This is a genomic window from Methylopila capsulata (assembly GCF_016907975.1).
GTDB lineage: Bacteria > Pseudomonadota > Alphaproteobacteria > Rhizobiales > Methylopilaceae > Methylopila > Methylopila capsulata.
On the sequence record NZ_JAFBCY010000002.1, the window covers coordinates 56,782 to 112,086 of the forward strand.

General features: G+C 70.2%; 54 protein-coding genes and 1 pseudogene (2 of these 55 cut by a window edge). 32 read left to right on the forward strand and 23 right to left on the reverse strand.

Annotated elements, in window-relative coordinates; all coding sequences use genetic code 11:
• Positions 1–722, reverse strand: the 5' portion of a protein-coding gene (locus JOD31_RS05985) for an aminotransferase-like domain-containing protein (protein WP_204949409.1). The gene continues 655 nt to the left of window position 1, outside the view; the window shows 722 of its 1,377 coding nt (coding positions 1–722); it begins with the start codon at positions 720–722; the stop codon falls past the left edge of the window.
• Between the two features lie 301 nt (positions 723–1,023).
• On the opposite strand from JOD31_RS05985, the gene JOD31_RS05990 reads away from it, so the two are divergent.
• The 9 genes from JOD31_RS05990 (at position 1,024) to JOD31_RS06030 (ending at position 8,878) form a co-directional block, all read left to right on the forward strand.
• Entirely contained in the window at positions 1,024–1,506 is a 483-nt protein-coding gene (locus JOD31_RS05990; RefSeq protein WP_103122877.1) for an MSMEG_0572/Sll0783 family nitrogen starvation response protein, read from the forward strand.
• Between the two features lie 145 nt (positions 1,507–1,651).
• On the forward strand, positions 1,652–2,704 hold the full coding sequence (locus tag JOD31_RS05995) for a Nit6803 family nitrilase (RefSeq protein WP_204949410.1): 1,053 nt from the start codon (positions 1,652–1,654) through the stop codon (positions 2,702–2,704).
• On the forward strand, positions 2,610–3,758 hold the full coding sequence (locus JOD31_RS06000) for an MSMEG_0568 family radical SAM protein (RefSeq protein WP_204949411.1): 1,149 nt from the start codon (positions 2,610–2,612) through the stop codon (positions 3,756–3,758). Before JOD31_RS05995 ends, JOD31_RS06000 begins: the two co-directional genes overlap by 95 nt.
• Positions 3,740–4,282: an MSMEG_0567/Sll0786 family nitrogen starvation N-acetyltransferase gene (locus JOD31_RS06005; protein ID WP_204949412.1), complete on the forward strand. Its 543-nt coding sequence runs from the start codon at positions 3,740–3,742 to the stop codon at positions 4,280–4,282. Before JOD31_RS06000 ends, JOD31_RS06005 begins: the two co-directional genes overlap by 19 nt.
• Positions 4,279–5,271 carry a sll0787 family AIR synthase-like protein gene (locus JOD31_RS06010; protein WP_204949413.1) on the forward strand — a complete coding sequence of 331 codons (993 nt, stop codon included), beginning with the start codon at positions 4,279–4,281 and terminating at the stop codon, positions 5,269–5,271. Before JOD31_RS06005 ends, JOD31_RS06010 begins: the two co-directional genes overlap by 4 nt.
• Positions 5,268–6,425: an MSMEG_0565 family glycosyltransferase gene (locus JOD31_RS06015; protein ID WP_204949414.1), complete on the forward strand. Its 1,158-nt coding sequence runs from the start codon at positions 5,268–5,270 to the stop codon at positions 6,423–6,425. Before JOD31_RS06010 ends, JOD31_RS06015 begins: the two co-directional genes overlap by 4 nt.
• The gene (locus tag JOD31_RS06020; protein ID WP_204949415.1) at positions 6,418–6,699 is read left to right on the forward strand and encodes an MSMEG_0570 family nitrogen starvation response protein; all 282 of its coding nucleotides are present in this window, start codon (positions 6,418–6,420) and stop codon (positions 6,697–6,699) included. The genes JOD31_RS06015 and JOD31_RS06020 overlap by 8 nt, the downstream gene beginning before the upstream one ends.
• 23 nt (positions 6,700–6,722) lie before the next feature.
• On the forward strand, positions 6,723–7,988 hold the full coding sequence (locus JOD31_RS06025; RefSeq protein WP_204949416.1) for an MSMEG_0569 family flavin-dependent oxidoreductase: 1,266 nt from the start codon (positions 6,723–6,725) through the stop codon (positions 7,986–7,988).
• A 2-nt stretch (positions 7,989–7,990) separates the two neighbouring features.
• The gene (locus JOD31_RS06030) at positions 7,991–8,878 is read left to right on the forward strand and encodes a Pnap_2097 family protein (protein WP_204949417.1); all 888 of its coding nucleotides are present in this window, start codon (positions 7,991–7,993) and stop codon (positions 8,876–8,878) included.
• Here the strand turns inward: JOD31_RS06030 and JOD31_RS06035 are convergent.
• From JOD31_RS06035 to JOD31_RS06045, 3 genes are all read right to left on the reverse strand, one after another.
• The gene (locus JOD31_RS06035) at positions 8,859–9,107 is read right to left on the reverse strand and encodes a DUF2934 domain-containing protein (protein ID WP_204949418.1); all 249 of its coding nucleotides are present in this window, start codon (positions 9,105–9,107) and stop codon (positions 8,859–8,861) included. The genes JOD31_RS06030 and JOD31_RS06035 overlap by 20 nt on opposite strands.
• 61 nt (positions 9,108–9,168) lie before the next feature.
• Positions 9,169–10,980, reverse strand: coding sequence for a monovalent cation:proton antiporter-2 (CPA2) family protein (locus tag JOD31_RS06040; RefSeq protein WP_204949419.1), 1,812 nt, complete (start codon positions 10,978–10,980; stop codon positions 9,169–9,171).
• A gap of 145 nt (positions 10,981–11,125) precedes the next feature.
• On the reverse strand, positions 11,126–11,311 hold the full coding sequence (locus tag JOD31_RS06045; protein WP_204949420.1) for a hypothetical protein: 186 nt from the start codon (positions 11,309–11,311) through the stop codon (positions 11,126–11,128).
• 817 nt (positions 11,312–12,128) lie between these two features.
• Between JOD31_RS06045 and JOD31_RS06050 the strand changes: the two genes are divergently transcribed.
• The 5 genes from JOD31_RS06050 (at position 12,129) to rfbA (ending at position 16,602) form a co-directional block, all read left to right on the forward strand.
• Positions 12,129–13,172, forward strand: a complete 1,044-nt coding sequence (locus JOD31_RS06050; protein ID WP_204949421.1) for a fatty acid desaturase — start codon at positions 12,129–12,131, stop codon at positions 13,170–13,172.
• Between the two features lie 75 nt (positions 13,173–13,247).
• On the forward strand, positions 13,248–13,802 hold the full coding sequence (gene rfbC / locus JOD31_RS06055; RefSeq protein WP_204949422.1) for a dTDP-4-dehydrorhamnose 3,5-epimerase: 555 nt from the start codon (positions 13,248–13,250) through the stop codon (positions 13,800–13,802).
• Positions 13,803–13,812: 10 nt separating this feature from the next.
• The gene (gene rfbB, locus JOD31_RS06060) at positions 13,813–14,856 is read left to right on the forward strand and encodes a dTDP-glucose 4,6-dehydratase (protein ID WP_204949423.1); all 1,044 of its coding nucleotides are present in this window, start codon (positions 13,813–13,815) and stop codon (positions 14,854–14,856) included.
• 7 nt (positions 14,857–14,863) lie between these two features.
• Complete coding sequence (gene rfbD, locus JOD31_RS06065; protein ID WP_204949424.1) at positions 14,864–15,721, forward strand: dTDP-4-dehydrorhamnose reductase; 858 nt, start codon at positions 14,864–14,866, stop codon at positions 15,719–15,721.
• Complete coding sequence (gene rfbA, locus JOD31_RS06070; RefSeq protein WP_204949425.1) at positions 15,718–16,602, forward strand: glucose-1-phosphate thymidylyltransferase RfbA; 885 nt, start codon at positions 15,718–15,720, stop codon at positions 16,600–16,602. Before rfbD ends, rfbA begins: the two co-directional genes overlap by 4 nt.
• Before the next feature lie 10 nt (positions 16,603–16,612).
• Here the strand turns inward: rfbA and JOD31_RS06075 are convergent, their stop codons facing one another.
• From JOD31_RS06075 to JOD31_RS06125, 11 genes are all read right to left on the reverse strand, one after another.
• A complete protein-coding gene (locus JOD31_RS06075; RefSeq protein ID WP_204949426.1) occupies positions 16,613–17,368 on the reverse strand; it encodes an iron ABC transporter ATP-binding protein in 756 nt (251 codons plus the stop codon).
• Positions 17,365–18,315, reverse strand: coding sequence for an iron chelate uptake ABC transporter family permease subunit (locus JOD31_RS06080; protein ID WP_204949427.1), 951 nt, complete (start codon positions 18,313–18,315; stop codon positions 17,365–17,367). Before JOD31_RS06080 ends, JOD31_RS06075 begins: the two co-directional genes overlap by 4 nt.
• Positions 18,308–19,282 carry an ABC transporter permease gene (locus tag JOD31_RS06085; protein WP_204949428.1) on the reverse strand — a complete coding sequence of 325 codons (975 nt, stop codon included), beginning with the start codon at positions 19,280–19,282 and terminating at the stop codon, positions 18,308–18,310. The genes JOD31_RS06080 and JOD31_RS06085 overlap by 8 nt, the downstream gene beginning before the upstream one ends.
• On the reverse strand, positions 19,279–20,265 hold the full coding sequence (locus tag JOD31_RS06090) for a siderophore ABC transporter substrate-binding protein (RefSeq protein WP_204949429.1): 987 nt from the start codon (positions 20,263–20,265) through the stop codon (positions 19,279–19,281). The genes JOD31_RS06085 and JOD31_RS06090 overlap by 4 nt, the downstream gene beginning before the upstream one ends.
• An 85-nt stretch (positions 20,266–20,350) precedes the next feature.
• Complete coding sequence (locus JOD31_RS06095) at positions 20,351–21,313, reverse strand: pirin family protein (protein ID WP_204949430.1); 963 nt, start codon at positions 21,311–21,313, stop codon at positions 20,351–20,353.
• Positions 21,314–21,424: 111 nt separating this feature from the next.
• A complete protein-coding gene (locus JOD31_RS06100) occupies positions 21,425–22,549 on the reverse strand; it encodes an iron-containing alcohol dehydrogenase (RefSeq protein ID WP_204949431.1) in 1,125 nt (374 codons plus the stop codon).
• Positions 22,550–22,762: 213 nt separating this feature from the next.
• Positions 22,763–23,767, reverse strand: coding sequence for an ABC transporter substrate-binding protein (locus tag JOD31_RS06105; RefSeq protein ID WP_204949432.1), 1,005 nt, complete (start codon positions 23,765–23,767; stop codon positions 22,763–22,765).
• A gap of 9 nt (positions 23,768–23,776) precedes the next feature.
• On the reverse strand, positions 23,777–24,514 hold the full coding sequence (locus tag JOD31_RS06110; RefSeq protein ID WP_204949433.1) for an ABC transporter ATP-binding protein: 738 nt from the start codon (positions 24,512–24,514) through the stop codon (positions 23,777–23,779).
• The gene (locus JOD31_RS06115; RefSeq protein ID WP_204949434.1) at positions 24,511–25,395 is read right to left on the reverse strand and encodes an ABC transporter permease subunit; all 885 of its coding nucleotides are present in this window, start codon (positions 25,393–25,395) and stop codon (positions 24,511–24,513) included. The genes JOD31_RS06110 and JOD31_RS06115 overlap by 4 nt, the downstream gene beginning before the upstream one ends.
• Positions 25,392–26,468: an LLM class flavin-dependent oxidoreductase gene (locus JOD31_RS06120; RefSeq protein ID WP_204949435.1), complete on the reverse strand. Its 1,077-nt coding sequence runs from the start codon at positions 26,466–26,468 to the stop codon at positions 25,392–25,394. Before JOD31_RS06120 ends, JOD31_RS06115 begins: the two co-directional genes overlap by 4 nt.
• Positions 26,469–26,609: 141 nt before the next feature.
• Positions 26,610–27,578, reverse strand: coding sequence for a LysR substrate-binding domain-containing protein (locus JOD31_RS06125; RefSeq protein ID WP_309299038.1), 969 nt, complete (start codon positions 27,576–27,578; stop codon positions 26,610–26,612).
• A gap of 70 nt (positions 27,579–27,648) precedes the next feature.
• Here JOD31_RS06125 and JOD31_RS06130 point away from each other — a divergent pair, with 70 nt between their 5' ends.
• Genes JOD31_RS06130 through JOD31_RS06170 form a run of 9 tightly spaced genes read left to right on the forward strand, consistent with a single transcriptional unit; the run spans position 27,649 to position 35,855 of the window.
• A complete protein-coding gene (locus tag JOD31_RS06130; RefSeq protein WP_246482381.1) occupies positions 27,649–28,695 on the forward strand; it encodes an ABC transporter substrate-binding protein in 1,047 nt (348 codons plus the stop codon).
• A 52-nt stretch (positions 28,696–28,747) separates the two neighbouring features.
• Positions 28,748–29,791 (forward strand): ABC transporter ATP-binding protein, encoded by a 1,044-nt coding sequence (locus JOD31_RS06135; RefSeq protein ID WP_204949437.1) that lies wholly within the window; start codon positions 28,748–28,750, stop codon positions 29,789–29,791.
• Between the two features lie 56 nt (positions 29,792–29,847).
• The gene (locus JOD31_RS06140) at positions 29,848–30,690 is read left to right on the forward strand and encodes an ABC transporter permease (protein WP_204950390.1); all 843 of its coding nucleotides are present in this window, start codon (positions 29,848–29,850) and stop codon (positions 30,688–30,690) included.
• A complete protein-coding gene (locus tag JOD31_RS06145; protein ID WP_204949438.1) occupies positions 30,687–31,487 on the forward strand; it encodes an ABC transporter permease in 801 nt (266 codons plus the stop codon). Before JOD31_RS06140 ends, JOD31_RS06145 begins: the two co-directional genes overlap by 4 nt.
• An 18-nt stretch (positions 31,488–31,505) precedes the next feature.
• Positions 31,506–32,624, forward strand: a complete 1,119-nt coding sequence (locus JOD31_RS06150) for an NAD(P)/FAD-dependent oxidoreductase (RefSeq protein ID WP_204949439.1) — start codon at positions 31,506–31,508, stop codon at positions 32,622–32,624.
• Positions 32,605–32,907, forward strand: a complete 303-nt coding sequence (locus JOD31_RS06155) for a (2Fe-2S)-binding protein (protein ID WP_204949440.1) — start codon at positions 32,605–32,607, stop codon at positions 32,905–32,907. Before JOD31_RS06150 ends, JOD31_RS06155 begins: the two co-directional genes overlap by 20 nt.
• A complete protein-coding gene (locus tag JOD31_RS06160; RefSeq protein ID WP_204949441.1) occupies positions 32,904–34,343 on the forward strand; it encodes an NAD(P)/FAD-dependent oxidoreductase in 1,440 nt (479 codons plus the stop codon). The genes JOD31_RS06155 and JOD31_RS06160 overlap by 4 nt, the downstream gene beginning before the upstream one ends.
• Positions 34,344–34,347: 4 nt before the next feature.
• On the forward strand, positions 34,348–35,472 hold the full coding sequence (locus tag JOD31_RS06165; protein WP_204949442.1) for an NAD(P)/FAD-dependent oxidoreductase: 1,125 nt from the start codon (positions 34,348–34,350) through the stop codon (positions 35,470–35,472).
• A 35-nt stretch (positions 35,473–35,507) separates the two neighbouring features.
• A complete protein-coding gene (locus JOD31_RS06170) occupies positions 35,508–35,855 on the forward strand; it encodes a RidA family protein (protein ID WP_204949443.1) in 348 nt (115 codons plus the stop codon).
• Positions 35,856–36,052: 197 nt separating this feature from the next.
• Here the strand turns inward: JOD31_RS06170 and JOD31_RS06175 are convergent, their stop codons facing one another.
• Positions 36,053–36,457 carry a winged helix-turn-helix transcriptional regulator gene (locus tag JOD31_RS06175; RefSeq protein ID WP_204949444.1) on the reverse strand — a complete coding sequence of 135 codons (405 nt, stop codon included), beginning with the start codon at positions 36,455–36,457 and terminating at the stop codon, positions 36,053–36,055.
• A 75-nt stretch (positions 36,458–36,532) separates the two neighbouring features.
• On the opposite strand from JOD31_RS06175, the gene JOD31_RS06180 reads away from it, so the two are divergent.
• The 5 genes from JOD31_RS06180 to JOD31_RS06200 all read left to right on the forward strand — a co-directional run bounded on the left by JOD31_RS06180 (position 36,533) and on the right by JOD31_RS06200 (position 45,506).
• Positions 36,533–37,147 (forward strand): FMN-dependent NADH-azoreductase, encoded by a 615-nt coding sequence (locus tag JOD31_RS06180; protein WP_204949445.1) that lies wholly within the window; start codon positions 36,533–36,535, stop codon positions 37,145–37,147.
• A 122-nt stretch (positions 37,148–37,269) separates the two neighbouring features.
• Complete coding sequence (locus tag JOD31_RS06185; RefSeq protein ID WP_204949446.1) at positions 37,270–38,286, forward strand: LLM class flavin-dependent oxidoreductase; 1,017 nt, start codon at positions 37,270–37,272, stop codon at positions 38,284–38,286.
• A gap of 308 nt (positions 38,287–38,594) precedes the next feature.
• A complete protein-coding gene (locus JOD31_RS06190) occupies positions 38,595–41,714 on the forward strand; it encodes a hypothetical protein (protein WP_204949447.1) in 3,120 nt (1,039 codons plus the stop codon).
• Positions 41,714–43,378, forward strand: coding sequence for an SWIM zinc finger family protein (locus JOD31_RS06195; RefSeq protein WP_204949448.1), 1,665 nt, complete (start codon positions 41,714–41,716; stop codon positions 43,376–43,378). Before JOD31_RS06190 ends, JOD31_RS06195 begins: the two co-directional genes overlap by 1 nt.
• Before the next feature lie 307 nt (positions 43,379–43,685).
• Positions 43,686–45,506, forward strand: coding sequence for a reverse transcriptase family protein (locus JOD31_RS06200; protein WP_204949449.1), 1,821 nt, complete (start codon positions 43,686–43,688; stop codon positions 45,504–45,506).
• Positions 45,507–45,515: 9 nt separating this feature from the next.
• Here the strand turns inward: JOD31_RS06200 and JOD31_RS06205 are convergent, their stop codons facing one another.
• Positions 45,516–46,106, reverse strand: coding sequence for a TetR/AcrR family transcriptional regulator (locus JOD31_RS06205; RefSeq protein WP_210341387.1), 591 nt, complete (start codon positions 46,104–46,106; stop codon positions 45,516–45,518).
• 354 nt (positions 46,107–46,460) lie between these two features.
• Here JOD31_RS06205 and JOD31_RS06210 point away from each other — a divergent pair, with 354 nt between their 5' ends.
• Together JOD31_RS06210 and JOD31_RS06215 are read left to right on the forward strand one after the other, a co-directional pair.
• Positions 46,461–47,774, forward strand: a complete 1,314-nt coding sequence (locus JOD31_RS06210) for an NtaA/DmoA family FMN-dependent monooxygenase (RefSeq protein ID WP_204949450.1) — start codon at positions 46,461–46,463, stop codon at positions 47,772–47,774.
• Between the two features lie 19 nt (positions 47,775–47,793).
• A complete protein-coding gene (locus JOD31_RS06215) occupies positions 47,794–48,309 on the forward strand; it encodes a flavin reductase (protein ID WP_204949451.1) in 516 nt (171 codons plus the stop codon).
• A gap of 116 nt (positions 48,310–48,425) precedes the next feature.
• Here JOD31_RS06215 and JOD31_RS06220 read toward each other — a convergent pair whose 3' ends face one another.
• Positions 48,426–48,860, reverse strand: coding sequence for a flotillin domain-containing protein (locus JOD31_RS06220; protein WP_204949452.1), 435 nt, complete (start codon positions 48,858–48,860; stop codon positions 48,426–48,428).
• A 177-nt stretch (positions 48,861–49,037) separates the two neighbouring features.
• Between JOD31_RS06220 and JOD31_RS06225 the strand changes: the two genes are divergently transcribed.
• Both JOD31_RS06225 and prfH read left to right on the forward strand, forming a co-directional pair.
• On the forward strand, positions 49,038–50,141 hold the full coding sequence (locus JOD31_RS06225; protein ID WP_204949453.1) for an RNA ligase RtcB family protein: 1,104 nt from the start codon (positions 49,038–49,040) through the stop codon (positions 50,139–50,141).
• Positions 50,141–50,749 (forward strand): peptide chain release factor H, encoded by a 609-nt coding sequence (gene prfH / locus JOD31_RS06230; protein ID WP_204949454.1) that lies wholly within the window; start codon positions 50,141–50,143, stop codon positions 50,747–50,749. The genes JOD31_RS06225 and prfH overlap by 1 nt, the downstream gene beginning before the upstream one ends.
• A gap of 544 nt (positions 50,750–51,293) precedes the next feature.
• Here the strand turns inward: prfH and JOD31_RS19455 are convergent.
• From JOD31_RS19455 to JOD31_RS06250, 5 genes and pseudogenes are all read right to left on the reverse strand, one after another.
• A pseudogene (locus tag JOD31_RS19455) lies at positions 51,294–51,623 on the reverse strand (class I SAM-dependent methyltransferase); the annotation flags it as partial.
• Positions 51,620–52,669: a FecCD family ABC transporter permease gene (locus JOD31_RS06235; RefSeq protein WP_204949455.1), complete on the reverse strand. Its 1,050-nt coding sequence runs from the start codon at positions 52,667–52,669 to the stop codon at positions 51,620–51,622. The gene JOD31_RS06235 and the pseudogene JOD31_RS19455, both read right to left, overlap by 4 nt.
• Positions 52,656–53,612: an ABC transporter substrate-binding protein gene (locus tag JOD31_RS19735; RefSeq protein ID WP_204949456.1), complete on the reverse strand. Its 957-nt coding sequence runs from the start codon at positions 53,610–53,612 to the stop codon at positions 52,656–52,658. Before JOD31_RS19735 ends, JOD31_RS06235 begins: the two co-directional genes overlap by 14 nt.
• Complete coding sequence (locus JOD31_RS06245; RefSeq protein WP_204949457.1) at positions 53,609–54,469, reverse strand: ABC transporter ATP-binding protein; 861 nt, start codon at positions 54,467–54,469, stop codon at positions 53,609–53,611. The genes JOD31_RS19735 and JOD31_RS06245 overlap by 4 nt, the downstream gene beginning before the upstream one ends.
• Positions 54,396–55,305, reverse strand: the final stretch of a protein-coding gene (locus tag JOD31_RS06250; protein ID WP_204949458.1) for a TonB-dependent receptor. Its footprint extends 1,304 nt past the window's final position; 910 of the gene's 2,214 nt are visible here — the last part of the coding sequence; the start codon falls outside the window, past its right edge — the gene reads right to left on this strand; its stop codon occupies positions 54,396–54,398. Before JOD31_RS06250 ends, JOD31_RS06245 begins: the two co-directional genes overlap by 74 nt.

The window sequence follows — 55,305 nt, forward strand, 5'->3', positions numbered from 1 at the left end:
GTCGGGTTCTGAAGCGTCGGGTTGAGGTAGAGCGCCTTGGGGCCAAGCCGCTCGCAGGCCTCGTCGAGGGCGGCCGGCGTGACGCCGTCCGCGTCCATCGCGAGGCCCACGAGCCGGATGCCGAGCTGCGCCGCGATCGCCCGCACGCCGGGATAGGTGACGGCCTCGCACAGCACCACGTCGCCGGGCTTCGCCAGGATGCCGAGGATGCCGAGCAGGGCCGCGTGCGCGCCCGGCGTCACGAACAGCCGGTCCTGCGTCGGCACGAGCGCGCGGCGGCCGAGCCAGGCCGAGGCCGCGTCCTTGTCCGCCGGCGATCCGCCGAAGCCCTGGTAGCGCAGCCGGCCCACGAGGTCCCGGCCGACCTGCGCAAGGCCGCCCCGCATCATCTCGAGCAGCTCCGGTTCGGTCGGCTCGGGCGGCAGGTTCATGGTGAGGTCGGCGGAGAGCCGCGCGGAGGCCCGCAGCGCCGCGGTCTTGGGCGCGCCGAGAACGAAGGTGCCCTGCCCCACGCGGCTGTCGATCAGGCCGCGCTTGCGGGCCTCGGCATAGCCGCGCGCGACGGTGGTGAAATCCATGTCAAGGCGCTTCGCCAGCGTGCGCTGGGGCGGCAGGCGATCGCCCACGGCAAGCCGGCCGGACGTCACGTCGGCCGCGATCACGTCAGCGATCGCGAGGTAGCGGGGCTTGTCGCTGAGCGTCAGGTCGGGGGTCCAGGGCATCGACTGTCGCGGCTTTCACAGAGGCGTCGCAGGCAATATTGACTGGATTGAAGCGTCCGTCCAGCGCCCAATCAATGCATTCAATTTCATGCCCAGCAGATGCGCATCCGGCGCCTCCATCCTGCGCATCTCCAAGGAACCAATCGTTTCAAGGTAGGCATCCGAGGCATAATTGAATGTATTATTGAATGTATATTGCGCCGTTTAATGACTGCATTCCTAAAGCGGCGACTGGCACGCGGATTGCTCCTCCGTTTGCGACCTGCGGCCCTCGCCGCGGAGCCCACACGAGGAGAGAGCGATGCCCGCAGTGACGAAGCCCGCCAATCAGAAGGGCGATTTCCTGGTCGATTACGAAACCAAGGTGTTCGAGGACGTGAAGGCCGCGCCCGGCGAAAAGGCGCTCGTCACCTTCCACACCGTCGCCTTCGAGGGCTCGATCGGCCTCGTGAACCTGCTGCAGGCCTCGCGCCTGATCGCCAAGGGCTTCGAGACCTCCGTCCTGCTCTATGGCCCCGGCGTGACCCTCGGCGTGCAGCGCGGCTTCCCGAAGCTCGGCGACGAGGCCTTCCCGGGCCATCTCAACTTCAACAATCGGATCGAGAAGATCCTCGCCGACGGCGGAAAGGTCTACGCCTGCCGGTTCGCGCTCCAGGCGCTCTACGGCCACGGCGAAGGCGCCCTGATCCCCGGCGTGACGCCGATCAGCCCGCTCGACGTGCTCGACATCGTGCTCCTGCACCGCAAGGAGAACGCCTTCATCCTCGACACCTGGACCCTCTGAGAGGCGGTACAGCCGCCCTCCCGGACGGCGCGGGCCGATCCGGGATCGTCCTCAGGATATGGCGCCTCGCCGCGCCTTCCGCGGAGGACGATCCCGGCTCTCCGCTTCGCTTCGGCCGGGATGACGACGACGGGAGGATGAGCCGATGACAGAACAACGCATAGTCCGCGCCGCGGCCGTCCAGATCGCGCCCGACCTCGAGAACGGCGCAGGCACGCTGGACCGCGTGCTGAACGCGCTCGACGACGCGGCGGGCAAGGGCGCGGAGTTCGTGGTGTTCCCCGAGACCTTCCTGCCCTGGTACCCCTACTTCTCCTTCGTGCATCCGCCGGTCACGACCGGCGGAGAGCACCTGAGGCTCTACGAGCACGCCGTCGTCGTGCCCGGCCCCGTCACCGACGCGGTGTCGGCGGCGGCGCGGCGGCGGGGCCTCGTGGTCGTGCTGGGCGTGAACGAGCGCGACCACGGCTCGCTCTACAACGCCCAGCTGATCTTCGACGCCGACGGGACGCTCAAGCTCAAGCGCCGCAAGATCACGCCGACCTACCACGAGCGCATGATCTGGGGCCAAGGCGACGGCTCGGGCCTGCGCGCCGTCGACACCAAGGTCGGCCGCGTCGGCGCGCTGGCCTGCTGGGAGCATTACAACCCGCTCGCCCGCTACGCCCTCATGGCGGACCATGAGGAGATCCACGCCGCCCAGTTCCCGGGCTCCATGGTCGGACCGATCTTCGCCGACCAGATGGAGGTGACGATCCGTCACCACGCGCTGGAGAGCGGCTGCTTCGTCGTCAACGCCACGGGCTGGCTGACCGACGCGCAGCGCGCCCGGATCTCGCCTGACGAAAAGCTCCGCAAGGCCCTCACCGGCGGCTGCATGACGGCGATCGTCTCGCCGGAGGGCGCGCATCTCGCCCCGCCGCTCACCGAGGGAGAGGGCATTCTGATCGCCGATCTCGACATGGCGCTGGTGACCAAGCGCAAGCGGATGATGGACTCGATCGGCCACTACGCCCGGCCCGAGCTCCTCAGCCTCGTCCTCGACGACCGGCCGCAGACGCCGCTGCGCCGGTCCGCCACCCTTCCTTCCTGGAGCGCATCCGATGACGCCGATGCCGACCAAGCCGAAGCCGACGCTGCGAACCGAGGAGCTGATCAACGAGTTGCAGTCCTTCGGGGTCCGGCTCGTCGACCCTAGCGCCGGCGCCGCCAGCCGCCGCGGCGGCGCGGGGCCATCCGACCACAAGGCGATCACCATCGACGGCATGACCGTGATGGCGCCGGTGCACACCGCGCCGGCGTTCGACAGCCCCTATCTGGTGGAGAAGCCGGACGCCTTCGGCCGCAGCCGCATCACCCGCGACGGCGCGGTCGTGGCGGAGGCCTCGTTCCCGCTCGGCCCGAAGTTCTACGAGCTGACGACGGCCGAGGGCGTGCCCTACCGGCACATAGCGACGCTGCACGGCCGCGACGTGCTCGCGACCACGGTCCTGCAGACCTGCATCCGCTATCAGAGCCGCACCAAGACCTGCCAGTTCTGCGCGATCGGCCAGTCGCTCGCCGCCGGCCGCACCATCGCGCACAAGACGCCGGCCCAGCTCGGCGAAGTGGCGGAGGCGGCCGTCCGGCTCGACGGCGTCCGGCACATGGTGATGACGACCGGCACGCCGAAGGGCGCGGACCGCGGCGCCGCCGTGCTGGCGGACAGCTGCGTCGGCGTGAAGGCGCGGGTGAACCTGCCGATCCAGGTCCAGTGCGAGCCGCCGGACGACGACGCCTGGTTCGAACGCCTGCGGACCGCTGGCGCCGACGCGCTCGGCATGCATCTGGAGGCGGTGTCGGAGCCGGTGCGCCAGCGCATCATGCCCGGCAAGGCGACGGTCTCCTTGGAGCGCTATTTCGAGGCCTTCGCGGCGGCGGTTCCGGTGTTCGGCCGGGCCCAGGTCTCGACCTACATCCTCGCCGGCCTCGGCGACACGGCCGAGGAGATCCTCACCGTCTGCGAGCGGCTGACGGCCCTCGGCGTCTATCCCTTCGTGGTGCCGTTCACGCCGATCTCCGGCACCCCGCTCGAAAGCCACCCGACGCCGCCGCCCGCCTTCATGGCCTCCATCCTCGGCCCCCTTGCCCGCATGCTGATCGCAAGCGGCCTGCGCTCCGTGGACGTCAAGGCCGGCTGCGCGAAGTGCGGCGCCTGCTCGTCGCTTGCGGCCTACGAACGCGGAGAGAGCGCATGTTCTTCGAAGCGGTGACGCCCTTCGTGCCGGCCGGCTACCAGATCAAGTGGGCGGTCGGCGACTGGGAGCGGCGCGGCGCGGCCGCCCTGCGCCGGAAGGTGTTCTGCGAGGAGCAGAAGATCTTCGCGGGCGACGACCGCGACGCGATCGACGAGGTCGCGATCCCTCTGGTCGCCGCGTCGTCGCTCGCCGTCGCCTACGACGCCGTGGTCGGCACGGTCCGCATCCACGAGGAGACGCCCGGCGTCTGGTGGGGCTCGCGGCTCGCGGTCGACGCCGGCCACCGGCGCGTGGGCGCGCTGAGCGCGGCGCTGATCCGGCTCGCGGTGTCCTCGGCCCACGCGCGCGGCTGCAGGCGGTTCTTCGCCCATGTGCAGGAGCAGAACGGCCCGCTGTTCGAGCGGCTGCGCTGGCGTCCGCTGGAGACCGTCGAGCTTCACGGCCGGCCGCATCTCAGGATGGAGGCGGACCTCGCCTTCTATCCGCCCTTCGCCACGCCGGAGGCCGGCTTCCTGACGCTCGTCCGGAGAGCGGCATGAGCCTCGCCCTGGACAGCACGGTCGATCTCGAGGCGCTGGCGGCGGGCTTGAGGACCGGCCGCGGGATGGAGGCCAAGGCCGACATCGCGGCCGCGGTCGCGCGCCTCGGCGTCTCGGGCGCCTCGGTGGTGCCGGTCGGCGACGACTGCGCCGCGATCCCCGAGGGCGACGGCTACCTGCTGTTTGCGATCGAGGGCTTCATGAACGCCTTCGTGGAGACGGACCCCTGGTTCGCCGGCTGGTGCGGCGTGATGGTGAACCTGTCCGACATCGCCGCCATGGGCGGACGGCCGATCGCGGTGGTCAACGCGGTCTGGGCGAACGGCGAGGCCGGCGCGGCGCCCGTGCTTGACGGCCTGCGCGAGGCCTCGGCCCGCTTCGGCACGCCGATCGTCGGCGGCCACAGCAATCTCGCCTGCGACCGCGGCCAGCTCTCGGTCGCCGTGCTCGGCCGCGCGCGGCGCCTTCTGACGAGCTTCGACGCGGCGCCCGGCGACCGCCTGATCGCCGCCATCGACCTGCGCGGCCGCTACCGCGAGCCCTTCGACAACTGGGAGGCCGCGACCGGCGCGCCGGCGAGCCGCCTGCGCGGCGACCTGGAGCTGCTGCCGGAGATCGCCGAGGCGGGCCTCAGCCGCGCGGCCAAGGACATCAGCCAGGCCGGCCTGGTCGGCACCGCCGCCATGCTCGCGGAATGCTCCGGCGTCGGCGTGCGAATCGATCTCGACGCCGTGCCCCGTCCCGAGGGCGTTCCGCTGGATCGCTGGCTGCGGAGCTTTCCGAGCTTCGGCTATCTTATCGCCGCGCCGGCGGATCAGGTCGACGCGATCCTCGGCCGGTTTCATGCGCGTGGGATCGCCGCCGCCGACATCGGCGGGATCACCCGGGGCGGCCGCGTCGAGATCGCGTCCCGCGGCCGCGTCGCGACGGTCTGGGACCTGGAGGCGCGCCCGCTCATCGGCTGCGCGGCGCGGGGGACGACGGCATGACCGAACCGCTCCGCGTCGCCCTGCTCTGTCATTCGGTCAACCCGCGCGGCGGCGTCGTCCACGCCATGGAGCTCGCGACCGCCCTGCACGACCTCGGCCACGCGCCCGTGGTTCATGCGCCGGATCCCGCGGCCCGCGGGTTCTTCCGCCCGACCGTGTTCGAGACCGTCTGCGTCGAGGCCGCGCCTGTCGACGGCGACACGCACGACATGGTGACGACGCGGGTCGCGGACTATCGCCGGCATTTCGCGAAGCCGGAGAACCGCCGCTTCGACGTGTTCCACGCCCAGGACGGCATCTCCGGCAACGCGCTCGCGACGCTCAAGGACGACGGGCTCGTCCGCGCCTTCGTACGGACGGTGCATCATCTCGACGCCTTCGCGGACGCCCGCGTCGCCGCGCTGCAGACGCGCTCCGTGACGACCTCCGACGCCCAGATCGTCGTCAGCGACCTCTGGCGCACCGTGCTCCGCGCCCGCTACGGGCTGGAGGCGACGCTCGCCGGCAACGGCGTCGACGCCCGGCGGTTCCGCCCCGATCCGGACGGCCGCGAGGCGACGCTGCGCGTCCGCCTCGGGCTCGGCTCCGGTCCGGTCATTCTCTCGGTCGGCGGCGTCGAGGAGCGCAAAAACGCGCGGCGGCTGCTGGAGGCCTTCGGGCAGGTCCGCCGGTTCCACGAGCGGGCCCAGCTGGTGATCGCCGGCGGCGCCTCGGTGCTCGACCACGGCGATTACCGCGCGGCCTTCGAGCGCGACGTCGCCGCGAGCGGACTTCCGCCGAGCGCGCTGATCCGCACCGGCCCGCTGCCCGACGCCGACATGCCGGCGCTCTACCGCATCGCCGACGTGCTCGCCTTCCCCTCCGTGCGGGAAGGCTTCGGCCTCGTGGCGCTCGAGGCGATGGCGAGCGGAACGCCGGTCGCCGCCTCCCGCATTGCGCCCTTCACCGAGTACCTCGGCGACGGGGACGTCGCCTGGTGCGACCCGCTGAACCCGGGATCGATCGCGAACGCGCTGATGCTGGCGCTTGCGGAACCCGTTCGCTCGCAGCTCGCGGAGCGCGGCCAGGCGGTCGCGCTCCGCCGCGACTGGCTCTCCGTCGCCCGCACCCATCTCGACGTCTACAGCCGTTTGACGGAGGCCGCCCATGCCTGAAATGCGCTTCACCATTCGCTGGCCCGACGGCGCGGAAGAGAGCTGCTACTCGCCCTCGCTCGTCATCTCCGAGTACATGACGGCGGGCGAAAGCTACACCGTCTCCGACTTCGCCGAGCGCTGCCGCACGGCCCTGAACATCGCGAGCGAACGGGTGCGGGCGAAGTACGGCTTCGCCTGCTCCAGCGCGCTCGACCAGCTCGGGCGGATCGAGCAGGCCTCCGCGCGCTTCGCGCCGGACGCCCCCGTCACCGTCGTCTCCTTCGAAACCTGATCCTCCGGGAGGACAGCATGAGCATGTCCGGAACTCCGCATCTCAGCGTCGTCGTCGTCGGAGGCGGCCAGGCGGGCCTCTCCACCAGCTACTGGCTGCAGCAGCGCCAGATCGACCATCTCGTGTTCGAGAAGCGCTCCGCCGCCCACACCTGGTCGACGCAGCGCTGGGACAGCTTCAGCTTGGTCACGCCGAACTGGCAGTGCGACCTGCCGGGCCACCCCTACGACGGCCCCGACCCGGACGGCTTCATGAAGAAGGACGAGATCGTCGCCTATGTCCGCAGCTTCGTGGAGAAGGTGAATCCGCCGATCCGCGAGGGCGTGTCGGTGACGCGCGTGACGCGGCGGCCGGAGGGCGGCTTCGCGATCGCGACCTCCGAGGGCGACTTCACCGCCGACGAGATCGTCGTGGCGTCAGGCGGCTACCACACGCCGATCATCCCGCGCATGGCGGAGAAACTGCCGAAGTCGATCGCGCAGATCCACTCCGAGCAGTACCGCAACGCCGACCAGCTTCCGGCCGGCGAGGTCCTGGTCGTGGGCTCCGGCCAGTCCGGCGCCCAGATCGCCGAAGACCTCCACCTCGCAGGCCGCAAGGTGCATCTCGCCGTCGGCGAGGCGCCGCGCTGCGCCCGGTTCTACCGCGGCCGCGACGTCGTCACCTGGCTCGCGGACATGGGCTACTACGAGATGACCGTCGACAAGCATCCCTTGCGCGAGGGCGTGCGCGACAACACCAACCACTACGTCACCGGCCGCGACGGCGGCCGCGACATCGACCTCAGGCGCTTCGCCACCGAGGGGATGGAGCTCTACGGCGTGCTGGAGGACTACGACGACGGGATCCTGCGCTTCCGGGAGAACCTCGCCGCCAGCCTCGACTTCGCCGACCGCACCTACAACGGCATCAACGCGGCGATCGACAAGCACATCGCCGAGACCGGCGTCGAGGCGCCGCCGCCATCCGTCTACCAGCCGGTCTGGACGCCGCCGGCGGAGCGCGGAGCGCTCGGCCTCGCGGGCTCCGGGATCACGTCGATCGTCTGGTGCATCGGCTTCACGCCGGACTTCCGCTGGCTCGACGCGCCCGTCTTCAACGGCGCGGGCCGGCCGGTCCACAGGCGAGGCGAAACCGAGGTGGAGGGCGTGTCCTTCATCGGACTGCCCTGGCTGAACACCTGGGGTTCCGGCCGCTTCGGCGCGGTCGGCCGCGACGCGGAGTTCGTGGTGTCCAGGATCGCCGATCGGCTCTCGCGCAAACGCGCGCCCCTCAGCGTCGCCGTCTGACCGTGAACGTCGCGGTCGACCGCTCGGCGCTCGAGGGCGCCACCGTCTTCACGAGCCCGATTCGAACCACGCAGGTGACGCTCGGCATGCCGGAGCTCTGCCTCGGCGGCCTCTCGGAGACGTGGCTGCTGAAGGCTTGCGGCGACCTGCACTGGCGGCTCATCGCCGAATTCTGCGGCGTCGCCGCCGCGGACTTCCGGGACGCCAACGGCGAGAAGGTCTACGCCGCCTTCTGCGCGGCGCAGTCCGACGATCTCGCTCTCGACGCCTTCGCCGAGCACGACGACCTTACGATCCGCTCGGAGATCACGCGGACCTCCCGCACCCGCTTCGCCAGCACCCATAGGCTTCAACGTAAAGGCGCGCCGGCGGGAAAGGTCGCGCTGCTGTCGACCTTCGTGAAGCGGACGGGCGACGACGGCAACCGTTCGATCGCCAAGGTCGCCCTGCCCGGACTTCCGGCGTTCGGAGGCTTCGAGCCCGCTCCGGCGATCGCCGGCTTGCCGGCGCTGCTGCGGCCGGGCTGCTGGAGCGCGCATCGCGGGTTCGACCGGCGCGGCGGCCACGGCGCGCGACGCTTCGAGATCCGGCCTTGCCCGAGCCAGGATTTCAACGGCGCGGAGCTGCTGTACTTCTCGGCCTATCAGGGCTTCGCCGATCGTGCGGAGTGGGAGCTGCTCGACCTGCCGGCCCGTGGCGTCGCCGTCCGCGAGCGCGAGATCGTGTTCCACGGCAACCTGGAGCCCGGCGAAGGCCTCGTGGTCCATCTGCGCGGGACGATGCCGGTCGCGGGCGAGTTGCGTCACTGGATGTCGCTGGAGGCCGCCGCGGATGGGCGGCCCCTCGCCGACATCTTTACGACGAAGCAGCTCACCTGCCGGGGCCGGTGATCCCCCCGCCCGGCTGACTTTCCGACGACGGATCGCTGCCCGGAAAGCTCTCCTTCAACGTCTCGTCGAGCCGGCTCTCCTTGTCGGCTTCGGAGCCTTCGGCGTCGGCCTCGGCGCCTTCGACGTCGCGGCGCGCCTGCTCCCAGTGCTCCTCCTCGCGCCCGATCGGCTGGCCGGCCTCGATCCAGATCTGGTAGGCGCGTTCCCGAATTTCCTGCGTGCGGTCCATTGCGAATTCTCCTTTCGAAGGAGACGCCGCGGAGACCGTGAAAGTTCCGCCGGGGACGGCGTCAGCTCGCCTCAGGCTGCGGCTCCCCCTGGTCCACGATCTGGCCGGCGCGGCGGGGGCGAGTGAGCGGCGTCGGGATCGGGGCATTGCCGCGGATCAGGCTGGAGCCGGAGTGGATGTCGCCCGCGACCTGAAGCGCGAACCGCTCCGAGTCCCGCCGCCGCACGTCGTCGGCGATCTCGGCCGCCTCCTCCTCCGGGACGCCGAGGGCGACCAGCGCCGCCTCGCCGAAAGCCATGGCGGATTCGAAGGTCTCGCGGATGTGATAGTCGACCCCGGCCCGCACGAGATCCATCGCGTGCCCGCGGTCGAACGCGCGCACGAACAGCTTGGCGAGCGGAAATTCGGACTGCACCAGCTCGACGATCTTTTCGGCCGCCTCCCGCTTGTCGACGCAGACCAGCACCGCCCGCGCCTGGCCCGCGCCGGAGGCTCGCAGCGTGTCCAGCCGCGTGCCGTCGCCGTAATAGACCTTGAAGCCGAAGGTCGCCGCCGCCTCGATCATCTCGACGTCGTTCTCGATGATCGAGACCTCGAAGCCGCGGGCGAGCAGCGACTGGCTCGCCACCTGCGCGAACCGGCCGAAGCCGATCACCAGCACCTCCCCGCTAAGCCCGTCGGCCTGGTCCACGCCGTCGAGCGACGGCGCGCTGTGGGGCATGAGTCGTTTCAACGCCAGCGCCGTGAGCGGCGTCAGCGCCATCGAGAGGATGACGACCGATGTGAAGATCGCGTTGGTCGACGCGTCCATGATCCCAACCGCGGAGGCTGCGGAATAGAGCACGAAGGCGAACTCGCCGCCCTGCGCGAACAGAGCCACGCGGTCGATCGACTCCCGCGAAGACGCGCCCAGCAGCCGCGCGACGCCGAAGATCGCGGCCGCCTTGACCGCGATGAACAGCGCGGTGAAGGCGAGGATCGTCGGCCAGTGGACGGAGATCGCGGCCAGGTCGAGCGACATGCCGACCGCGAGGAAGAACAGGCCGAGCAGGATGCCGCGGAACGGCTCGATGTCGGCTTCGAGCTGGTGGCGGAAGGTCGACTCCGACAGCAGCACCCCGGCGAGGAATGCGCCCATAGCCATCGACAGGCCGCCGAGCTCCATCAGCAGCGCAGCCCCCAGCACCACAAGCAGCGCCGCCGCCGTCATCACCTCGCGGGCCTGCGAGCGGGCGAGGATCCGGAACATCGGGTTCAGCAGGTAACGACCAGCGAGCACGAGGCCGGCTACCGCCACGATCGCGATCGCGATCTCGCGCCACCGGTCCGCGGCGTTTTCGCCGCTGTCGGCCGGCGCGACGAAAGCCACGATCGCGAGCAGCGGCACGATCGCCAGATCTTCCAGCAGGAGGATCGAGACCGCCTTCTGACCCTGCGCGGTGGACGTCTCGCCGCGCTCGTCCAGCATCTGCATGACGACCGCGGTCGAGGACAGCACGAAGCCCATGCCAGCGACGAAAGCGACGGCGAGGTTGAGTCCCGCCGCGTAGCCGGCCAGCGTCAGCAGCGCGCCGGAGGCGACGACCTGCGCGACGCCGAGGCCGAAGATCTCGCGCCGCAGCGCCCACAGCCGCGAGGGCTGCATCTCGAGGCCGATGACGAACAGCAGCATGATGACGCCGAACTCGGCGACGTGGAGGATCGCGCCGGGATCGGAGAACAGCCCCAGCCCGAACGGCCCGATGACGAGGCCGGCCGCGAAGTAGCCGAGCACCGAGCCCAGTCCCAGCCGTCGGAAGATCGGCACGGCGACGACGCCCGCGCCGAGCAGCGCCACGACCTGCACGAGTTCGCTCTGGCCCTCAGCCGCCATCGTTCAAAAGCCCCGCTTCGCGTGTCCTGAGCGAAGAGGCTTAACCGGCCCGTCGCCGCCGTGCATGCCAATGCACGGCCTGCGACGTCACGAGGCGCTGAGAACGGGCGATCGCGGATGCAGGCGTGGCCGATCGGCCACGGTTTTAGCGCGCGGGGGCCGCGAAAATCGCGCGGGCGGCGCGGCTGGCGTCGGCGGCCGAGCGGAACACCTTGCCTTCGAGCGCGAAGGCTTCGGAGACCGCCGCGAAAAAGCGGTAGCCGCCGCGATCCTGGCGCACGACGAGACCGGCCTGCCGGCCACGCACTTCGATGACGAACGCTGCGCTCATGGCGCGCTCCTTTTCACGTCTCTCAAGAAAGAACCCCGGCGCCGTCGCGGCGGCCGGACCACATCGACCCTGGCGTCAGGGGCGACATCGTCCCGCGGCCGTGCGGAGCCGGGGTGTGAGGTGGTCGAGAGAGGACGTCGGGAACGCAGGCATGACGGACCTTCGAGGCTGTCGGAACCACGGGCGTTCGTCACGCCGTGGCGCTTTAGCGATTGGTGACGCGGCGCAAGCTGCTCATTCAAAAGCCGCGGCGTTCGGTCGGGGCGACCCGAACGCAGGGTCACGATGCGCCCGGCCGGCCGCCGGGTCAATATAAATATATTCATTGCATAGATTTTATATTATTAAACATCGACCGGCTGGACCGGGCCCGGGCGAGCCGGGCCAGCCGCTCTTTGTTCCGAGCCGTTCAGGGCCGCCGGGGATCTTGAGGGTGACCGCCGGGTCGACACCGACCGCCTTGGCGGGCGCCAGCTCCTCCGCCGCGCGCCGGCCGCTCGCTCGACCTCCGCTATGTCGGTCACCATCTCGTGTGTCCGCAGGCGAGCCGGCGGTCGCGACCGGTCCGTCTGCGCGCGCACCGGCTGCTGGCCGAACTCGGGGTTGCGAGCGCGCAAGATTTCGCCGATCCGCGCGACGGGCGACGCCTCTTCAGCCGTCCTCGATCGCACGAAAGGATGGATGTCGGCGGCCGCGCAGGATATGCGGGGGCTCCCCGCGGGCTTGCGGGACGGTGCGTCGCATACGACTTGCCGTGATCGATCTTCGAACTCTCCAGAGCTGGCAGCCTCACCGCCGCAGCAGAAAGCGACGCGCCATGGCGCCGGACGACAGCCGAACGGCCTCCCTGGACGCGAACCATCTGCGCGGGAAACTGCGCGCCTACCACGAGCCGAGCACGGCTCGCAGCGTCTATGAAATCGGCCTGACGGTCGCGTTGTTCGCGGGAACCTGGGCGGCCATGGCGGTCGCGCTGAACCAGGGCCTGGTGTGGCTCTACCTGCTGCTGATCGCGCCCGCCGCCGGATTCCTCGTGCGGCTGTTCATGATCCAGCACGACTGCGGGCACGGCTCGTTCTTCCCGCGCCGCTCCGCCAACGACTGGGTCGGCCGCGTGATCGGCGTGTTCACCCTCACCGACTACGACTACTGGCGGCGCAGCCACGCCGTCCACCACGCGACCTCGGGCAACCTGGACCACCGCGGCGTCGGCGACATCGACACGCTCACGGTCGCCGAATACCGGGCGCGCTCGCCCTGGGGACGGCTGCGGTACCGGCTCTACCGCAACCCGCTGGTGATGTTCGGCTTCGGCCCTTCGTACGTCTTCATCCTGCAGGGCCGTCTGCCCGTCGGCTTCATGCGCAAGGGACGGACGCTCTGGCTCAGCACCATGGCGACCAACGTCGTCATCGCGCTGATCGCGGGCCTGATGATCTGGGCCGTCGGGGCCAGCTCGTTCTTCCTCATCCAGCTGCCGGTGGTCGCGCTCGCCGCCTCCGCGGGCGTGTGGCTGTTCTTCGTGCAGCACCAGTTCGAGGAGACGCACTGGCGCGAGGGCGACGAATGGAACGCCTCGGAAGCCGCGCTCCACGGCAGCTCGCACTACGATCTCCCGGCGCCGTTCCAGTGGCTGACGGCGAACATCGGCATCCACCACGTGCATCACGTGTCGAGCCGCATCCCCTACTACCGCCTGCCGGAAGTGCTCCGCGACTTCCCCGAGCTGCGCGCCGTGGGGCGGCTGACGTTCACCGAGAGCCTGAAATGCGTGCCGCTCGCGCTGTGGGACGAGACCGCCCGCAAGCTGATCTCGTTCAAGGAGGCGCGCCTGGCGGGGCTTTCCCCCAGCCCGGCCTGATTGTTAGAAAACGCGACGGCGGGGTTTCACGCGAAGCCCCCCGGAGTGGGCCGCACCGGAGCCATGTAGGGGCGCATGCGCGTCGAGCGAACGGACATCGCGGGCCTGCTCATCATCGCCCCGCCCGAGTTCCGGGACGACCGGGGCGTGCTTTCGGAAACGTGGAGCAAGCGTCGGCTCGCCGAGGCGGGCGTCGAGCTGCCCGAGTTCGTCCAGGACAACCGCTCGCTTTCGACGCGCCGGTGGACCCTGCGCGGGATGCACTACCAGGCCCCGCCGCACGCTCAGGGCAAGCTCGTGCGCTGCGGCCGGGGACGGTTCTTCGACGTCGCGGTGGACGTCCGGACGAGCAGCGCGACCTACGGGCGGTCGTTCGGCCTTGAGCTCAGCGCGGACAACGGGCTGCAGCTCTACATCCCCGAAGGCTTCCTCCACGGCCTGCTGACGCTCGAGGACGACACCGAGGCGCTCTACAAATGCACCGCCGACTACGCCCCGGAGACGCAAGGGGCCGTCCGCTGGGACAGCTGCGGCGTGGACTGGCCGGCGCCGGCTGGGATCGAGCCGATCGCCTCCGCCCGGGATGCCGAGGCGCAGCCTCTCGCCGCCTTCGTCTCGCCGTTCGCATGAGGACCAGCCCATGCGCCTGATCGTGACCGGCGGCGCGGGGTTCATCGGATCGGCGGTGGTGCGCCTCGCTGTCCGCGAAGGCCATGACGTCCTCAACATCGACGCGCTGAGCTACGCCTCGTCGCTCGCGAACGTCGCCGAGGTCTCGGGCTCGGTCCGGCATCGCTTCGCTCACGCTGACATCCGGGACGCGGACGCGATGCGCGCGCTGTTCCGCGACTACCGGCCGGACGGCGTGATCCATCTCGCCGCCGAGACCCACGTCGACCGCTCGATCGACGCGCCGCGCGTCTTCGTCGAGACCAACGTCGTCGGCACGCTGAACCTGCTCGAGGCGGCGCGCGCCTTCTGGCTCGACGCGGGCTCGCCCGCGCGCTTCCGCTTTCTCCATGTCTCGACGGACGAGGTGTTCGGCGCGCTCGCCGCCGACGGCAAGTTCACCGAAACCTCGCCCTACGCGCCGAACAGCCCCTACGCGGCTTCGAAGGCGGCCTCGGATCATCTGGCGCGGGCGTGGCATGCAACCTACGGCCTGCCGGTCGTCCTCACGAACTGCTCGAACAACTACGGCCCGTTCCAGTTTCCCGAGAAGCTGATCCCGCTGACGATCCTCGCGGCGCTCGGCGGCCGGCCCCTCCCGGTCTACGGCGACGGCCGCAACGTGCGCGACTGGCTCTACGTGGAGGACCATGCGGCGGCGCTGCTGCTCGCGCTCTCCAGCGGGGTCGTCGGCCGAAGCTACAACATCGGCGGCGACGCCGAGGCGACAAACATCGACATCGTCCGCGCGCTCTGCGGGATCCTCGACGAGAAACGGCCGAAGGCCACCCCTTACGACCGCCAGATCGCCTTCGTCGCCGACCGGCCCGGCCACGATTTCCGCTATGCGATCGACTCGACCCGCATCCGCGACGAGCTGGGCTGGGCGCCGCGGACGACGCTGCAGGTCGGCCTCGCGACGACGGTGCAGTGGTTCCTCGACAACGAAAGCTGGTGGCGCGGCCGTATCGACGAACGCGCCGCGCGGCTCGGCCTCGGCGTCACGCCGCCATGAGCCCGCTATGACGCTTCTCGTCTTCGGCTCCACGGGACAGGTCGCGCGCGAGCTGGCGCTGGTCGCGCCAAACGCCCGCTTCGTCGGCCGGAACGAGGCCGACCTCGCCGATCCGGCGGCCTGCGCGCGGCTGATCCGGGACGCCCGCCCGGACGCGGTGATCAACGCCGCCGCCTGGACCGCCGTCGACCTCGCCGAGGCGCAGGAGGCCGCCGCGCGCGTCGTCAACGGCGAGGCGCCCGGCCTGATGGCGCAGGCCTGCGCGGAGCTTGGCGCTCCCTTCGTCCACATCTCCACCGACTACGTCTTCAGCGGCGACGGCGAGGCCGCCTGGCGCGAGGACGACGCGACCGCGCCGATCAACGCCTACGGCCGCAGCAAGCGGCTCGGCGAGGAGCAGGTGCTGCGGCGCGGCGGGCGTTGCGCGATCCTGCGCTCCTCCTGGGTGTTCTCGCGCTTCGGCGCCAACTTCGTCCGCACCATGCTGCGGGCGGGCGAAGGCCGGCCGGCGCTGCGCGTGGTGAACGACCAGATCGGCGGTCCGACGCCCGCCTCGGCCGTCGCGCGCGCCTGCCTCGACCTGGCGGCCCGGCTGCGGGAGCCCGCGCCGCGCACCGGCCTCTATCATCTCGCGGGGGCGCCCGACGTCAGCTGGGCGGGCTTCGCCTCGGCGATCTTCGAGGCGGCCGCGATGGAATGCGAGGTGGTGGGCGTTCCCTCCTCGGATTGGCCGCGGCCGGCGCGGCGCCCGTCCAATTCCCGCCTCGACTGCGATCGGATAAGGCGTCATCTGGGCGTGCAACGACCCGACTGGCGATCCGCGCTTGGCCCGATCGTCGCCCATCTTCGAACGGACGACGCGTGAGCACGAGAAAAGGCATCATCCTCGCGGGCGGATCAGGCACGCGCCTCTATCCGATCACCCACGGCGTGTCGAAACAGCTGATGCCGGTGTTCGACAAGCCGATGATCTACTATCCGCTGTCGGTGCTGATGCTGGCCGGCATCCGCGAGATCGCGATCATCACCACGCCCGGCGACGCCGACCAGTTCCGGAAGGCGCTCGGCGACGGGCGCCAGTGGGGCGTCGAGCTGTCGTTCTTCATGCAGGAGAGTCCGGACGGGCTCGCCCAGGCCTATCTGATCTGCGAGGATTTTCTCGCGGGCGCGCCGTCCTGCATGATCCTCGGCGACAACATCTTCTTCGGGCACGGCCTGCCCGAAATCCTTCAGGCCGCAAGCGCCGGCCATGGGGGCGGAACGGTCTTCGCCTACCGCGTCACCGAGCCCGAGCGCTACGGCGTTGTGGCGTTCGACGCCGCGGGGACCGCGACCGCCATCATCGAGAAGCCGCAGGCGCCGCCGTCGAGCTACGCCGTCACGGGGCTCTATTTCCTCGATGGAACCGCGTCGCGGAAGGCGAAGGACATCAGGCCCTCCGGCCGGGGCGAGCTGGAGATCACGTCGCTGCTCGAGCTCTACCTGCAGGAGGGCTCGCTCAGCGTGGAGAAACTCGGCCGGGGGTTCGCCTGGCTCGACACCGGCACGCACGAAAGCCTGCTCGACGCGGGAAACTTCGTGCGCACGCTCCAGCAGAGGCAGGGGGTGCAGACCGGGTGCCCGGAGGAGATCGCGTTCCGCAAGGGCTGGATCACGGGCGAGGCCCTGTCCTCGATCGCCGCCGGCCTGTCGAAATCGGACTACGGCCGATACCTGAAGCAGCTCTGCGTGGAAGAAGGCTTCTAGGCTCTCGCCGTCACAGGTGGTGCAGCGCCATCGGTCGGCCGTCCACCTCCACGACGCGCATGCGGTAGCCGAAGACGGCGTCCAGCGTCTCGGGCGTCATGATCTCCGCAGGCGCGCCCATCGCCACCAGCCGGCCGTCGCGCAGGGCGACGATGCGGTCGGCATAGGCCGCCGCCTGGTTCACGTCGTGGAGCACCGCGACGATCGTGCGGCCGGCGTCGGCCCGCGCCCGTAGACGCCGCATCAGGTCGCGGGCGTAACGCATGTCGAGATTGTTGAGAGGTTCGTCCAGCAGCAGGTAATCGGTCGCCTGGGCCACCGTCATGGCGATCAGCGCGCGCTGGCGCTGGCCGCCGGACAGCGTCTCGACGAAACGCTCCTTAAGCGGCGTCAGATCGAACTGGTCGAGCGTCGCCGCCACCACCGCGTCGTCCTCGGGCGTCAGCCGTCCGCGGCTGTGCGGGAAGCGGCCGAAGCCCACCAGTTCGCGGACGCGCAACCGGCTCGCGACGCCGGGATCCTGCCGCAGGACGGCGAGCGTCCTGGCGAGCACACGGCCGGGGGTCGCGTCCACCGGCAGTCCCTCGACCGAGATGCGCCCGGTCTGGAGCGGCTGCAGCCGGGCGATCAGCGACAGCAGCGACGACTTGCCCGCCCCGTTCGGGCCGATCAGCGCCGTCAGGCCGCCTTTCGGCAGCGTCAGGCTGACATCGTGCAGGATCCGCGCGCCGCCGCGCGTCAGCGAGACGTTCTCGATCCGGATCATCGCCGGGCCTCCGAGATCAGCAAAGCGAGGAAGACGACGCCGCCGAGGAACTCGACCACGATGCCGAGCGCCCCCTCTCCTCCGAGGCCGTGCTGCAGCAGGGCCTGCCCGCCGACCAGGATGACGACCCCCACGAGGGCCGCCGCAGGCAGGAGCACGGTGTGGCGGCGGGTGTCGACCAGGCGCTCGGCGACCGCCACCACGAACAGGCCGAGGAACACGACCGGTCCCACCAGCGCGGTCGAGACGGCGACGAGAAGCGCGGTCAGCGCCAGCAGCCCGACCGCCGAGCGCCGCCAGTCGAGGCCGAGCCCCGTGGCCGGGTCCGACCCCAGCGCCAGGACGTCGAGCGCGTGGCGCGCCCGCCAGATCGCGGCGACGGAGACGACCGTGACGACGCCTGCGATGGCGAGCAGGTCGCTGCGGATCACGTTGAAGCTCGCGAACGTCGCGCCCTGGATGGCGGCGAAGGCGGTGGGATCGACCAGCCGGATCACCAACGCCGAAAGACTGCGGAACAGCACGCCGAGCACGACGCCGCTGAGCAGCATCAGCGTCACGTCCATGCGCGCGCGGAGCAGCGGCAGAAACAGCGCAAGCGCCATGCCGAGCATCAGCGCCGATTCCCCCGCGAACTTGAGGCGCGGGTCGAGCGTCGCGAAGCCATAGGCGCCGAGGCCGAACACCAGCGCGGTCTGGCCGAAGGCATAGAGCGCGTCGAGCCCCATGATCGCGGGCGTCAGGATGCGGTTCGCGGTCACGGTCTGGAACGTCACGGTCGAGGCCGCCACCGCGACCGCGACGAGAACGAGCGCCAGCAGCCGCACCCCCCGAAGCTGGAGCGCGAAGGCGAGGTCGCCGCGCAGGTTGAGGCCGAGGAACGCCGCCGTCGCGACCAGCGCGAGCCCGGCGAGGCCGGCGAGCACGACGCGTTCGCGCTTAAGCACGGGCCGGCCGCGGACCGAAGAGCAGCCACAGGAACGCCGCCGCTCCCACGACCCCGAGCACCGTGCCGACCGGCGCTTCGTAGGGGTGCCGCAGCAGCCGTCCCAGCACGTCGCAGCCGAGCGTCAGGCAAGCGCCCGCAAGCGCGGCCCAGGGCGTCGCCCGCCGGAGGTGGTCGCCGACGAGGCGGGTGACGAGGTTCGGCGCGACGAGGCCGACGAAGGGGATCATGCCGACCGTGGTGACCGTGATCGCAGAGACCACCGAGACGATGACGAGGCCGAGCCGCATCATCGCCGCGTAGTCGAGCCCGAGACCGACGCTCGCGTCCCGGCCGAGCGACAGCACGGTCAGCCGGTCAGCCGCCCACCAGGCGAGCCCCGTCGCGGCGGCCGCGAGCCACAGCAACTCGTACCGGCCGCGCAGCACGCCGGAGAAGTCGCCGTTGATCCAGACCTCGACGTACTGCAGGAGGTCCGTCCGCCAGGCGAGAAAGGTCAGCGCGGAGCCGAGCACGGCGCCGTAGGCGAGGCCGAACAGCGGCACCAGCAGCGGCTGGGTCGGCGGCAGCCGCTGGGCGACCGCGACAAACAGCGAGGACGCCGCCAGCGCCGCCGCGCTCGCCGCCGCCATCTTCATCGGCAGCGAGGCCGCGGGCCAGAGCAGCGTGACCGCGAGCACGCCGAGCGCTGCGCTCTGTCCGCCGCCGGCGGTCATCGGCTCGACGAAGCGGTTGCGGGCGAGCGTCTGCATCACGAGGCCCGCGACGGCGAGACCCGCGCCGGCGAGCACCGCAGCCAGGGTCCGGGGCAGCCGGCTCGCGGCGAACAGCGTCCAGGCCGCGGGATCCTGCGTCAGGCGCGCGAGGCTGAGATGCCCGGCGCCGACGAACAGGCTGGCGGCGGCGAGCGCCAGAAGCAGCGCGACGCCCGCGAGACCCGCCGGCGACGCGCGGGAGACAGCCCTCATTTCGCCGCGTCGAACGCGGCGGTCATGGCCTTCAACGTGCGAGTCAACGCCTGCACCCCGCCGCCCGCGACGTAGAAATCGGCGGGCGTGAGGTAGATCACCTGCCCCTTCTTCCAGGCGGTCGTACCGGCCACGAGCTCGTTGTCCAGCGTCGCCTGGGCGCTCGCGCCGGGCGCGCCGATGGCGGCGGCGCGGTCGACGACGATCAGCCAGTCCGGATTCGCCTGCGCGATCAGCTCGAACGACGCGGCCTCGCCGTGGGCGCCCGCCTTGACCTCCTTGATCGCGGGCGGCAGGCCCAGCGCCTCGTGCACCCAGCCGAAGCGCGTGCCCGGCCCGAACACCGAGATCTTCGGCCCGGTCGTCATCAGGATGAGCGCGGTCCCCTTGCCCTGCGCCGCCGCGCGGGCGGCCTGCTCGGCGGCCTCCAGCTCGGCCTTCGCCGCCGCGGCCTCCGTCTCCCGGCCGAACAACGTCCCATAGGCGGCGAGCCTCGCCTTGGCCTCGCCCACGAGATCGACGCCGGTCATGCTCATGTCGATCGTCGGCGCCACCTTGCGCGTGGCCTCGGCCCGCGCGGACGAGCGCCCGCCGACGATGATGAGATCGGGCTTCAACGCGCTGAGCGCCTCGAGATCCGGTTCGAACAGTGTGCCCACATGCGCCGCCTTGGCGGCGATCGGCTCGAGCGTGGGCGCGTAGAGCTTCTCCGGCACGCCAGCGGGCGTCACCCCGAGCCTGTCGAGCGTATCGAGCGCCGACAGATCGTAGACGGCGACGCGCTTCGGCGGCGTCGCGACGTCGACGGGGCCCGAGGCGGTCACGATCTCGACGGCGGAGGCCGGGCCGGCGGCGCCGACGAGCGCGACGATCAGCGGGAGGATGCGCACGGCCTTGAGAAGGCCGGACATCCCCCGCGGGCGGCCGACGTCGTCGCCCTGAGCGGTCGCCGTCGTGGCGCGCCCCATCGCCTGTTCCGCCATTCGTTCGTCTCCCGTCAACGCAAGCGGCGCGCACGCGCCCTTAATCGAAGAACGAGTCAGAGCGGCAAAACCCGTAAAAAGGTGGTCAGATGCGCTCCACGCCGCCGGTCGCGCGCTGCGGCGCGTTCAGCGAGGCCGGCAGCGGAATGAACTCGCGCTCGTCGCCGGGCACCGTGTCGAAACGGCCGTTCGCCCACTCCTCCTTGGCGAGTTCGATCCGCTCGAGCCGCGAGGAGACGAAGTTCCACCAAATGTAGCGCGGCCCTTCCATAGGCTCGCCGCCGAACAGCATGAACCGCGCGTCGGAGCGGGCGTGGACCGTGATCGGGTCGCCCGGGCGCAGAACGAGGAGCTGCCCCGGCGCGAACGCGTCGCCTGCGATCTCGATCTCGCCCGAGATGGTGTAGATCGCCCGCTCCTCGTAGCTCGGGTCGATCGGCAGGCGTCGTCCCGCCGCGAGGCGGACGTCGGCGTAGAGCGTCGGCGACGCGACGGCGAGCGGCGAGGTCTCGCCGAAGGCGGAGCCGGCGATGAGCCGCGCCTGCACGCCCTCCACGTCGATCACCGGCAGCGCCGCCGCGCCGTGGTGCATGAAGGCGGGGTCCGCCTCCTCGATCGTGGTGGGAAGCGCCATCCAGGATTGGATGCCGAAGAGCCTCTGGCCCGTCCGCTTGCGGGTCTCGCTGGTGCGCTCGGAATGCACGATGCCGCGGCCGGCCCGCATCCAGTTCACGGCGCCGGGCTGAATGGCGATCTCGGTGCCGAGGCTGTCGCGGTGGAGGATCTCGCCTTCGAACAGATAGGTCAGGGTCGCGAGGTTGATGTGCGGGTGCGGCCGGACGTCGATGCCCTGGTCGGTCAGGAACTCCGCCGGGCCCATCTGATCGAAGAAGATGAAGGGCCCGACCATCTGGCGCTTGGTCGACGGAAGCGCCCGGCGGACCACCATCTCGCCGAGATCGACAGCGCGCGGCACGATCAGGGTCTCGATCGCGTCGGTCGAGGCGCGGTCGCCGATCACAGGATCGGGACAGGAGGTCCAGGTCATGGCGTCGTCCTCTGCCGAAACATGCGCCGAACAGCGCGTCGCCGGGCCGCGATTGAAGCCCGGTTCCGGCGCGTCGGCAATCGCGCGGGGGCCATCCCGCGCGCGAGCGGGTTAACCCATACGATCGTCCAGAAGCGCCCGGTACTCCTCCGCGCTGGGCTGGCGCGGCGCCGTCGCGTGGCTGTGGTCGGCGAGCGCGCGCTCGACCACCCACGGCAGCACGTCCGCGGTCACGCCGAGGGTCTCGAGCCCCGCCGGCACGCCGAGCCGCCGGTTGAGGGCGTCGAGCTCGTCCGCCAGGTCCGTCTCGGGGGCGAGGCCCATGGCGGCCTTGAGCCGCTCGATCTTGTCGCCCACATGGCCGGCGCTGAACCGCAGCACGGGCGGCATCAGGATGGCGTTCAGGGTCCCGTGGTGCAGCGACGCCGTCTTCAGGCCACCGAGCGCGTGGCTGAGCGCATGGACGGCGCCGAGGCCCTTCTGGAAGGTCAGGCCGCCCTCGAGCGCGCCCATCATCAGCTCGGAGCGCGCCTCGATGTCGCCGCCGTCGGCGCAGGCCCGCTCGATGTGCCGCCAGATGCGCCCCGCCCCGTCGAGCGCGATCGCCTCGGCCGGCGGATTGAAGCGCGGCGAGAGCAGAGTCTCGATGCAGTGCGACAGCCCGTCGAGCCCGGTCGCGGCGGTCAGCCACGCCGGCAGGCCGAGCGTCAGCTCGGGGTCGCAGATCGCGAGCTTCGGGATGAGATGCGGGCTGATGAAGCCGAGCTTGCGGCCGTCGTCGAGGCTGATCAACGCGGCGCGGCCGACCTCCGAGCCGGTGCCCGCCGTGGTCGGAACCGCGATCAGCGGCGCGACCGCGGCGATCTTCGGAATTCCGCCGAGGATCGCGGCGTAGGTCTCCAGCGGACCGTCATGGGTCGCGAGCAGGGCGACCGCCTTCGCGAGGTCGATCGGCGATCCGCCGCCGGCCGCCACCAGACCGTCGCAGCCACCCGCCTTGTAGACCTCAAGCGCGGCGAGCGCCGCGGATTCGGTCGGGTTTGTCGGCACGTCGAGGAACACCGGCGACCCTGCCGGGCAGAGCGCCGCGATGCGGTCGACGATGCCCGCGGCCTTCAAACCCCGGTCCGACACGATCAAAGGCCGCGAGATCTTGAGGCCCTGGAGCGCTTCGCCGAGCCGCGCGACGGCGCCGATCTCGAAATCGATCGTCGTGAGATAGGTGATCGGAGGCATTGTTCATTCCCCGGGCTTTTGATCGCAGCCCAAGGCAATCGCTCAGGTCGGAGCGATTGACAACCGTCGAAGACGCATCGGACGTCGGCCGTATCGCCGTCCCACGCCTTCGGCGGTCGCCGGTCCCGCTTGAGCGGAGACATGCTCATCGCGGAATTTCGAGGACGCGCCGGTTCCGGCCTCGGACAACCGAAGCCGGCCCCAACGGTCGCCTCAGACCTTCGCGAGCAGGTCGGTCACCGTCACCTTTTCCGGCAGGACCTTGCGCTCGACGAGCCAGTCGGCGGCCTTCTGCAACTGGGCGATGAAGGCCTCGTCAGTGACGGGATAGATCTCGTAGCGCCGCTTGCGCGCGAGGAAGAGGTCGCGGACGGCGTCGGAGTAGCGGGGCGGCGACCCTTGAGCGATCGTCTCGGCCTCCTGCGGGTTCGCGCTCGCCCATTCGGCCTCGCGGGCGAAGCCGGCGTTCACGAGCCGCACGATGTCGGCGTTCTCGGTCGCGAAGGCGCGCGAGGTCAGCCAGGTCGTGAAGTCGATCTGGAAGTCGAGGTCGCGCTCCTCGACGAAGATGTCGTGCGCCTTGTACTCCGCGCGGGCGATGTCGACGCCGGGGCTCCACATCGACCAGGCGTCGACCTTGCCGGAGGCGAGCGCCGGCGCCGCGTCCGGGGGGTTGAGGTAGACGACGTTCACTTTGGAGCGGTCGACCCCGTATTTCTCCAGCGCCGCGACCAGCAGGAACTCGCCGAGCCCCGAGCGGTTCACGGCCACCGACTTGCCGACCAGATCCTGAACCTGCTCGATGCCGGAACCCTGACGGGCGATGATCGAGGTCGTGCGCGGGCGGTAGACCAGGAACTGGGTGAAGACGAGCGGCGAGCCGGCGCTGATCGCCGCGAAGGCCGGCGTCGTGCTGCCGCCGAAGCTGAAGTCGGCGCTGCCGCCCATCACCGCCTGCAGGGTCGGCGCGTGGTTCGGGAACGGACCGACCCACTCGACCTTGAGGCCCTGATCGTTGAGCGCCTTCTCGAACGCGCCGCGCTCCTTGGCGATGAGGGTGAGACCGCCGGAGGGACCGAAGGTCAGCCGCACCGTGTCGGTGTTGCGTGCGGACGCAGGGGCGGCGCCCCCGAGCGAGAAGGCGCCGGAGAGCGCGCCGGCGGCGAGCGTCGACCCCGCGAGGAACGTGCGGCGCGAAGGGGTGCGGAACAACGACATGGGTTGGCCTTAAGCGGGCGTTTGAGAGAGGGAGGCAGGCGAACTCTGGCGGCGATCCGCCGGCAGGACGCCGAGTTGGGCCAGCAGGTCCGCGCGGGCGGCCTGGATCGAGACCTCGTCCGAGAGCCGGATCTCGTGGGCGATCGCGCCGTCGCGCATCAGCAGGATGCGGTCGGCGAGCGCGAGCGCCTCGTCGACGTCATGGGTGACGAGCAGCACGCCCGGCCGGTGGCGGGCAATCAGCTCCTTCACGAGCTGGTGCATCCGAAGACGCGTCAGCGCGTCGAGCGCCGCGAAGGGCTCGTCGAGAAGCAGCAGCTCGGGCTCCTGCACCAGCGCGCGGGCGAGCGCGACGCGCTGCGCCTGGCCGCCGGAGAGGTTGCGCGGCCAGTCGTCCAGCCGATCACCGAGGCCGACCTCCGCGAGCGCTTCCGCGGCGCGCGTCCGGGCGCCCTCTTCCGGCTGACCAAGCGACACGTTGCGCCAGAGGCTGCCCCAGGGCAGCAGGCGATGCTCCTGGAACACCACGGCCGGGCGGCCCGGCGCGTCGACCGACCCGCCGTCGATGGGGTCGAGACCGGCGAGCGCGCGCAGGAGGGTCGTCTTTCCGCAGCCGCTTTCGCCCAGCAGAGCGACGAACTCGCCGCGCTGGATGGTCAGGTCGAGGCCGTCGATGACGGTGCGCTCGCCGTACCGCCGCACGAGACGGCGGACGGCGACGGCCGGGGCGGCGGAGATCGGGCTCATCGGGCGCCCTTCGCATAGTTCGGATGCCAGGCGAGCAGCCGCCGCTCCAGCACGCGGGCGATCGAGTCCGAGCCGGCGCCGATCAGCGCGTAGATCAGGATGGTCAGCACGATCACGTCGGTGCGCAGGAACTCGCGGGCGTCCATGGCGAGGAAGCCGAGGCCCGCCTGCGCGCCGACCGTCTCCGCCACGACGAGCGCGAGCCAGGCGACCGCCAGCGCATAGCGCACGCCCGTCAGGATCGAGGGCAGCGCGCCCGGCAGGATGATGCGCCGGATGGTGGTCCCGCCCGACAGGCCCTGCACCTGGGCGAGCTCGAGCAGCTTCGGGTCGACCTGCCTTATGCCGAGGATGGTGTTGATGTAGATCGGGAACACGACGCCGAGCGAGACGAGGAAGATCTTCTGCCCTTCGCCGACGCCGAACCAGATGATCGTGAGCGGCAGCGCGGCCAGGAACGGCACCGCGCGGATCATCTGGACGCTGCGGTCGATCGCGGCTTCCGCGACGCGCGAGAAGCCGACCGTGACGCCGAGCGAGAAGCCGATCAGGCCGCCGATGGCGAAGCCGGTCGCCGCGCGCAGGAGGCTGACGCCGAGGTCGTGGAACAGGCTCCCCGTTGAGACGAGCTTGATCGCCGTCTGCACCACCTTGCTCGGCGCCGGGAGAACATGCGGCGCGACGTAGCCGCCGCGGCACAGCGCTTCCCAGACGATGAGCACGACGATCGGGGCCGCCCAGGACAGCGCGAGCAGCCCGCGCGGGCTTGCGTCGGCGTCGGCGGCCTTCGCGCGCCCGGCCGTCCGGGCGGACGACGCCCGCAGGCTTGGCTTGGGCGCAAGCGCGTAGCCGCCCCTGACGCGAGGATCCGCGAGGCTCATAGGGCGTCCCTCAGGCTGGGCGCGACCGTCGCCGGAGACCGGCCGAGCCGCGGAAAGATCTCTTCGGCGAAGCGCCGCATCTCGGCGCGGAACGGCTGGAACTGCAGCATGAAGACCTCGACGCCCGCGTCGTGGAACGCCGCGATGCGTTCGGCGACCTGGTCGTAGCTGCCGACGAGGCCCGCCGCGGTGCCGCCGTTGGTGCCGACGGAGGGGTTTTTCGCGATGGTCTGGAACATCACCACCTTCGGATCGGTGTTGGCCTTCTGGATCGCCCTGTCGGCCTTGTCGCGCTCGGCGAGCGTCGCAAGTCGTCGATGTTCGGCCTGGGCCTCGGCCTCCGTCTCGCGGGCGATGACGAAGGCGGCGAGGCCGAAGCGCAGCGGCTTTCCTCCGCGCGGCCGAGCCTCCAGATCCGCGATCAGGCCCTCTACGGCGTCGGGCGGCTGGCCGTTGATGAACCAGACGTCGCTGTGTTCGGCTGCAAGCTCCCGCGCGGGCTCGGACTCGCCGCCGAGGTAGATCCGCGGCCGTTCGCGAAATTTGCCTGCGGGCGCGAGGACATAGCCGTCGATCGCGAAGTGCTCGCCCCGGTGGGTGACCGTCTCTCCGCGCAGCAGCCGCTTCACGATCGAGAGCCACTCGCGGCCGTAGGCGTAGCGTAGGTCGTGGTCGAGGAAGAGGATGCCGGCCCTGTCGAATTCGGCGCGGTTCCAGGCGTTGATCAGGTTAAGCGCGAAGCGGCCCCGGCTGATCTCCTCGATCTGCAGCGCCATCTTGGCGAGCACGACGGGATGGTACAGCGCCGGCTTGATCGCGGCGATGATCTCGATCCGACGGGTCAGCGCCGCAAGGCCGGCGGATGCGGTCCAGGCCTCGAGCTGGTCGTGGTTCGGCGCGTGGGGATTGGCGGTGTGCTGCGCGACGAGCACGGAGTCGTAACCGAGCGCTTCGGCCTCCAGGACCGTGGCGCGGTTGTGCTCCCACGAGGCGTCGTAAGGCTCCTGCGGATCATGGGCCGCTGCGCGCGGTCCATGCACCGGCGCCCACACGCCAAACTCGATCTGCGACATGCCCAAAGCCCCACCGTCATCTGGGGCGATCCTCCAAACCCTTGTCGGATAAGTCAATACAATCGATAAAATATATATACATTTATCGCATGGCGCCGCGACGTTGAATGCGACCGGACGCTTTGGCGTTTACGGTCCGCGCTATGGTCCCGTCGGGCGCGGAGAATCCTCCACCCGGTAGGAGGCGAACGTCTGGCGGAACGCGGCGATGAACTCGGCGACGATCATCGAGTCCGGCGCCAGCGCCGCCGTGATGATCGCCCATTGGAAGGTGGTCGTAGGCCGAAACGGCCGCACGACGAGGCTCGTCCCGCTGTAGCGCTTGGCGGTGAAGGGATCGACCACCGCGCATCCGAAACCCGCGGCGACCATGCCGCAGGCGATCATCGTCAGCGGCGTTTCGGCCCGTATGCGCGGTCGGACCTTATGCTCCTCCATGAGGAGGTCGAACTTGTAGCCGATGAGGGACGGGGCCGCGACCGAGATGAAATCCTGCCCCTCGAAATCCTCCGGCGCGATGACCTCCTTGTCCGCCAGCGGGTGGCGGCTGGGCAGCACCGCGACCGCCGCGACCGGCGGCAGCATCTCGAAGTTGATGCCGGCGTGCTGGAAATTGTGGCCCACGACGCCCAGGTCGCACTGGCCGTTGATCACCCAGTCGAGCACGAAGGGCGAGTTCATGCCGTGGAGGGCTATGTCCACGGTCGGTCGCTGGATCATGAAATCGGCGGCGAATTCGGGAAGGAACCCCACCGCGAGCGCAGGCAGCGCCGCGACCCTCAAGGCCCCTCCCCGCCGTTCGCGCAGATCGGCAGCGACCCGTTCGATGCGGGTCAGGCCAACAAAGGACCGCTCCACCTCCCGATAAAGGATCATCGCGTCCCCGGTCGGGACAAGCCGCCCCCCCGTCCGCTGGAACAGCTTGATGCGGAGCTGGCGCTCCAGATCCTGCAGCAAACGGCTGACGGCGGGCTGACTGACGCCGAGAAAGTTCGCCGCCGAGGTCGCCGAACCGCTCAAAATCAAGGCTCTGAAGGCCTCAATCTGCCGACTGTTTATCATCCGTGCCCGCTCCCTGCGCAACATAACATTTCTGCATGACCTGCGCATAAATCAGCATTTGACTGATACCCCAATTTTCGAATTGGTACAGGGAGACAACGGCTACCGAGGTGCAAGGATGAGCAAGACGACGCGCTTGGCCCCTACCGCCTTCCTGGCGCTCATGCTGTCGGCCTCGGCCGTTCCTGCAGATGCGCAGCAGAAGACGCTCTATGTCGCCGGGTACGGTGGCTCCTACGAACAGATGATGCGGGAGAAGGTGTTTCCGCCGTTCGAGAAGCAGCATGGCGTCCGCATCGAATACATGGCGGGCAACTCGACCGACACCTTGGCGCGTCTGGTCGCCATGCGCGCCAGGCCGCAGATTGACGTCGCGGTGATGGACGACGGGCCGATGTATCAGGCGATCGCGCTGAACCTCTGTCAGGACATCGCCCCGGCCCCGATCTACGACGACCGCTACGACACCGCCAAGGTCTCGGGAAACAAGGCGACCGGCATCGGCGTGGTGGCGACCGGCTTCATGTACAACACGAAGTATTTCGAGGAGCAGCGCTGGCCCGCCCCGACCTCCTGGGCCGACCTGCGAGATCCGAAATACGCCGGCAAGCTGGTCGTGCCGCCGCTCTCGAACTCCTACGGGCTCCACGCCCTGGTGATGGAGGCCGAGCTCGACGGCGGAAACGAACGGAACATCGATCCCGGCTTTGCGGCCTTCGCCGAGAAGGTGGGCCCGAACGTCCTCGCCTATGAGGCGTCCCCGGGGCAGATGACCTCGCTGTTCCAGAGCGGCCAGGCCGTGCTCGGCGTCTGGGGTTCGGCGCGCATCAACTCGCTCGCGAACACCGGTTTTCCGGTGAGGATGGTCTACCCCAAGGAAGGCGCGGTGGCGCTCGGCATCCTGGCGTGCCCCGTGGCCGGCAAGTCGCAGCCCGAGGCCCAGGCGCTGATCCAGTACATGCTCACCCCGGACGTGCAGAAAATCCTGGCCACCGTCTACGGCTACGGCCCGGTGAACAAGAACACGGTCCTCACTCCGGAAGAGGCCGACGGCATTCCCTACGGGCCCGATCAGGTCGGCAAGCTTCGCGTCATCGACTGGGACTACGTCAACTCCATCCGCGAGACGTGGGACAAGCGCTGGACCCGCGAAGTCGAGCGTTGAGAGCGACGTCCAGGTCCACCGGTCTTGGCCCACCTGCCCTCGGGAGCGGCGCATGAGCTTTCTGTCGCTCGACCGTCTGACGAAGTCGTTCGGAGAGCACGTCGCCGTCGACGGCCTGTCGCTGTCGATCGAGAAGGGTGAGTTCGTCTCGCTGCTCGGACCGTCGGGCTGCGGCAAGACGACGACCCTGCAGATGATCGCGGGCTTCGTGGAGCCGACCTCCGGCAGGATCCTGCTCCAGGACCGCGACCTCGCCGCGGTCCCGCCGGCCCGGCGCGGGCTTGGCGTCGTGTTCCAGAGTTACGCGCTGTTCCCGCACATGACCGCCGCGCAGAACGTCGCCTTCGGCCTCGAGATGAAGAAGGTGAACCGGGCCGACCGCGACCGGAAGGTCGGGGCGGCGCTTGCGCTCGTCGGGCTCTCGGGCTTCGCGGACCGCTACCCGCGCCGCATGTCCGGCGGGCAGCAGCAGCGGGTTGCGCTCGCCCGGGCGCTCGTCATCGAGCCCCATGTCCTGTTGCTCGACGAGCCTCTGTCCAACCTCGACGCGCTGCTGCGCGAGGAGATGCAGAGCGAGCTGCGCGACATCCAGGAGCGCATCGGCGTCACGACGATCCTGGTGACGCATGACCAGTCGGAGGCGATGGCGCTGTCGGACCGGATCGTGGTGCTGAACAGCGGCCGGATCGAACAGGTCGGGACGCCGCAGGCGACCTATGAAGCGCCGGACACCGCCTTCGTGGCGGGCTTTCTCGGCAAGACCAACACGCTTGAAGGCCGCGCCGACGGCGCGACGGTCGCGGTGCAGGGCCACAGCTGGTCCGTTCCCGGCAACCGGACGTCCGGCGAGGTCACCGTCGCGGTGCGTCCCGAGCGGGTGAGCTTCACGAGCGACGGCGGGCTGCGGGGCGTCGTGCGCAAGCGGGTGTTCCAGGGCAGCCAGTGGTTCCTCACCGTCGACAGCGAGGCAGGACCGGTCGAGGTGTTGGCCGCGAACACCGGGCGGGGACTTCCGGCCGTCGGCGAGGCGGTGGCGCTGACCTGGGCCGCCGACGACATGCGCGTCCTGCGGCGCGACCGGGAGCGGACGGCGTGAGCGCCGCCGCGCCAAACGTCGCTGCGCCAAGCGTCGCCGGACCGAGCGGCGGCCGGCTGCGGCCCTACGCGCTGAACGCGCCGGCTCTGGCCGTGGTCGGAACGCTGATCGTCGTTCCGCTCGTCATGACGCTCGTGCTCTCGCTGCATTCGTTCGGGACCTACACCGGCGTCACGGACGACGTCTCGCTCGCGAACTACGTCGAGATCGTCGGCGACCCCTACTTCCACGAGATCTTCCTCCGGACGCTGCGCATCTCGGCGCTGGTGACGCTGATCGCGGCCGCCATCGGCGCTCCGGAGGCCTACATCCTTCACCGCATGGCGCGTCCCTGGCGCGGGATATTCCTGCTGGTGATGCTCGGGCCGCTGTTGATCTCGGTGGTGGCGCGCACCCTCGGCTGGGCGCTGCTGCTGGGCTCGACCGGCGTCGTCAATCAGGGGCTGATGGCGCTCGGCCTGATCTCGGCGCCGCTGCGCCTGATGCACAGCGAGACCGGCGTCGTGATCGCGCTCGTGCATGTGCTGATGCCGTTCATGATCGTCGCGGTCTGGGCGTCGCTGGCGCGGCTCGATCCGCAGGTCGAGAACGCGGCCGCCTCGCTTGGCGCGGGCCCCTTCACGGTCGTCCGCCGCGTGGTCCTCCCGCAGATCGCGCCGGGCGTGCTGTCGGGGTCGATCATCGTGTTCGCCCTTGCGGCCTCGGCCTTCGCGACGCCCGCGATCATCGGCGGCCGCCGCCTGAAGGTCGCCGCCACGCTCGCCTACGACGAGTTCCTCTCGACGATGAACTGGCCGCTCGGCGCCGCGATCGCAGTCCTGCTGCTTCTCGCCAACATCGTCATCATCGTCGGCTGCAACCGCATCGTCGAACGGCGCTACGCGGAGGTCTTCCGATGAGCCGCAACGGTCCGCTCGCCCTCGTCTTCCACGCGCTGGTGGTGGTCTTCGCGCTCGCGCCGATCGTGATCGTGTGCGTGGTCGCGTTCACCTCCCACGGCTATCTCTCGCTTCCGACCGAGGGACCCTCGCTGCGGTGGTTCTACGCGATCGGCGACCGTCCGGAGTTCCTGCGCTCGGTTCTCGACAGCCTCTGGCTCGCCGCCGCGGCCTCGACCCTGGCCGTGGCGCTCGCCGTGCCCGCCGCGCTCGCGATCGGTCGCGAGCGGTTCCCCGGCCGGGGCGCCTTGCTCAGCCTGTTCCAGTCGCCGCTGATGATCCCGCATCTCGTGCTCGGGATCGCCCTGCTGCGGTTCTTCACCGAGACCGGTCTCGGCCTCTCGCGCTGGACGCTGCTCGCGGGGCACCTGGTCGTGGTGTTCCCCTTCGCGCTGCGGCTGGTGCTGACCGCGTCGGCGGGCATCGACCGGACGATGGAGAACGCCGCGGCGTCGCTCGGCGCCTCGCGCTGGGTCGTCTTTCGGCGGGTCACGCTCCCGCTGATCATGGCGGGCGTCGTGTCCGGCTGGATCCTGTCCTTCATCCAGAGCTTCGATGAAGTGACCATGAGCGTTTTCATCTCCACGCCGGAGACCACGACGCTGCCGGTCCGGCTGTTCCTCTACATCCAGGACAACATCGACCCGCTGGTGGCTTCGGTCTCGGCCGCCCTGATCTTCGCGACCGTCATCGCGATGGTGATCCTCGACCGTCTGTTCGGCATGGAACGGCTGCTGGTCGGCCCCGGACGCGGCTGAACGAAGGCGACGAACACGATGCGCAACGATTACGACTTCGCCGTTCTGGGCGGCGGACTTGTGGGCGCCGCCACCGCCTACGGCCTCGCGAAGCTCGGCCTCAAGGTGCTGATGCTCGACGAAGGCGACGTGGCGAAGCGCGCCTCGCGCGGCAATTTCGCGCTCGTCTGGGTCCAGAACAAAGGGCTCGGCATGCCGGCCTACGCCACGTGGACCCGGCGGTCCTCCGACGCGTGGGTCCCGTTCGCGCGGGAGTTGGAGGACACGGCCGGCTTCGCGATCCACCACCGTCGCACCGGGGGGTATCATCTCGCCCTGACCGAGGACGAACTGGCGCGGCGCGCCGCCATGATCGCCCGGCTGCACAACCAGCCCGGCGTGGCGCCCTCGGAAGTCGAGGTCCTCGACGGCGACGAGATCCGTCGGCGCCTTCCCGAAGCGGGGCCGGAGGTCGCCGGCGGCACCTTCTGCCCGCTCGACGGCGACGTGAACTCGCTGAAGCTGTTCCGCGCCCTGCACGAGGGCTTCGCGCGGCTCGGCGGGACCTACCGCTCCGAGGCCATGGTCGACGTCATCGAGCCCGGCGCCGGCGGCTTCGCGCTGAGCACGCAGGCGGGCCGCTTTTCGGCGGACCGGATCGTGCTCGCCGCCGGGCTCGGCAACGCGCGGCTCGGCGCCATGGTGGGCATGACCGTGCCGGTCCGTCCCGTCCGGGGCCAGCTGATCGTGACCGAGAAGACCGCGCCGTTCCTCGACGCGCCCGTCTCGACCGTGCGCCAGACCGACGAAGGCGGCGTGATGGTCGGCGACAGCCAAGAGGAGGCCGACAGCTACGACGGGATGCGTCAGGGCGTGATGGCGGTGATGGCCGACCGCGCCGTCCGCATGTTCCCCCGCCTCGGCCGACTGAACGTGGTGCGCACCTGGTCCGCGCTGCGCGTCATGAGCCCCGACGGCTTCCCGATCTACGACGAGTCTCCCGTCCACCCGGGCTGCTTCGTCGCGACCTGCCACAGCGGGGTGACGCTCGCCGCCGCCCACGCCGCGCTGTTCGCCCCGGCGATCGCCGCGGGCTCGCCGCCATCCGAATTCGACGATTTTAGCCTGCGGAGATTCCATGTTTCAGCGGCTGCCTGACATCCGGGGCGACGCCCTCAGCTTCACGATCGACGGGAAGGCGGCGCAGGCCCGCGCGGGCGAGACCGTCGCCTCCGCCCTGCTGCTCGCAGGCGTCGAGACCTGCCGCACGACGCCGGTCTCGGGCGCGCCGCGGGCGCCCTATTGCCTGATGGGCGTCTGCTTCGAGTGCCTCGTCACCATCGACGGCCGCGGCAACCAGCAGGGTTGCCTCGTCACGGTTCAGGACGGCATGCGCGTCGAGACCCAGATCGGGCGCGGCAAGCGGGAGCTCGGCCGATGATCGAACTCGGCCAGGTCGCCCACCTCGACGCGTCCTACGACCTTGTCGTGATCGGCGCGGGCCCGGCGGGCCTCGCTTGCGCCGCGCAGGCCTCGGCGGGCGGAGCGCGAACGCTGCTCGTGGACGAGAACGCCGCGCCGGGCGGGCAGATCTACCGCTCCGTCGGCGCGACGCCCCTCCGGGCCCGGCGCGACATTCTTGGCGCCGACTACTGGACCGGGGAAGAACTGGCCTCGTCCTTCGCCGCCAGCGGCGCGGCCTATCTTGCGGGCGCGACCGTCTGGCAGGTCTCGCCCGAGCGCGAGATCGGCCTGTCCAAGGACGGCTCCGCCCGCCTGATCGACGCCCGCCACGTGGTGATGGCGACCGGCGCGCTGGAGCGGCCGTTCCCGATCCCGGGCTGGACGCAGCCCGGCGTGATGACCGCCGGCGCCGCGCAGATCCTGCTGAAGACCGCCGGCGCCACGGCGACCGGACGGGTTGTGCTCGCCGGCTCCGGGCCGCTGCTCTGGCTGATCGCGGCCCAGTCGCTTGCGGCCGGACGGTCGTTTTCCGCAATCCTCGACACCACGCCGAAGGCCAACTGGACGGCGGCGCTTGCGCATCTGCCGTCGTTCCTCGCCTCGCCCTATCTGGCGAAGGGTCTGAAGCTCCTGCGGCGGGTCCGGCGGGAGATCGCGGTCGTCTCCGGCGTCACGGCGCTGGAGGCCGAAGGCGACGGTCGTCTGGAGCGCGTGCGCTACGTCGCGGGCGGCGAGACCAGGACCATCGGCGCCGATCATCTCTTCCTGCACCAGGGCGTCACGCCCAACGTCAACATGGCGAGCGCCGCAGGCTGCGAACTGGTTTGGGATGACCTCCAGCTCTGCTGGCGGCCGAAGGCCGACGCCTGGGGGCGGACCAGCGTCCCCGGGATCGCCGTCGCCGGCGACGGCGCCGGGATCGCCGGGGCGGAAGCGGCGGCGCTGCGCGGCTCGCTCGCGGCGCTCGACGCGCTCGACGCTCTGGGCCTCCTCCCCGGGGACGAGAAGACTCGGCGCGCGGCGCCGCTGCGCAAGACTCTCGCCCGCTACGACCGCGGCCGCGGCTTCCTCGACGCGCTCTACCGCCCGGCGAAGAGCTTCCGCACCGCCGACGGCGACACGATCGCCTGCCGCTGCGAGGAGGTGACCGGCGGCCAGATCCGCGCCGCCGTCGCCGACCTGCACGTCGCGGGGCCAAACCAGCTGAAGTCGTTCCTGCGCTGCGGCATGGGCCCCTGCCAGGGCCGCCTCTGCGGCCTCACCGTTTCGGAGACAATCGCCGACGCGCGCGGGGTGTCGCCGGCGGATGTCGGCTACTACCGTCTGCGCTCGCCGGTGAAGCCGATCACGCTCGCGGAGATCGCGACCCTCGACCAGACCGAGGCAGACGTGAAGGCCGTCGCGCGGGGCTGATGCGGTGACAGGCGCCGACGTCCTGGTGATCGGCGGAGGGCTGCACGGCTGCTCGGCCGCGCTCCATCTCGCCCTGAAGGGCGTGGCGGTGACCCTCGTCGAGAAGGATTACGTCGGCCGCCACGCATCGGGCGTCAACGCAGGCGGCGTGCGCCGGCTCGGGCGCGCGCTGCCCGAGATTCCGCTCAGCGTCGCCTCCATGGAGCTGTGGCGCCGGATCGAGGAGCTCACCGACGACGATTGCGGCTTCGAAAGCCACGGCCAGATCAAGATCGCTGAGAGCGAGGAGGATCTGGCCAAGTGCCGGGCGCGGCGCGCCGCCGTGATGGAGGCGGGGTTCGCGCATGAGGAGATCATCGGGCAGGACGAGCTTCGCGCGCTCGCGCCGGCGGTGTCCGACCATTGCGTCGGCGGGTTGATCTCGCGGGGGGACGGGGCGGCGCTTCCGTTCCGGACCGTGCAGGCGTTCCGCAACAAGGCCGCGCGGCTCGGGACCCGCATCATCGAAGGCGTCGCGGTCCGCGGCGTCGCGCGGAGCGGCGGGATCTGGACCGCCACGCTCGCCGACGGCCGCCGTCTGCAGGCGCCTGTGGTCGTCAACAGCGCCGGCGCCTGGGCGGACCGCTTCGCCGCCGCGGTCGGCGAACCGGTTCCGCTCGAGGCCGTCGCGCCCATGCTGATGATCACCGAACGGCGCGCGCCCTTTCTCACGCCGGTGGTCGGGGCCATGTCGCGCACGCTCTCGTTCAAGCAGTTTCCGAACGGCACGACCCTGATCGGCGGCGGCTATCTCGGCCGGGCCGACCCGGACCGCAACGTCGCGGCGGTCGACGTCCGCGCGCTGGCGGAGAACGCCCGCACGGTCCGCGACCTGTTTCCCGTGATGCGCGACGCCCAGATCGTCCGCGCCTGGGCCGGCATCGAGGCGCGCACGCCCGACGGCCTGCCCGTGATCGGCCCGAGCGCCACGGAGCCCGGCCTGCTGCACTCCTTCGGCTACTCGCTGCACGGCTTCCAGCTGGGCCCGATCGTGGGCTCGCTCCTCGCCGAGCTCATCGTGCACGGCCGGACCAACCTGCCGATCGAGCCCTTCTCGATCGCGCGCTTCGCCGCCGGCCGACCGGCTTGACGGCGCCCTTCTCCCCGAACCAAGGACCGACGCCAATGATCACGCGCACCCACCAGACCCCGATCATGCACCGCTTCGTGGAGCACAACGGCACGATCTACTTCGGCGGCGTCATCGCCGACGACGTGTCCGAGGGCATGGGCGGCCAGACCGCCCAGATCTGCCGCAAGCTCGACGCGTTGCTGGCCGCCGCCGGTTCGGACCGCACGAAACTGCTGTCCGCCACGCTCTACGTGACGGACATGAGCAAGAAGACGGAGATGAACGAGGCCTGGACCGCGTGGATCGCGGCCTCCGATCTGCCGGCCCGCGCGACGCTCGGCGTGGCCGAACTCGGCAAGAACGTCCTGATCGAGGTGGTCGTCACCGCCGCGCGGACCTAGGTCTCCCGGCGGAACCGGCGCCGCAAGGGACGGGCGGCCATTCCAACGGCAGGCGAAACTCGCGGGCCCCGCTGCGCACTGCGGCTCGTCTGCCGGCCTCGCCCTCAACCTGCGGCGTCGGCGTCAACTTGTGCGTTCGCGCCCTCCACGCCGCGCCCGAAACGCCCCTACGCCGCGCAAGACGCCTCGGGCTCTGCTCAAGACGCTTCCCGGCGCTCGTCGTCGAACGTGGCGCGGGCGCGTTCGATCGTGGGCCGGTTTTCGTTCGCCCAGCGGGCGAGCGCGACGGCATGGGTCTGCAGCGAACGGCCGAGATCGGTGAGTTCGTAATCGACCCGCGGCGGGATGCTGGGGGTCACTGTGCGCGTCACGAGCCCGTCGCGCTCGAGACCGCGCAGCGTCAGCGTCAGCATCCTCTGGGACACGCCTCCGATCAGCCGCTTGAGCTCGTTGAAGCGCTTGGAGCCGTCGGCGAGGAACATCACCACCAGCACGGTCCATTTGTCGCCGACCCGCGCCAGCACCGAGTTCACCATCCGGCAGTCGTGGGACTCCGCGCCCGCGTAGCCGGGGATGGGATCATCGGTGTGCCTGCGTTCCAAGAATGTGCCTCCTTGCGATCATCATCTTAGAGTAACTTATAGAGCCTCGGTTACAAACCAATACCGAGGACCGCAATGAAACTGCTCCATGTCGACGCCAGCATTCTCGGCGCCCATTCCGTCAGCCGCGCCGTGTCCGCGGCGATCGTCCACCGTCTCGAAGCGGAGACGCCCGGCGTCGAGATCATCCGGCGCGATCTTACGGCGGCGCCGCTCGCACATCTCTCGGGCGGGCATCTCGCGGCCGCGGCGCCGGATGCGGACGTGTCCGCCGAAACGAGGGCCGAGAACGCCGAGGCGGCCCGGGCGCTCGACGAGTTTCTGCAAGCCGACGTCGTGGTGATTGGCGCGCCGATGTACAACTTCAGCATTCCCAGCCAGCTCAAGGCGTGGATCGACCGGGTGCTCGTTGCAGGCCGGACGTTCCGATACGACGAGAACGGACGCGTCGTCGGACTTGCGGGCGACAAGCGGGTGATCGTCGCGGTGTCCCGCGGAGGCTTCTATGGCGCCGACACGCCCATGGCCGCGTTCGAGCACGTCGAGACTTATCTCAAGGCCGTGTTCGCGTTCATCGGCGTTCCAGACGTCGAGTTCGTCGTCGCGGAGGGCGTCATGGCCGGCCCCGGCTTGCGGGAGAAGGCGCTCGACGCGGCGCTTCAGGACGCGGGCCGGCTGAAAGCGGCGTGACGGCGGTTCGTGCGGCGCGCCCGGCGCCTTGACGCGTGCGCCGGTCTACGCCCCCGGCGAACGACGGCCCGCCGACCCGCACGCACGGGTCGGCGGCCAACAGCACATGTAGAGTGGATGTCATGAAGAAGATCGGGTTCCTTTCGTTCGGCCATTGGTCGCCCTCCGCGCACTCGCAGACCCGCTCGGCGGGCGACACCCTGCTCCAGTCGATCGACCTCGCCGTGGCGGCCGAGGAGCTTGGCGCGGACGGGGCCTATTTCCGGGTGCATCACTTCGCGCGCCAGCTGGCCTCACCGTTTCCGTTGCTCGCAGCCGTCGGCGCGAAGACGAACCGCATCGAGATCGGCACCGGCGTCATCGACATGCGCTACGAGAACCCGCTCTACATGGCGGAGGACGCCGGCGCGGCGGACCTCATCGCCGGAGGGCGGTTGCAGCTCGGGATCAGCCGCGGCTCGCCCGAGCAGGTGATCGAGGGCTGGCGACACTTCGGCTATGCGCCGGCCGAGGGCGAGAGCGACGCCGACATGGGCCGCCGTCACGCCGAGGTCTTCCTGAACGTGCTGCGGGGCGAGGGCTTCGCCCAGCCCAACCCGCGCCCGATGTTCCCGAACCCGCCCGGGCTGCTGCGCATCGAACCGCACTCGGCCGGCTTGCGCGACCGCATCTGGTGGGGATCGGCGTCCAACGACACCGCCGTCTGGGCCGCGAAACAAGGGATGAACCTCCAAAGCTCGACCTTGAAGAAGGACGAGAGCGGAGAGCCGTTCCACGTGCAGCAGGCCAAGCAGATCCGGCTCTATCGCGACGCTTGGAAAGACGCCGGCCACGCGCGGGCCCCGCGCGTCTCGGTCTCGCGTTCGATCTTTGCGCTCGTGAACGACCAGGACCGCGCTTACTTCGGTCGCGGCGACGGCGACGATCAGATCGGGGTGATCGACGACATGCGGGCGATCTTCGGCAGGTCCTACGCAGCCGAACCCGACAAGCTCGTGGCTGAGTTGAAGGCGGACGAGGCGATCCAGGAGGCCGACACGCTGCTGCTCACCGTCCCGAACCAGCTGGGCGTCGCGTACAACGCCCATGTGATCGAGGCCATTCTGCAGCACGTCGCCCCCGGCTTGGGCTGGCGCTGAGCCGTTCGATCCCGACCTGACCGTTCGGGCACGGCTCCCCGTTGCTGGAGACCGTCCCGGACGGGGCTGCCGCGTCCATCGAACGGAGGCGACTGATACGGGGCGGGGGGCGGATCAGGGTCTGCCGCCTCCTGATGCGGGCCGTCGGCATCGACCGGGATCTCGTCGCCCGCGAGGTGATGACACCGCGAAGAATCCGTGGGCGGCGCCCAGATCAGACCGCGGACGCCAGCGCGCCGCCGGACTTTGCCCCGCCGGCTTTTGCCCTTATAGCTCGACGCACCCGTGCAATGGCGTTGCAGGTGCGCATGAGGATCGTCCGGTCGGCTCGGCTCTGGTTCAAAGAAGGAACCTCCGACAAGCTGTATGAGGTCGATCTCGTCGAAAACGACGCGCTCGGCGCCGACGATCGCTTCCTCGTCAACTTCCGCTACGGCCGTCGCGGCGCCACGCTGCGCGAAGGCTCAAAGACCTCCTCCCCGATCGCCCGCGACGCCGCCGACAAAGTGTTCGACAGCGTCGTCGTGTCCAAGGTGAACGACGGCTACCGCCGGATGGACCAGCCGGCCAGCGTCGGCGCGGCGTCGACCGTTTCGCCTTCCGATCCCGCCGAGGACGGCCGCGCGCGGGAGCTTCTCGCCCGGCTCGACGCCTGCCTGCGCAGTCCGTGGCCCGCGAAGGATCTCGACCGCCTCGTCTGGCGCATCGGGCAGCTGCGGATCCGGGCGGCGGGCCCGTCGCTGATCGCGCTCGCCGAGCGGCGGGGCGTCCGTGAGTCGAGCTATTCGCTGGTGTGGGCGCTGGCGCGCGCCGCAGGCCCCGAGGCTGCGGCGCTCCTCGAACAGGTCGCGCGGGAGGCGTCGCAGGCGACCACGCGGGACCTCGCGCGCTTCGCTCTCACGTCGTCGCTGATGGAGGACGCGCGCCGCCCGACGGGGGACGCAGGCGAGTTGCCCGAAGCTGTCGCCCGCGCCGCGTCGACCTCCGACGCCGCCGGCCTCGTCGGCGCCCTCACGGAGCTCGCCGGACGCGAGCCGATAAGGGTCGGCGCCGCGCTCATGACCCTCGGGCGGCTGGCCCAGGGCGACGCCGGCCTGCATGCGGCGCTTGCGCGGGCTCTGCTCAGCCTTCCGGCGCGACCGCCCTTCCTCATCGGCCTTCGCCGGCTGTTCAAGCACGCCGAGATGGCGGACGACGCCGCGTTGTTCGCCGCGGCGGCGCACCGGTTCGAGACGGCCCGGCCGATGTATTCGGCGCGCGCCTCGGGTCGTGTTCGGCCCTACATTCCGGAGCTGAAGACCGCGGTTCGGATCGCGGAGGAACGGGGCGCGCCGAACGCGCGCGTCGGCCTGTCGGAGGCGACGCTCGCCTATTTCAAGCGCCGCATCTGGCGCGCGCTGCGCAAGCGCGGCGAGGTGGGCGATCCGGCCTTCGCGGAGCTCGCCGCGGCCTATCTCCTGAGCCTGCGGCCGGAGGATCTGGCGCGGCCGACGTCCCACACCGTCTGGCGGCGGGGCGACGACGGCCGGTACAGCCGGGAGCAACGGAGCTACGGGCCGCTGGCGCGCAACTGGACCGCGAGCCAGCTGCTGAGCCGGAACGACCCCGGCGCCCTAGCGCGCTACGGCAGCCTGTCCTTCCTGCAGACGCCGGGCGCCGCCGCGGGCGACGTCCGCACGGAGGCATTCCCCGCGCTTTGGGACGCGCGGCCGGATCTCGCGCTCGAGCTCGCCGCCGACAGCGCCTGCGAGCCGGTCTCGCGGCTGGGCGTGCGGACGTTGAAGGCCGCGCCTGGCTTCCTGCGCAGCGCGCCGGCGGCGACGCTTGCGCGTCTGCTCGCCGCCCATGACGTCGCGGCGCTCAGGCTCGGCTTCGAGGAGGCGCGCGACCGGCTTGCGGCCGGCGACGCTGATCCCGCGCTGCTGGTCGCCCTCGTCTCCGCCGGCTTTCCCGAGGCGCGTCGGCTGGCGGCCGCGCGGATCGCCGCCGACGCCGCCCTGCCGTGGTCCGACGCGGACCTGGGCGCCGCGGTCCTCACCGCGGGCCATGACGATCTCGACGAGCCAGTCCTGCGCTGGGCCGCGCGCGGCGTGAGTCCAAAGATCGCGCCAGCTCTGGCGACGCGCCTCGTCGGCTGGTTCGAGGCGCTGACGCCCACGCTCGACAGCGAGACCGAAGCGCTGGTCCGCAAGGTCCGCGCCCGCATGGCGGCGCTCTGGACGTCGGCGACGATGCCGCTCGAGACGGGCGCGGCGGAACGGCTGATGGCGCACTCCGCCCCCGCGGTGGTCGCGGCCGGCGTCGACGCGCTTGCGCTCTCCGGCGCGAACCCCGCCGCGGTGACGAACGACGTCTGGGTTCGCCTGCTGGGCTCGCCCTCCCCCGACGTGCAGACCGCGGCGCTCGGGCTGTTCGGCCGGCTCGGAGACGACGCGCTCGCAGGCCATGCGGAGCTGGTGGTCGCCTTCGCCACCGCGGCGTCGAGCGACCTGCGCCGCGCCGCGCGCCCGCTCGTCGCCCGTCTCGCCGCCCGCGATCCGGCGCTGGCCGAGCGGCTGGCGCGAGAGCTTATGGACTCCCTCTTCCGCACCGCTCCCGACGACGCCTACCCTGCGGACGTCGTGGCGCTGCTGCGCGAGGCCACGCCCGGAGAGATCGCCCGGCTCGATGCGGGAACGCTGTGGCGCCTGCTGCAGGCGCGCGCCAAGGGCGCCCAGCTGCTTGGCGCAAGCGAACTGCCGAACCGGCCTGTCGCCGCCTTCTCCGTGCGCCAGACGGCGCGGCTCGGCGGCCACCCCGACGCCTCGGTGCGGGCCTGGGCGCGCGCGGCGTTCGAGGCCGATCCCGCCCGCTTCCAGGCGGAGGCGGAGGACGCGGTGCTGCTGGTCGAAAGCGACTGGCCGGACGCTCAGGATTTCGCGCGTGATCATTTCGAGCGCTGGCCCGCCGAGGCCTGGACGCCGGCGACGCTCGCCGTCGTCACCGACAGCGTGAAGCCCGAGGTGCTCGCCTTCGCGCGCCGCCTGCTGCGGAGCCGGCTCTCGCCCGCCGACGCCCCGGCGCAGCTCATGCGGCTGCTGGAGCACCCCGCGCAGTCCATGCACCTGCTCGCCACCGAGCTGCTCACCGAGGAGGCGGCCGCCAGCGACGACGCGTTCGAGCGCCTGCTGCCGCTCGCCCGCGTCGTCATGCTGCAGGTCCACAAGGGCCGCGTCGCGAAGGACCGCATAACCACCTTCCTGCGCGCCGAGGCGCTGCGCGACGAAGCCCGCGCCGGGCGCATCGCGCCGCTGTTCGCCGACCTCTCGATCAGCGGCGTCGCCCGCGACCGCGCCGCGGCGATCCTCGCGTTGCGCGACATCGGCGAGGCTCATCCCACCGTGGCGACGCCGCTCGTCCGGCGCGCCGCGCCCGAAAGGGCCGCCTGATGAACTTCGTGCACCGCTACTTCGGCGCGACCTCCGCCGTCTCCGACGCGCGCTCCACCACGCTCGGCTTCGCGCCCGACCTGCTGCGGGAGCCAACCTATTTCGTCGGCAAAGTGAGAAACCACCTGCCGTTCCGCGAGGCGATTTCGGCGCTGCACCACGTCGTGGTGTCGGACCTCCGCTTCAAGCCGAAGGACCGCACAGCCTACTTCGCCTGGCTGCAGGAGCACGAGCGCGAGCTTCTGGCGGAGGCGCTGGCCGAGCGCGACGACGCCCGGGGGCGGATCGAGGCGCTTCGCGCCGAGACGCGCGAGATCGGCGCGCTTCAAAGCGAGATCATGGGGCCGTTCTACAAGGCGCGGCAGGGCTATTTCGATTGGCTCTACAAGAACAACCGCGACGCCTGGTTCGTGCTCGATCCGGTCATCACCGTCCATCCGGACGAGGTGTTCTTCGAGTGCTTCAGCCTCGACGAGTCCAGCTACGGGCGGCTGTCCTGCGATCACGACGTGTTCGAGCGCATCGAGGACATGGCCTGCGGCACGACGAACATCGACTACAGCCACGCGCTCTACGACGAGTTCCAGAAGATCCGCAGCTACCGAGAGACATCGCTCACCATCGATCCGACAGGCTTCGAGGTGCAGACGGAAGGCGAGGCGACCTTCCGCGAAGACAAGATCGAGCTGCCGGACAGCTGGATGCGCGGCTTCCTGCAGGTCTCGAGCGCAATGACGCAGCCGGCCCACGTGGTCGATCTGCAACCGGTGGACATGCACGCGATCCTGTCCCGGCTCGCGGCCCGGCGGGAGCGGCACGGGCCGCGCTCGCTCCGCTTCCTGCTGACGCCAGGTGAGCCGGTGACGGTTCTGATCGAGCCTTGGAACGAACGGCTGACCTTCCGGCGCTCGATCTACACAGGCGTCGAGGCCGCCGAAATCCGCGTGTGGGGCCGCCGGCGGCTCACGATCCTCGAACGCGCGCTGCCGCTGGCGCGCTCGGTGCGGCTGCATCTGCTCGGCACGGGCCTACCGTGCTTCGCCGTGGTCGACTTCGGCGGCCTGCGTTTCACGCTCGGCCTGTCGGGCTGGACCGCCAACGACTGGTCGCGCGCCGGCCAGTTCGATCTGCTGGCGCCCCGGGCTGAGGTCGACAGCGCGACCGCGACCCGCGTGTTCGACGCCCTGAAGCGCCGGTATCTCGCGACGGTCGAGACGCTTGCCGCCGACACGGGCCTCGACCGCGCCGTGGTGTCCGGCGCGCTCGGACTCTATGTGCAGGCCGGCCGCGCGATGTTCGACCTCGACAAGGGCGTGTACCGGCTGCGGGAGCTCGTGCGCGACCCGATCGCGCCCGGCGCGCTGCGCTTCGCTTCCGAGCAGGAGGCGAAGGCGGATCGCTTCGTGGCGGCGGGCCTCGCGACCATCGCCTCCGTCGATCGCCGGGACGGCCAGCGCGTGGTGACGGGAGCCGTGATGGACGACGGCAAGGGCCATGCGCCGCGTCTCGTGATCGACGCCGACGACCGGCTGACAGGCGCGACCTGCGACTGCTGGTTCTACGGCCACAACAAGCTCGCCCGCGGTCCTTGCGAGCACGTGCTGGCCGTGCGCCGGCTGTTCCACGGCGAGATCGAGGGCAAGCCGCAGGGAGGGCGCGCATGAACCGGTTGATGCGGCCGCGCGCGGCTCATAAGCTCAATCTATTGAGGGGCGCCGGACGGCGAGGACCTTGCAACCCGGGCGGCGCTTCGCCGTCCTTGCACCTTGCCCCACCACGCGTCACTGGCCCGCTCTTCACTGGGGCGGCGCTCGGGACCTGTGCGGTCTTACGGTTTGGGTTCGTTGAACCCAAGACCGCACAGGTCCCGGCGCCGCCTTCGAGTGGACCGGTCCAGTCCCAGGACGAGACGAAGGCGAACCGTCCGGCGCCCCTCAGCCTTCCCCGCGGGACCGCCGTCGAGGCGCGCGCATGAGCGCGCAGCCCGGCGAACTGACGCGCCAGCAGCTCTACGACCGCATCCGCGAGAGCTCGAAGGACGAGGTCATCCTCGAGGAGATGATCCGCCTGGGCTTCTGGCCGCGGAACGCGAACAAGCCGGACGTGCCGGAGGCGCTGATCCGCCGCCGTGGCGAGATCGACCGCGAGCTCGCCGCGCTGCATGCGCAGGAGGCCCGCTGGCGCGATCCCGACGCCGCCCTCAAGGAGATGCACAAGCGCCGCAAGAAGGCGGCGATGGAGCGGCGCAAGGAGACCAAGCGCGGGCATGCGCAGACGCGTTACGAGCGCGCTGTGGCCTGGCGGGAGCGACGCGCCACAGAGATTCTGTATCTCGGCGAGGGCGTGTCCGGCGGCCTTGGCGGAACCGATCCCGCGCGCCCCCTGAAGGCCGGCCTGCCCGAGATCACGAGTCCGAAGGCGCTCGCCGACGCGATCGGCGTGCCGCTCGCGGAACTGCGCTTCCTCGCCTACGACCGCAAGCTCTCGCGGATCAGCCACTACCAGCGCTTCGCGATCGCGAAGAAGACCGGCGGCGTGCGCCAGATCTCCGCGCCGATGCCGCGGCTCAAGCGGGCGCAGTACTGGATCCTCGACGCACTGCTCGGCCACGCCGCCGTGCACGACGCCGCCCACGGCTTCGTTCGCGGCCGGTCGATCGTCACCAACGCCGCTCGCCACGTCGGCCGCGACGTGGTGGTGAACCTCGACCTCAAGGACTTCTTCCCGACCCTCGACTTCCGCCGGGTGAAGGGCAAGTTCCGCGGCCTGGGCTACGCCGAGCCGGTCGCGACCGTGCTCGCGCTGATCTGCACCGAGCCCGACGTGGACGAGATCGAGATCGACGGCGAACGGCTGTTCGCGGCGCGCGGGCCCCGCCGTCTGCCGCAGGGCGCGCCCACGAGTCCGCTGCTGACGAACCTGATCTGCGCGCGGCTGGACGCCCGTCTCACCGGCCTCGCCGCCTCGCTTGGCTTCGTCTACACGCGCTACGCCGACGACATGACCTTCTCGGCCTCCGGCGAGGCCGCGGCCAAGGTCGGCGCGATGCTGAAATTCGTGAACGAGATCGTCGCGGCCGAAGGCTTCGTGGTCCATCCCGACAAGACGCGGGTGATGCGCCGGGGCGGGCGCCAGGAAGTGACGGGCCTAGTGGTCAACGAGCGCGTGGCCGTGCCGCGCGACGTGCTGCGGCGGTTCCGGGCGCTGCTGCACCAGATCGAGGCCACGGGTCCCGCGGGAAAGCGCTGGGGCAAGGCCCGCGACGTGATGGACGCCGCGACCGGGTTCGCCTGCTTCGTCCGCATGGTGACGCCGGAGATTGGCGAAGAACTGCTCGCGACCGTCCGTCGTCTCGACGCGCGCCATGGCGCGGCCCGCGCGGGCGCCGCGCCCTCGAAATCGCCGCACGGCGACTTCCGCGGCAAAGCTGCGGCCGGCGTCGCGCCCCTCGCCCGCTGGTGGACGCCGGCCGAGCCTCCGCCGCCGGAGCCCGAGCCGATCCTGCGTGAGCCGGAAGCCGCGCCGGAGCCTGATCCTCCGACTTCGCCGCAGCGGCCGCGCAGCGCCCTCGACATCGCGGGCCTGCGCGCCGAGATGCGCGACCGGGCGGCCTCTGCGCCCGAGCCCCAGCCGGACGAGACGGAGATGAAGCCCTGGGTCGCGGCGATCGGGATCTTCGTTCTCCTGAACGTGGCGTTCGGGATTCATCCCCTGTTGGGTTTGATCGCGCTCGTCGCCACGGTGGTGATGGTCATTCGCCGCGCCCTGCGCCGGCGCAGACGGCGGCGCTGAACCCACGCGTCAGGTCGACGAGGGAACATCGAGCAGCGTCGCGACCAGTTCGCGGAGGTCGGCGATGTCGCTCCCGATGCGGCCGTCGCGGCGGCTCGACGACGCGTAGAAGATCCCATCGAGCTGAAGGCTGATGGTTCGGGCCGTCTTGACGACGTCGACCTCCCTGAACTGCCCCGCAGCGATCCCGCGGGCGACGCAGTCCTCGAGCAGACCTTGCTCGAAGGCGTAGAAGTCCGCGATCAACGCCCCGGCGCCGGTCCTGTCCTCGCGCGAGGCGGAGTGGTCCGACATCAGCTGCGTCATCCGGGCGACCGTGGGGGCGATCGACACATGCAGATCGAGCCACGACAGGATCTCCGAACGGGGGTCGGCGGCCGTCGCGCGCGCGGCCGCGTAACCGCTTCGCAGTTGCTCGATCGCGTATCCGAGGGCGCGGCGGAAGAGGTCCTCCTTGCTCTCGAAGTAGTGGTAGATCAGCGCGGGGTTGATGCCGCACGCGGCGGCGATGTCGCGCATCGTGACGTTCGAATAGTGCCGCTCGGCGAACAGCCTGAGCGCTTCGTCGAGGATCAGTTCGGTCCGCAGCGCCGGCGCCAAACGCCGCCGCGTCCTGGGCTCCGAACCGCCTGACGGGCTGGGCGCCCCGCGCGCAGTCCGCGCCTTCGTCACAGGCGCCTCCCACGGAATCGAGACCTTTCGGCCCGGCGACGGCGCCTCGTTTTTGTGCTGCACATCGACGGTCTCATAGGCCATATTAAACACATGTTTAATAGTGCCGTCGAGCACGGCGCGCGGGTGGGACGGTCGCGATTGGACAACGGGTTCAGCGAGTTCCGCGCCGGGCGTCTCACCGGCCGCCACAACCTTTGCGTCCGAGGCGCGTGTCTCCGGACCCCGACGGAACGCGCGCTCCCCGCGACGACGCGCTGCGCCTTTGAGAAGGACTGACCCATGGCCGACAAGCGCTTCCACCTCGCGTGGTTCATGAACTTCACGCCCGACGAGTGGCGCGAACCCTTCGGCCAGGGCGGCCGACCGTGGGACGGGCAATTCTACGTCGAGATGGCGAAGACGTTGGAACGCGCCTGCTTCGACTACATCATGATCGAGGACAAGCTGATGGTGCCGCAGACCTATGGCGGCTCCACCAAAGCCTCGCTGAACCACGGCATGATGGTGCCCAAGCACGACCCGGCGCCGCTCGCGGTGGCGATGGGCATGGCGACCTCGCGGCTCGGCGTGGTCGCGACGATGTCGACACTCGCCTATCCGCCGTTCCTGATGGCGCGGCTGTCCTCGACCATCGACAGCCTGACCAACGGCCGCTTCGGCTGGAACATCGTCACGAGCGCGGAAGACCTCGCCGCCCAGAACTTCGGCCTCGACAAGCTGCCGCCGCGCGACCAGCGCTACGAGATGGCCGACGAGTACATGGAGGTCATGGGCAAGCTGTTCGACAGCTGGGACAAGGACGCCGTCGTCCTGGAACGCGACGCCGGCGTCTACGCCGACGACCGGAAGGTCCGGACGATTGATCACGTGGGCAAGTACTTCAAGGTGCGCGGGCCGCTCAACACGGTGCCGTCGCCGCAGCAGCGACCGCTCTACGTTCAGGCCGGCGCCTCGCCGAAGGGCCGCGACTTCGCCGCCACCCACGCCGACTCGATCATCTCGGTCGCGAGCGGCGTCGCCGAGATGAAGAAGTTCCGCGACGACGTGCGGACGCGGGCGGAGACGTTCGGCCGCGATCCCGACAGCATCAAGGTGCTGTTCTGCGTGACGCCGACGCTGGGCGAGACCGACGCGGAGGCGCGCGAGAAACACCAGCGGATGCTGAACTCGCCGCATTTCATCGTCGACACGCTGGCCTCTCTCTCCGCCATCACGGAGATCGACTTCGCGCAGTTCGACGTCGACAAGCCGCTGCCGGAAAAGCTCGTCACGAACGGCGAGTCCGGCACGCTCGACAAGTTCCAGCAGTGGGGCAGCGGCAAGACCCTGAAGGAGCTCGTGGTCGATGGCGGCGGCGGTCTCGTCTCGTCGGTCGAGCTCGTCGGCGCGCCGGACACGGTCGCGGAGCGGATGGGCGAGATCATGGAGGAGGTCGGCGGCGACGGCTTCCTGATCACGACGCCGGTGCTGCGGGTGAGCCGCCGCTTCATCGTCGAGATCGCCGACGGCCTCGTCCCCGCGCTCCAGAAGCGCGGCCTGGTCAGGACCTCCTACGCGCACGCAAAACTTCGGGACAATCTTCTCGATTTCTGACTTCGAAAGACGACAGACGATGACGACGACAGCCGAAGCCGCGCCCGTCGCACGAGAGCGCTATCGCGACGCGATGGCGACGGTCGCGGCCGCGGTCAACGTCGTGACGACCGATGGCCCGGCCGGCCGCGCAGGCTTCACGGCCACCGCCGTCTGCAGCGTGACCGACGCCCCGCCGACGCTGCTGGTCTGCGTGAAGCGCGACAGCTCCGTCGGGGAGGCGTTTCGGGCGAACGGCGCGCTCTGCGTCAACACGCTGGCGCCGGGCCACGTCGCCTTGTCGAACCTCTTCGGCGGACGGACCCCCGCCGAGGAGCGGTTCGCGGCCGCGACCTGGTCGACGGGCGCGAGCGGCGCGCCGATGCTCGAGGGCGCCCTCGCCTCGTTCGACTGCCTGATCTCCCGCGTCGTCGAGGTCGGCACCCATGCGGTGCTGTTCTGCGAGGTCGTCGGCGTCAGGCTCGGGGACACAAGCGAGGGGCTGATCTATGTCGGCCGGCGCTACGACGCGGTCGCGGCCGTCCGCGACCGCTGATCAACCCCGTGCTAGTCTAAGTGCTCCGTCCCGGCTTGAGGCGCCAGCGAGGATCATCTTCGATCCCCCGCCCATCCCAACGCATGTTGTGGAGAGTGGCTGGTTCCGCTGGGATCTTATCCTGGTTCGGGGTTGGTCGCCGGCCCTCCGGTTTCGGCGGCGAGGTCCGCCGGCGCCTGAGGCTTCGGGGCCGCCTCCCCCACCGGGGACGATCCGGCGGCGGCAGCGATGAGCGACGACACCGGATCTCCGGCCGCGAAGCCGGCCGCCTTCAGGAGCTCCGCCAGGACCGGGCTCTGCGCGTTGTAGGCGAGCAGCTGACCCGCCAGCCCCTCTCCCATGCCGACGCCGGAGCCGCCGCCATCGCCGCGCCCCAGCATGCCGCCCGTATCGAAGATCCGAATGTCGGAGATCTTCTCGATCGGCTTGACAATCTCCGCCAGCGCCAACGGCGCCACGCGGGGCCGCGGCGTGTCCCAACCGCGACACCGGTGAGGTGCAATCGGCTCACCTCCCCATCCCGGCTTGATTTTCCCGCATCCGGCGGTCATCTGATGCGCTCTCGCTCCTGGATGTCCGGGAGCCTCGAAGGCAAGGAGACGGTCATGGCCGCTCGCTTCGCCCGCATGGGCCAGAGCCTCTAAGCCCACCGACTTCTTTCGAAGGCCGGTGACCTTGCGACGCGCGTCGCCCTCGAAAAGAGCAGCGCGCCTTCGAGACGAATTCTTATGACCAACTCCTATCCGGCGGACGCGCGGCTGCGCGTCTTCGCAACCGCGGCCTCGTGGATCGAGGGCGCCGCCGTGCGCCAGCTCGAACAGACGCTTCAGCGCCGCGGCGTCGTCGCGGTCGCCGCGATGCCCGATCTCCATCCCGGCCATAAGGGTCCGGTCGGCTGCGCAGTGCTGGCCGACGGGGTCGTCCATCCGGACATCGTCGGGACTGATATCGGCTGCGGTATGACGTTGTGGCGGCTCGACGGCCTGGTGCGACGGCTGCGGATCGACAAGGCCGTGCGCGCGCTCGAGCGACTCGGCGACACAGACGGGCTCGACCTCTCCGAGGCCGCAGCTGCAGGCGTGTCCGCCGACATCGCCAGTCGTCACGCCGACGCGCTCGGGACGGTCGGCGGCGGCAACCACTTTGTCGAACTCCAGACCGTGGAACGGATCATCGACGCGCCGTCCTGCGCCGAGACAGGGCTCGAGGTCGGCGCCCTGCTGCTCCTGGTCCATTCCGGCTCGCGCGCCCTCGGCCCGGAGGTTCTGGCGCGTCATCCCCATGCGCATGGCGAGGGCCTCAGACTTGACGAAGGCGGCGCGGCCTATCTCGTCGATCACGACGCGGCGGTGGCCTTTGCGCGGCTGAACCGCGCCGTGTTGGCCAAGCGGGCCGCGGCCCTGCTCGGCCTCGACGGAACGCCGTGGCTCGACGTTCCGCACAACCATGTCACGACGGACGGCGTCGAGGTCCTTCACCGCAAGGGCGCGGCGCAGGCGGATCTCGGCCTCGTGCCCGTTCCGGGGTCGCGTGGGGCGATGACCTACCTCGTCCGGCCGGATCCGGACGCGCCTGGCGCGTTGCGCTCGATCGCCCATGGCGCCGGCCGCAAGCGCGACCGCGCCTCGATGCAGGGCAAGAGCGACCAGCGCGATCGGCCGAACCCGGTTGGCAACCGCGTCATCTGCGCCGACGCCAAGCTCGCGCGCGAGGAGGCGCCCGAAGCCTACAAGAACATCGCCCGAGTGGTCGCTGACCTCGAGACTCACGGGCTCGCGAGGACGGTCGCCCTTCTGAAGCCGGTCGTCACCTTCAAGACCGGGAGGGCGTAATGGGCGAGAGCGACGTCACGCTGATCGTGACCTCGGGCCGCGGCCCCAAAGAATGCCGCATCGTCGTAGCACGCGCCGTTCGCCGGCTCGCGCAGGAGGCGGAATCCGTGGGCCTCAGCGTTGCGCATGACCTTCGAGACCCGGCGACCGAGGCCGCCTCGGCCCTCGTCTCGCTTGGAGGCGGCGGCGCAGAAACATTCGCGGCGGGCTGGACCGGGATGATCCAATGGATCGACGGCTCCCTTCGCGGCGGAGGCTCGCGGCGGAACTGGTTCGTCGCCGTCCACCGCATCGTCACGCCCGGCGAAGCCGCGACGCTTCGCGACGATGAGGTGCGCTTTGAGGCCATGCGCGCCGGCGGCCCCGGCGGACAACACCAGAACGTCACGGAGAGCGCGGTGCGAGCCGTGCACCTGCCAACCGGGCTTTCAGCGGTGGCGCGCGACGGCCGCTCCCAGCATCAGAACCGGAAACGAGCGCTGGAGCGCCTCGGCGCGCTTCTGGCGGGCGTCGCTGCGAAGGAGGCGCTGGAGGCGAAGCACGCGGCGTGGCTCGACCGGATCTCCGTCGAACGCGGCAATCCGAAAAGGACGGTCCGCGAAATGTAACCACGCCCAGATCTGCCTTGGATCGACTCTCCTCAGGCCGCCCGGAAGTCCGGATGTCTAGCTTTGATGAGAAGACTTGCGTCCAAAGACGACATAATTGTCGAAGGCCTGCCAGACTGTCCCGACCTCTACGAAAGCCGGCGTGGCGCAGCGCGGCGGTGTGAAACTCGACCGGACAATCCTCGCCGCTGTTTGACCGCCTCGGTCGGCGGCTGGCGAAGAAGGCGTCCCGCTTCGTTTTGAGCGGCGCCAGCGTCGGAATGGCCTCGGCCCGCCGCCACCACGCGGTCCAGTCGTCTTCTCCCTTCGCGACCGCAACCTTCTCCACGCGCTCACGCACCGTCCGAGCGACCGTCGCGAGCGTCGGCCAGCGGGCGTCGAACCTCATGTGATCGCCGTTCATCACGATCCCGCCGGCCGCCAGTATCTCGCCGGCGGCGCCGTAGAATTCGGCAAGCGCGCCCGGGGCCAGCCAGTGCAGCGCTGTGGTCGAGACCAGGGCCGAAGTACGTCCTGAGCCCAGCGCTTCGCACGCCTTCGCGGCTTCGTCCGCCCAGGCCGGATCTGCGAGATCCGCTTCGACGACCCGAGTCCGGGCGGCGTGCGGCGCGAGCGCGACACGCGCCATCTCGAGCAGCATCGCGTCGGCGTCGACCGCGATCACCGTGGCCGCGGGGAAGCGTTCCAGCAAACGAAGGCTCAGCGAACCTGGTCCGCACGCCGCATCGATCACCGTGAACGCGTCGCCAAACACCGCCGCCAGGACCTCGAACATGATCCCGAAACGCTCTTCCCGCTGTTCGATATAGCCCTCCTGCTGGCGCTCCCAGCGCGCAAGCAGATCGAGGATCGTTCGGTCAGCGGTCTCGGTCATTTCGCTCTACTGAGCAGGGCCACGAAGAACGTCCCGCCGACGATCCCGGTCACGATGCCGATCGGCATCTCGTCCGGCGCGATGACGGTGCGCGCGACAATGTCCGCAACGACGAGGAACAAGCTTCCAAGAAGCGCGCTTGCCGGAAGGACGAGACGATTGTCTCCCCCGAGGATCAACCGTGCGATATGCGGCGTCATCAGGCCGACGAACCCGATCATTCCCGAGACGGCGACCATCACTCCGGTCACGAAAGCGCCGACCGACAGAAGAACGAGGCGAGAGCGTTCGACCGAAAGACCCAGCGTCGCGGCGGTCTCGTCGCCCATAGCGAGAGCGTTCAGGTCGCGCGCCTTCAGCACGAACCAGCCGCCGCCGATGAGCAGCGCGCCGGTTGGAAAGGCGATCGTCGACCAGTCGGACGCGCCAAGCCCGCCGAGCGTCCAGAACACTACGCTGGCGGCCGCGCGCTGGTCGGCGAACAGGATCTGCATGTTGGCGCAGGCCATCACCACGAAGGCGACCGCGACGCCCGTGAGCACCAGACGGTCGGCGGTCCCTGCGCCCGCCATCCTCGCGACGGAGAGCACGCACAGGGTGGCGGCGAGAGCGCCCGCAAAGGCGAACAGCGGCGTCGTGGCGGGTCCCAGCACATCGCCCACATGCAGGATCGCCAGATTGGCCCCGAAGGCTGCGCCCGCGGAGACGCCAAGCAGATGGGGATCGGACAAGGGGTTGCGGGTGGCTGACTGCATGGCCGCGCCCACAAGCCCGAGGCCTGCGCCCACGACCGCGGCGACGAGCGTGCGCGGCGCACGCAACTCCCAGACGATCGCCTGTCGCCCAGCGGTCGAGACGCTCTGCTCAGCCGGCCAGATCCCGTGGATCAGGATCGACCAGACCTCGGACGCGGGGATCGCGACCGTTCCGATCGCAAGCGATCCGATCATGGCGGCGGCGAGCAGAAGGAGCGTCGCAGCCGCGAACAGGGAGAACCTGTGGAATCGGCGGGGGCGCGCCGCGCCGTCGAGGTCAGCGGCGGCCATGAAGGAACTCCGCTATCTTCTCGACCGCCTCGACGTTGCGGGGGCCGGGCGTAAGATCGTTGTAGCCGAGCACGAGGATGCGGTTCTCCCGCAGCGCCCGCAGGTCCCGGAGGCCAGGTCGCGACGTCAAGTAATCGAGCTTCTGGGCAGGGTCGGAACTGCCGAAATCCATGACGATGATCGCGTCAGGGTCGCGATCGATCACGCTTTCCCAGCCGAACCGGGTCCAGTTGCCCGCGAGATCGTCCGCGATGTTGCGGCCGCCTGCGGCCTCGATCAGCGCGGTCGGCATGGCGTAGCCGCCAGCCGTGCCGGCGACGCGGCCGGCGCTGTCGTAGAGGAAAACGCGTGGCCGATCGCGGGTCTTCGGGATGCGCGCCTCGACCGCCGAGATCCGCTCGCGAAAGCCCGCGACCAGCGCCTCGGCGCGCGCCTCGACCCCGAAGATGCGACCGAGATTAAGAAGGTCGCGATAGAGGAAATCGAGCGTCGGCTTTTCACGCCGCCCGATGCGGATGCAGCTCTCGGTCAGCTCGTAGACCCCGACGCCCATCCGACCGAGCGTGTCGGGCGTGATCTCGCTTCCCGCACGCATGCCGTAGCTCCATCCGGCGACATAGAAGTCGATCCGCTCCTCGAGGAAAATCTCGCGGGTTGGATAGCGGCTGAGGATGTGGCGAAGCTTGGCGGCCTCGGGATAGGCCTGGGCCACGACCGAGCGCACGCGCGCGCCGGGGCCCATATAGCCCGCCATGCGGTCCGACAGGCCGAGCGCCAGCATCATCTCGGTCATGTTGGAATCGAAGGACGCCGCGCGCTGCGGCGGCTTGTCGACCGTCACCAGCCGGTCGCAGCTCCGGATCGTAACCGGATAGGCTTCAGCCGGCGACGCGGTGAAAAACACGGTCGCCGCACATGCGGTCAGTCTGGCGACCGCGTTCACGTGTTGCCTTCCGGCAGGAGGAAACCGAACCGAAGCCTGTCGCGCCAGGGCTCGACCTCGGCCTCGACATCGAAACACGCCCGGATGAGTTCGGGGGTCAGCACCTCCCGGACCGGCCCGAACGCCGCCAGCCGACCGTGCGCGAGCGCCAGAACTTTGCCGGCGACCCCGGAGGCGAAATCGAGGTCGTGGAGCGTCGCCACGATGGTGAGGTCGAGACCGCGGAGCAGTTCCATGGCTTCGAGCCGGTGGCGAAGGTCGAGGTGATTGGTGGGCTCGTCCAAAACCAGCAGACCCGGCTCCTGCGCCAGCGCCCGCGCGATCAGCGCGCGCTGCTTCTCTCCGCCCGACAGCGTCGAGAAGCGACGATCGGCGAGTGAATCGACCGCCATCCTGTTCATGGCGTCGGCGACCGCGGCCTCGCCCGACGCGCCACGAAAAAGGCCTGCGACATGCGGAGTGCGGCCCGCCTCGACCATCTCGCGTACCGTGAATGGAAAATCGCCGGGCGCCTCCTGAAGCACGGCGGCGACCTGGCGGGCCGCATCGCGCGGCTTCAGCGTCCGCAGGTCGGCGCCGTCGAGGCGCACACAGCCCGCCGTCGGGCGGTTCACACGGTAGAGGCAACGCAACAGTGACGACTTGCCCGCGCCGTTCGGGCCCACCACGGCCAGCCTCTCGCCGGGCGCCAGCGTGAAACTGACGCCCGACAGGATTGGAGCCCGGCCGTCCGGACCCCAGGATAGATTTTCGACCTCGAGCCGAACGGGATCCGTCAAGGCGTCACCACCGGAGGTGAAGCGCGAGTTCGGCGGTGCGCGGCGCGCCGAAATACCATTGCGCGTCGCCGCCGGCATAGGCGTAGCGCTTGTCGGTCAGGTTCTTCACCCGGAAATCGAGCGTGGCGTAGTCGACCGGCTTCCACTGCAGCCCGGCGTTGAACAACGTGAAGTCGGGCCGTTTGAAGTCGTTGCTGGCGGAGGTGAAGGTACGGCCGACATACTGCAGGCCGCCGCTGGCGCGCCAGTTCGGTGCGAAGTTCCAGGTGGCGTAGAGGTTGGCGAGCCGCTCCGGAACGGCGCTCGGGGTGTTGCCCTTGCGGCTGACGGTCTTTGACTTGCCCGTGGCCGGGTCCTCGACGGCTTCTCCGAAGTCGTCGTAGCGCGCGTCGAGGATCGCTGCGTTGGCGTCGATGCGCCAGCCGTGCCCCAGTTCGAGGCCTATCGAGGCTTCGATGCCGCGCGACGACTGGGCGCCGACCTGCTGCGTGATCGTCGAGTCGTTCGGATCCGGGGCCAGCAGATCGGTCTTCTTGATGTGGTAGGCCGCAAGCGTCCATTCGGCCCGGCCCTCCCAGAATTGCTGCTTGATGCCGACCTCGACCTGCTTGCCCCGAGCCAGCTTGAATCGCTGGTTGGCGGGCGCAAGCGAGATGATCGCGTTCACCGGATCGGTCGCCTCGGAATACTGGGCGTAGAAGGCCAGGTTCTTGACCGGCTCGTAGACCACGCCCGCGCGCCATGACACCGAGTCGAACACGCCCTTCGAGTAGGGCACGGCGTCGTTCACTGGCCTGCTGCCGCGATACTCGACTTCGGGATGATCGTATCGCAGCCCCCCGACGACCGAGATCTGGTCCGTCAGCTCAAGCCGATTGTCGGCGAAAAGCGAATACTGCTTCGTGGTCGCCCGG

What these genes read in the sequence shown, in the direction of transcription:
- JOD31_RS05990 (WP_103122877.1), top strand. Translation starts at nt 1,024, where the DNA reads ATGCCCGCAGTGACGAAGCCCGCCAATCAGAAGGGCGATTTCCTGGTC.
- JOD31_RS05995 (WP_204949410.1), top strand. Translation starts at nt 1,652, where the DNA reads ATGACAGAACAACGCATAGTCCGCGCCGCGGCCGTCCAGATCGCGCCC.
- JOD31_RS06000 (WP_204949411.1), top strand. Translation starts at nt 2,610, where the DNA reads ATGACGCCGATGCCGACCAAGCCGAAGCCGACGCTGCGAACCGAGGAG.
- JOD31_RS06005 (WP_204949412.1), top strand. Translation starts at nt 3,740, where the DNA reads ATGTTCTTCGAAGCGGTGACGCCCTTCGTGCCGGCCGGCTACCAGATC.
- JOD31_RS06010 (WP_204949413.1), top strand. Translation starts at nt 4,279, where the DNA reads ATGAGCCTCGCCCTGGACAGCACGGTCGATCTCGAGGCGCTGGCGGCG.
- JOD31_RS06015 (WP_204949414.1), top strand. Translation starts at nt 5,268, where the DNA reads ATGACCGAACCGCTCCGCGTCGCCCTGCTCTGTCATTCGGTCAACCCG.
- JOD31_RS06020 (WP_204949415.1), top strand. Translation starts at nt 6,418, where the DNA reads ATGCCTGAAATGCGCTTCACCATTCGCTGGCCCGACGGCGCGGAAGAG.
- JOD31_RS06025 (WP_204949416.1), top strand. Translation starts at nt 6,723, where the DNA reads ATGTCCGGAACTCCGCATCTCAGCGTCGTCGTCGTCGGAGGCGGCCAG.
- JOD31_RS06035 (WP_204949418.1), bottom strand. Translation starts at nt 9,107, where the DNA reads ATGGACCGCACGCAGGAAATTCGGGAACGCGCCTACCAGATCTGGATC.
- JOD31_RS06040 (WP_204949419.1), bottom strand. Translation starts at nt 10,980, where the DNA reads ATGGCGGCTGAGGGCCAGAGCGAACTCGTGCAGGTCGTGGCGCTGCTC.
- JOD31_RS06045 (WP_204949420.1), bottom strand. Translation starts at nt 11,311, where the DNA reads ATGAGCGCAGCGTTCGTCATCGAAGTGCGTGGCCGGCAGGCCGGTCTC.
- JOD31_RS06050 (WP_204949421.1), top strand. Translation starts at nt 12,129, where the DNA reads ATGGCGCCGGACGACAGCCGAACGGCCTCCCTGGACGCGAACCATCTG.
- rfbC (WP_204949422.1), top strand. Translation starts at nt 13,248, where the DNA reads ATGCGCGTCGAGCGAACGGACATCGCGGGCCTGCTCATCATCGCCCCG.
- rfbB (WP_204949423.1), top strand. Translation starts at nt 13,813, where the DNA reads ATGCGCCTGATCGTGACCGGCGGCGCGGGGTTCATCGGATCGGCGGTG.
- rfbD (WP_204949424.1), top strand. Translation starts at nt 14,864, where the DNA reads ATGACGCTTCTCGTCTTCGGCTCCACGGGACAGGTCGCGCGCGAGCTG.
- JOD31_RS06075 (WP_204949426.1), bottom strand. Translation starts at nt 17,368, where the DNA reads ATGATCCGGATCGAGAACGTCTCGCTGACGCGCGGCGGCGCGCGGATC.
- JOD31_RS06085 (WP_204949428.1), bottom strand. Translation starts at nt 19,282, where the DNA reads ATGAGGGCTGTCTCCCGCGCGTCGCCGGCGGGTCTCGCGGGCGTCGCG.
- JOD31_RS06090 (WP_204949429.1), bottom strand. Translation starts at nt 20,265, where the DNA reads ATGGCGGAACAGGCGATGGGGCGCGCCACGACGGCGACCGCTCAGGGC.
- JOD31_RS06095 (WP_204949430.1), bottom strand. Translation starts at nt 21,313, where the DNA reads ATGACCTGGACCTCCTGTCCCGATCCTGTGATCGGCGACCGCGCCTCG.
- JOD31_RS06100 (WP_204949431.1), bottom strand. Translation starts at nt 22,549, where the DNA reads ATGCCTCCGATCACCTATCTCACGACGATCGATTTCGAGATCGGCGCC.
- JOD31_RS06105 (WP_204949432.1), bottom strand. Translation starts at nt 23,767, where the DNA reads ATGTCGTTGTTCCGCACCCCTTCGCGCCGCACGTTCCTCGCGGGGTCG.
- JOD31_RS06110 (WP_204949433.1), bottom strand. Translation starts at nt 24,514, where the DNA reads ATGAGCCCGATCTCCGCCGCCCCGGCCGTCGCCGTCCGCCGTCTCGTG.
- JOD31_RS06115 (WP_204949434.1), bottom strand. Translation starts at nt 25,395, where the DNA reads ATGAGCCTCGCGGATCCTCGCGTCAGGGGCGGCTACGCGCTTGCGCCC.
- JOD31_RS06120 (WP_204949435.1), bottom strand. Translation starts at nt 26,468, where the DNA reads ATGTCGCAGATCGAGTTTGGCGTGTGGGCGCCGGTGCATGGACCGCGC.
- JOD31_RS06125 (WP_309299038.1), bottom strand. Translation starts at nt 27,578, where the DNA reads ATGCGCAGGTCATGCAGAAATGTTATGTTGCGCAGGGAGCGGGCACGG.
- JOD31_RS06130 (WP_246482381.1), top strand. Translation starts at nt 27,649, where the DNA reads ATGAGCAAGACGACGCGCTTGGCCCCTACCGCCTTCCTGGCGCTCATG.
- JOD31_RS06135 (WP_204949437.1), top strand. Translation starts at nt 28,748, where the DNA reads ATGAGCTTTCTGTCGCTCGACCGTCTGACGAAGTCGTTCGGAGAGCAC.
- JOD31_RS06145 (WP_204949438.1), top strand. Translation starts at nt 30,687, where the DNA reads ATGAGCCGCAACGGTCCGCTCGCCCTCGTCTTCCACGCGCTGGTGGTG.
- JOD31_RS06150 (WP_204949439.1), top strand. Translation starts at nt 31,506, where the DNA reads ATGCGCAACGATTACGACTTCGCCGTTCTGGGCGGCGGACTTGTGGGC.
- JOD31_RS06155 (WP_204949440.1), top strand. Translation starts at nt 32,605, where the DNA reads ATGTTTCAGCGGCTGCCTGACATCCGGGGCGACGCCCTCAGCTTCACG.
- JOD31_RS06160 (WP_204949441.1), top strand. Translation starts at nt 32,904, where the DNA reads ATGATCGAACTCGGCCAGGTCGCCCACCTCGACGCGTCCTACGACCTT.
- JOD31_RS06170 (WP_204949443.1), top strand. Translation starts at nt 35,508, where the DNA reads ATGATCACGCGCACCCACCAGACCCCGATCATGCACCGCTTCGTGGAG.
- JOD31_RS06180 (WP_204949445.1), top strand. Translation starts at nt 36,533, where the DNA reads ATGAAACTGCTCCATGTCGACGCCAGCATTCTCGGCGCCCATTCCGTC.
- JOD31_RS06185 (WP_204949446.1), top strand. Translation starts at nt 37,270, where the DNA reads ATGAAGAAGATCGGGTTCCTTTCGTTCGGCCATTGGTCGCCCTCCGCG.
- JOD31_RS06190 (WP_204949447.1), top strand. Translation starts at nt 38,595, where the DNA reads ATGAGGATCGTCCGGTCGGCTCGGCTCTGGTTCAAAGAAGGAACCTCC.
- JOD31_RS06195 (WP_204949448.1), top strand. Translation starts at nt 41,714, where the DNA reads ATGAACTTCGTGCACCGCTACTTCGGCGCGACCTCCGCCGTCTCCGAC.
- JOD31_RS06200 (WP_204949449.1), top strand. Translation starts at nt 43,686, where the DNA reads ATGAGCGCGCAGCCCGGCGAACTGACGCGCCAGCAGCTCTACGACCGC.
- JOD31_RS06210 (WP_204949450.1), top strand. Translation starts at nt 46,461, where the DNA reads ATGGCCGACAAGCGCTTCCACCTCGCGTGGTTCATGAACTTCACGCCC.
- JOD31_RS06215 (WP_204949451.1), top strand. Translation starts at nt 47,794, where the DNA reads ATGACGACGACAGCCGAAGCCGCGCCCGTCGCACGAGAGCGCTATCGC.
- JOD31_RS06220 (WP_204949452.1), bottom strand. Translation starts at nt 48,860, where the DNA reads ATGACCGCCGGATGCGGGAAAATCAAGCCGGGATGGGGAGGTGAGCCG.
- JOD31_RS06225 (WP_204949453.1), top strand. Translation starts at nt 49,038, where the DNA reads ATGACCAACTCCTATCCGGCGGACGCGCGGCTGCGCGTCTTCGCAACC.
- prfH (WP_204949454.1), top strand. Translation starts at nt 50,141, where the DNA reads ATGGGCGAGAGCGACGTCACGCTGATCGTGACCTCGGGCCGCGGCCCC.
- JOD31_RS06235 (WP_204949455.1), bottom strand. Translation starts at nt 52,669, where the DNA reads ATGGCCGCCGCTGACCTCGACGGCGCGGCGCGCCCCCGCCGATTCCAC.
- JOD31_RS06245 (WP_204949457.1), bottom strand. Translation starts at nt 54,469, where the DNA reads ATGCCGGCGGCGACGCGCAATGGTATTTCGGCGCGCCGCGCACCGCCG.